At 34.5% G+C, this 46793-nt stretch carries 43 protein-coding genes, 1 tRNA gene and 2 pseudogenes; 24 read left to right on the top strand and 22 right to left on the bottom strand.

Annotated elements, in window-relative coordinates; all coding sequences use genetic code 11:
- The 5 genes and pseudogenes from CJF42_RS27510 to CJF42_RS13115 form a co-directional block, all read left to right on the top strand.
- On the top strand, nucleotides 1-308 hold a 308-nt coding region (locus tag CJF42_RS27510), incomplete at its 5' end, for a DUF6272 family protein (RefSeq protein ID WP_212668816.1).
- Between the two features lies 1 nt (nucleotide 309).
- Complete coding sequence (locus tag CJF42_RS13130; protein ID WP_095367119.1) at nucleotides 310-684, top strand: DUF1987 domain-containing protein; 375 nt, start codon at nucleotides 310-312, stop codon at nucleotides 682-684.
- 13 nt (nucleotides 685-697) lie between these two features.
- A complete protein-coding gene (locus CJF42_RS13125; RefSeq protein ID WP_095367118.1) occupies nucleotides 698-1492 on the top strand; it encodes an HD-GYP domain-containing protein in 795 nt (264 codons plus the stop codon).
- 89 nt (nucleotides 1493-1581) lie between these two features.
- Nucleotides 1582-1806: pseudogene (locus CJF42_RS13120) on the top strand (transposase); the annotation flags it as partial.
- Nucleotides 1807-2209: 403 nt separating this feature from the next.
- A complete protein-coding gene (locus tag CJF42_RS13115) occupies nucleotides 2210-4774 on the top strand; it encodes an efflux RND transporter permease subunit (RefSeq protein ID WP_095367117.1) in 2565 nt (854 codons plus the stop codon).
- Nucleotides 4775-5216: 442 nt separating this feature from the next.
- On the opposite strand, the gene CJF42_RS13110 is transcribed toward CJF42_RS13115, so the two are convergent.
- Complete coding sequence (locus tag CJF42_RS13110) at nucleotides 5217-6710, bottom strand: CoA-acylating methylmalonate-semialdehyde dehydrogenase (protein WP_252097602.1); 1494 nt, start codon at nucleotides 6708-6710, stop codon at nucleotides 5217-5219.
- Nucleotides 6711-6875: 165 nt separating this feature from the next.
- Between CJF42_RS13110 and CJF42_RS13105 the strand changes: the two genes are divergently transcribed.
- The 3 genes from CJF42_RS13105 to CJF42_RS13095 all read left to right on the top strand — a co-directional run bounded on the left by CJF42_RS13105 (nucleotide 6876) and on the right by CJF42_RS13095 (nucleotide 9406).
- Entirely contained in the window at nucleotides 6876-7766 is an 891-nt protein-coding gene (locus CJF42_RS13105) for a LysR family transcriptional regulator (protein WP_095367115.1), read from the top strand.
- A 63-nt stretch (nucleotides 7767-7829) separates the two neighbouring features.
- Complete coding sequence (locus CJF42_RS13100; protein WP_095367114.1) at nucleotides 7830-8858, top strand: lytic murein transglycosylase; 1029 nt, start codon at nucleotides 7830-7832, stop codon at nucleotides 8856-8858.
- 83 nt (nucleotides 8859-8941) lie between these two features.
- On the top strand, nucleotides 8942-9406 hold the full coding sequence (locus CJF42_RS13095) for a GNAT family N-acetyltransferase (RefSeq protein ID WP_095367113.1): 465 nt from the start codon (nucleotides 8942-8944) through the stop codon (nucleotides 9404-9406).
- On the opposite strand, the gene CJF42_RS13090 is transcribed toward CJF42_RS13095, so the two are convergent.
- Nucleotides 9403-9804, bottom strand: a complete 402-nt coding sequence (locus tag CJF42_RS13090) for an MAPEG family protein (RefSeq protein ID WP_095367112.1) — start codon at nucleotides 9802-9804, stop codon at nucleotides 9403-9405. The genes CJF42_RS13095 and CJF42_RS13090 overlap by 4 nt on opposite strands.
- A 139-nt stretch (nucleotides 9805-9943) precedes the next feature.
- Here CJF42_RS13090 and CJF42_RS13085 point away from each other — a divergent pair, with 139 nt between their 5' ends.
- The 3 genes and pseudogenes from CJF42_RS13085 to CJF42_RS13075 all read left to right on the top strand — a co-directional run bounded on the left by CJF42_RS13085 (nucleotide 9944) and on the right by CJF42_RS13075 (nucleotide 11284).
- Entirely contained in the window at nucleotides 9944-10216 is a 273-nt protein-coding gene (locus CJF42_RS13085) for a hypothetical protein (RefSeq protein ID WP_095367111.1), read from the top strand.
- A gap of 409 nt (nucleotides 10217-10625) precedes the next feature.
- Nucleotides 10626-10724 (top strand): annotated as a pseudogene (locus CJF42_RS13080) (type II secretion system protein); the annotation flags it as partial.
- A 50-nt stretch (nucleotides 10725-10774) separates the two neighbouring features.
- On the top strand, nucleotides 10775-11284 hold the full coding sequence (locus tag CJF42_RS13075; RefSeq protein WP_095367110.1) for a hypothetical protein: 510 nt from the start codon (nucleotides 10775-10777) through the stop codon (nucleotides 11282-11284).
- A gap of 41 nt (nucleotides 11285-11325) precedes the next feature.
- Here the strand turns inward: CJF42_RS13075 and CJF42_RS27505 are convergent, their stop codons facing one another.
- From CJF42_RS27505 to CJF42_RS13025, 11 genes are all read right to left on the bottom strand, one after another.
- On the bottom strand, nucleotides 11326-11469 hold the full coding sequence (locus tag CJF42_RS27505) for a hypothetical protein (RefSeq protein WP_170940605.1): 144 nt from the start codon (nucleotides 11467-11469) through the stop codon (nucleotides 11326-11328).
- Nucleotides 11470-11778: 309 nt separating this feature from the next.
- On the bottom strand, nucleotides 11779-11961 hold the full coding sequence (locus tag CJF42_RS27500) for a hypothetical protein (RefSeq protein ID WP_170940604.1): 183 nt from the start codon (nucleotides 11959-11961) through the stop codon (nucleotides 11779-11781).
- 498 nt (nucleotides 11962-12459) lie between these two features.
- Complete coding sequence (locus CJF42_RS13065; protein WP_095367109.1) at nucleotides 12460-12927, bottom strand: hypothetical protein; 468 nt, start codon at nucleotides 12925-12927, stop codon at nucleotides 12460-12462.
- Nucleotides 12928-13183: 256 nt separating this feature from the next.
- Entirely contained in the window at nucleotides 13184-13390 is a 207-nt protein-coding gene (locus CJF42_RS13060; RefSeq protein ID WP_095367108.1) for a hypothetical protein, read from the bottom strand.
- A gap of 516 nt (nucleotides 13391-13906) precedes the next feature.
- Nucleotides 13907-14674, bottom strand: a complete 768-nt coding sequence (locus CJF42_RS13055; RefSeq protein WP_095367107.1) for an SDR family oxidoreductase — start codon at nucleotides 14672-14674, stop codon at nucleotides 13907-13909.
- 107 nt (nucleotides 14675-14781) lie between these two features.
- Complete coding sequence (locus tag CJF42_RS13050; RefSeq protein ID WP_095367106.1) at nucleotides 14782-15672, bottom strand: 3-hydroxyacyl-CoA dehydrogenase family protein; 891 nt, start codon at nucleotides 15670-15672, stop codon at nucleotides 14782-14784.
- 1 nt (nucleotide 15673) lies between these two features.
- Nucleotides 15674-16564 carry a 3-hydroxyisobutyrate dehydrogenase gene (gene mmsB, locus CJF42_RS13045; RefSeq protein ID WP_095367105.1) on the bottom strand — a complete coding sequence of 297 codons (891 nt, stop codon included), beginning with the start codon at nucleotides 16562-16564 and terminating at the stop codon, nucleotides 15674-15676.
- A gap of 4 nt (nucleotides 16565-16568) precedes the next feature.
- Nucleotides 16569-17699 carry an enoyl-CoA hydratase/isomerase family protein gene (locus CJF42_RS13040; protein WP_095367104.1) on the bottom strand — a complete coding sequence of 377 codons (1131 nt, stop codon included), beginning with the start codon at nucleotides 17697-17699 and terminating at the stop codon, nucleotides 16569-16571.
- Nucleotides 17699-18475, bottom strand: coding sequence for an enoyl-CoA hydratase (locus CJF42_RS13035; RefSeq protein WP_095367103.1), 777 nt, complete (start codon nucleotides 18473-18475; stop codon nucleotides 17699-17701). Before CJF42_RS13035 ends, CJF42_RS13040 begins: the two co-directional genes overlap by 1 nt.
- Nucleotides 18476-18551: 76 nt before the next feature.
- A complete protein-coding gene (locus tag CJF42_RS13030) occupies nucleotides 18552-19709 on the bottom strand; it encodes an acyl-CoA dehydrogenase family protein (protein WP_095367102.1) in 1158 nt (385 codons plus the stop codon).
- A 167-nt stretch (nucleotides 19710-19876) separates the two neighbouring features.
- Nucleotides 19877-21061, bottom strand: a complete 1185-nt coding sequence (locus CJF42_RS13025) for a thiolase family protein (RefSeq protein WP_095367101.1) — start codon at nucleotides 21059-21061, stop codon at nucleotides 19877-19879.
- Nucleotides 21062-21439: 378 nt separating this feature from the next.
- Between CJF42_RS13025 and CJF42_RS13020 the strand changes: the two genes are divergently transcribed.
- The 8 genes from CJF42_RS13020 to CJF42_RS12985 all read left to right on the top strand — a co-directional run bounded on the left by CJF42_RS13020 (nucleotide 21440) and on the right by CJF42_RS12985 (nucleotide 30092).
- Entirely contained in the window at nucleotides 21440-21847 is a 408-nt protein-coding gene (locus CJF42_RS13020; protein WP_095367100.1) for a MerR family transcriptional regulator, read from the top strand.
- Nucleotides 21848-21895: 48 nt separating this feature from the next.
- A complete protein-coding gene (locus CJF42_RS13015; RefSeq protein WP_095367099.1) occupies nucleotides 21896-23071 on the top strand; it encodes an isovaleryl-CoA dehydrogenase in 1176 nt (391 codons plus the stop codon).
- Nucleotides 23072-23118: 47 nt separating this feature from the next.
- The gene (locus CJF42_RS13010; RefSeq protein ID WP_095367098.1) at nucleotides 23119-24726 is read left to right on the top strand and encodes a carboxyl transferase domain-containing protein; all 1608 of its coding nucleotides are present in this window, start codon (nucleotides 23119-23121) and stop codon (nucleotides 24724-24726) included.
- A gap of 194 nt (nucleotides 24727-24920) precedes the next feature.
- Nucleotides 24921-25712, top strand: coding sequence for an enoyl-CoA hydratase/isomerase family protein (locus CJF42_RS13005; RefSeq protein ID WP_095367097.1), 792 nt, complete (start codon nucleotides 24921-24923; stop codon nucleotides 25710-25712).
- Nucleotides 25713-25723: 11 nt separating this feature from the next.
- The gene (locus tag CJF42_RS13000; RefSeq protein WP_095367096.1) at nucleotides 25724-27682 is read left to right on the top strand and encodes an acetyl-CoA carboxylase biotin carboxylase subunit; all 1959 of its coding nucleotides are present in this window, start codon (nucleotides 25724-25726) and stop codon (nucleotides 27680-27682) included.
- 1 nt (nucleotide 27683) lies between these two features.
- Nucleotides 27684-28592, top strand: a complete 909-nt coding sequence (locus CJF42_RS12995; RefSeq protein WP_095367095.1) for a hydroxymethylglutaryl-CoA lyase — start codon at nucleotides 27684-27686, stop codon at nucleotides 28590-28592.
- Nucleotides 28593-28712: 120 nt separating this feature from the next.
- Nucleotides 28713-29417: a CoA transferase subunit A gene (locus tag CJF42_RS12990; protein WP_095367094.1), complete on the top strand. Its 705-nt coding sequence runs from the start codon at nucleotides 28713-28715 to the stop codon at nucleotides 29415-29417.
- A gap of 18 nt (nucleotides 29418-29435) precedes the next feature.
- The gene (locus tag CJF42_RS12985; protein WP_095367093.1) at nucleotides 29436-30092 is read left to right on the top strand and encodes a 3-oxoacid CoA-transferase subunit B; all 657 of its coding nucleotides are present in this window, start codon (nucleotides 29436-29438) and stop codon (nucleotides 30090-30092) included.
- 297 nt (nucleotides 30093-30389) lie between these two features.
- On the opposite strand, the gene msrB is transcribed toward CJF42_RS12985, so the two are convergent.
- Both msrB and gnd read right to left on the bottom strand, forming a co-directional pair.
- Nucleotides 30390-30764, bottom strand: coding sequence for a peptide-methionine (R)-S-oxide reductase MsrB (gene msrB / locus CJF42_RS12980; protein ID WP_095367092.1), 375 nt, complete (start codon nucleotides 30762-30764; stop codon nucleotides 30390-30392).
- Between the two features lie 508 nt (nucleotides 30765-31272).
- Nucleotides 31273-32646 (bottom strand): NADP-dependent phosphogluconate dehydrogenase, encoded by a 1374-nt coding sequence (gnd, locus tag CJF42_RS12975; protein ID WP_095367091.1) that lies wholly within the window; start codon nucleotides 32644-32646, stop codon nucleotides 31273-31275.
- Nucleotides 32647-32942: 296 nt separating this feature from the next.
- On the opposite strand from gnd, the gene pyk reads away from it, so the two are divergent.
- The gene (gene pyk / locus CJF42_RS12970; RefSeq protein ID WP_095367090.1) at nucleotides 32943-34379 is read left to right on the top strand and encodes a pyruvate kinase; all 1437 of its coding nucleotides are present in this window, start codon (nucleotides 32943-32945) and stop codon (nucleotides 34377-34379) included.
- 249 nt (nucleotides 34380-34628) lie between these two features.
- Here the strand turns inward: pyk and CJF42_RS12965 are convergent.
- Nucleotides 34629-34719, bottom strand: a tRNA-Ser gene (locus CJF42_RS12965).
- A gap of 461 nt (nucleotides 34720-35180) precedes the next feature.
- Between CJF42_RS12965 and CJF42_RS12960 the strand changes: the two genes are divergently transcribed.
- Nucleotides 35181-36221, top strand: coding sequence for an AraC family transcriptional regulator (locus CJF42_RS12960; protein ID WP_095367089.1), 1041 nt, complete (start codon nucleotides 35181-35183; stop codon nucleotides 36219-36221).
- Nucleotides 36222-36238: 17 nt separating this feature from the next.
- A complete protein-coding gene (gene glsB, locus CJF42_RS12955; protein WP_095367088.1) occupies nucleotides 36239-37141 on the top strand; it encodes a glutaminase B in 903 nt (300 codons plus the stop codon).
- Nucleotides 37142-37203: 62 nt separating this feature from the next.
- Here the strand turns inward: glsB and CJF42_RS12950 are convergent, their stop codons facing one another.
- From CJF42_RS12950 to CJF42_RS12940, 3 genes are read right to left on the bottom strand one after another with little or no spacing between them, the layout of a single operon-like run.
- Nucleotides 37204-38406, bottom strand: coding sequence for an ABC transporter permease (locus CJF42_RS12950; RefSeq protein WP_095367087.1), 1203 nt, complete (start codon nucleotides 38404-38406; stop codon nucleotides 37204-37206).
- Nucleotides 38399-39187, bottom strand: coding sequence for an ABC transporter ATP-binding protein (locus tag CJF42_RS12945; protein ID WP_095367086.1), 789 nt, complete (start codon nucleotides 39185-39187; stop codon nucleotides 38399-38401). Before CJF42_RS12945 ends, CJF42_RS12950 begins: the two co-directional genes overlap by 8 nt.
- Nucleotides 39184-40029: a DUF3025 domain-containing protein gene (locus CJF42_RS12940; RefSeq protein WP_095367085.1), complete on the bottom strand. Its 846-nt coding sequence runs from the start codon at nucleotides 40027-40029 to the stop codon at nucleotides 39184-39186. Before CJF42_RS12940 ends, CJF42_RS12945 begins: the two co-directional genes overlap by 4 nt.
- A gap of 203 nt (nucleotides 40030-40232) precedes the next feature.
- Between CJF42_RS12940 and CJF42_RS12935 the strand changes: the two genes are divergently transcribed.
- A complete protein-coding gene (locus CJF42_RS12935) occupies nucleotides 40233-41858 on the top strand; it encodes a M28 family metallopeptidase (protein WP_095367084.1) in 1626 nt (541 codons plus the stop codon).
- A gap of 69 nt (nucleotides 41859-41927) precedes the next feature.
- Nucleotides 41928-43100 carry a putative manganese transporter gene (locus CJF42_RS12930; RefSeq protein WP_095367083.1) on the top strand — a complete coding sequence of 391 codons (1173 nt, stop codon included), beginning with the start codon at nucleotides 41928-41930 and terminating at the stop codon, nucleotides 43098-43100.
- Nucleotides 43101-43322: 222 nt separating this feature from the next.
- Here CJF42_RS12930 and CJF42_RS12925 read toward each other — a convergent pair whose 3' ends face one another.
- The 3 genes from CJF42_RS12925 to CJF42_RS12910 form a co-directional block, all read right to left on the bottom strand.
- Nucleotides 43323-44024 (bottom strand): hypothetical protein, encoded by a 702-nt coding sequence (locus CJF42_RS12925; RefSeq protein ID WP_095367082.1) that lies wholly within the window; start codon nucleotides 44022-44024, stop codon nucleotides 43323-43325.
- Between the two features lie 112 nt (nucleotides 44025-44136).
- Complete coding sequence (locus CJF42_RS12920; protein WP_170940603.1) at nucleotides 44137-45207, bottom strand: HDOD domain-containing protein; 1071 nt, start codon at nucleotides 45205-45207, stop codon at nucleotides 44137-44139.
- A gap of 863 nt (nucleotides 45208-46070) precedes the next feature.
- A complete protein-coding gene (locus CJF42_RS12910) occupies nucleotides 46071-46682 on the bottom strand; it encodes a DsbA family protein (protein ID WP_095367080.1) in 612 nt (203 codons plus the stop codon).
- Nucleotides 46683-46793 lie beyond the last annotated feature (111 nt).

Genomic DNA, 46793 nt, shown 5'->3' with positions numbered 1-46793 from the left:
TCATTGTTGGTAAGAAAACCGACAGTATTTTCTATATTGATAGCCAAAATTTAATTTCAGATAAAGATAAAGAGGTAATAGAAACGACATTAAGCGAAATCCAAAAATTAGATAAGACCGATATTAAAAAAAAATATAGAGAGCTAAGGCGAAGTGGTAGGAATAAACATGGAAAAGGGGCTGGAATCGGTTTTTATGAAATAGCAAAGCGCTGTAGCAGTCTTAACTATAAGTTTACAAAAACAGAGACTGATTTGTATTTATTTTACTTTGAAGCAAATATATCTTACGAAAATAAAGAGGCTTAATATGGATAATCTAACTATAGCTGCCAGCAAATATACACCAAATATAATAATGGATAGTAGTGGAACTGTATCATTTGTTGGTAAGTCTTACCCTGAGAATACATTTGAATTTTATGCTCAAGTATTAAAATGGATAGAAGATTTTTTTTTAGAAGGTAGTTCAAGAGAATTTATCTTAAATTTTGAAATTTCATATTTTAACTCGAGTAGTTCAAAATTATTTTTTGATTTATTTGATATATTAGAAGCTCACAGCGGAGATTTTAAAATCGATATTAATTGGATCTACGATGAAGAAAATGAAAGCGCAGAAGAAGCTGGGGAAGATTTCATTGAAGATTTTGAATCACTTAATATACAACTTGTCAAAAAATAGGTGATTAATAGTGATGAATGAGAATAAGCTGATCTCTGAGATAGACCTATTAAAGTCTAATTTTTTGTCTGTAACTGAAAAGTTAGTTAAAGATATAAAAAGACAAGACAAAATAATGGCTCGAAGTGATAAAAGACAAAAAGCAGAATATGATGTTTTAGAAGAACAATTATTCGAAATAAAATCATTACAAGATGAAATTATTAAAACTCAAATTGAAATTATATTTACTATGGGGGCTGTTGGCGAGAGTAGAAGTAAAGAAACTGGCAATCATGTAAAAAGAGTAGCTGCATACTCTAAACTTTTGGCTGTGAAATATGGGTTGCCTGAGGAAGAAGCTGAACAATTAAAGTTAGCCTCTCCTATGCATGACATTGGAAAAATTGGTATAGCAGATGCTATTCTAAATAAACCAGGGAAATTAACTGTCGAAGAATATGAAGTAATGAAAACGCATGCGACAATAGGTTATAGCATGTTAAAACATTCTAAACGTAAGTTGTTAAAAACAGCAGCGATTGTTGCCTATGAACACCATGAAAAATATGATGGTTCTGGTTATCCTAGAAGCCTAAAAGGTGAAGATATTCATATATACGGTAGAATTACTGCGATAGCCGATGTTTTTGATGCTTTAGGGAGCGATAGAGTTTATAAAAAAGCTTGGGACGATGATAAGTTGTTAGCACTCTTTAACGAGCAAAAAGGAGCCCATTTCGACCCCGTTTTAATCGATATATTTATGGATAATCTAGATGAATTCTATAAAATCAGAGGACAATATCAGGATGTATTTATAGAGTAATGTTATGATTGTTTTTAGAGTTTACCTTGTGTTATTAAATTAATTCAACAGTTTTGAGAGGGACCGAGCGGTAATTATTGAGCTCATTAAAAAATAAAACAACTTTAAATGATGAAATTAATACAAAAGTACTTTCTATGTTCAGCGCGGGAATGAGTTATCGAGATATTAATAAACATGTTGAAGATATTTATGAGGTAAACGTTTCAACAGGTATTATTAGTAGTGTGACCGATAAACTTATTCCTGAATTTGAGCAATGGCAACAATCCCCTCTGGATAGCCATTATCCAATTGTTTGGCTTGCTGAAATTACTATATGCAGGCATATCAAATACCACAGAAAAATTGACAATGCCAATTCACAATTGGAACCTTTGTTTATATCAGTTGGCTATTTATTTTGGAGGGCGCTTAGACCGCGTACTTGATATTTAGAATTTATTCGCTGACACAGAATTATGAACGCCCTCAATTATAGTCAGCTCTGCCATTTTATTTTTCCTCGCCATACTTACGATTTAATTGTATCTCGCTTAAATAACGTTATCGCTATATTTCTCATCACGTTAAACACTAGAGATCCTTGCTTCTACATCAATTTATAACAAAAACCTGACTTGTAAATTCAGGATTTATATTTTTAAAATAAGAATTACGTCATTTTTTCATTTACTGTCATACTCAAGTTAATGAAAAGCAATATTAGGGATAGTGATGTTTTTTGACTTAGCCGGTATCTATAAAAATTCAATTTTAAATAAACCAAAAGTTGTTTGTTTTATAATATTTTTAATGACTGTTTTTTTTGCTTCTCACATTCCTAATTTTAGATTAGATGCTTCAAGTGATACATTAGTACTTGAAAACGATAATGCACTCAAATTTTATCGTGAAATTAAGCAACAATATGGTTCTGATGATTTTCTCATTATGACCTATACCCCAAAAAATGACTTATTTGCTCAGTCTACTATCGATGATTTAATCAAAATGTCTGAACGACTGATGAAGGTAAATCAATTAGAGTCAATAATTAGTGTATTAAACGTGCCTTTAATAAATAGCCCTCCCGTTACTTTAAAGTCATTAGTAGATCATATCCCCACTTTATTAGACCCTAATATTAATAAAAACTTAGCTAAAAAAGAGTTATTAATAAGCCCTCTTTTTAAAAACTTGCTTATAAGTAGCGATAGTAAAACAACCGCCCTTTTATTATATATAAAGCCAGATAAAGCTAATCAGTTACTTCAGCAAAAACGGATATATCTTAAAAAAAATATTCAGGAAGAACCAAGTAGTAACGTTATTAAGAAACAACTTAACAATATAAATACTCTATACTCGGCGCATTTAAAAGTTATGCAAAATAAACAAGCCCAGTTAATAACGGATGTTCGTCAAATTATGGCTTTACATAGTGATAATGCTCAACTCCATTTAGGGGGAGTCCCTATGATCACATCTGATTCCATTGCTTTTATCCGTCATGATTTAATCAACTTTGGTCTTGTTGTTGTATTATTTATTTTACTCACTTTATCAATTGCATTTGCTAAAGTTCGCTGGGTTGTATTACCTTTATTATGTTGCATCGTATCAGGAATAATCATGGTTGGCTTCTTAGGTTTAGTTGACTGGCCTGTTACGATAGTATCATCAAATTTTATCTCTCTCATGCTAATATTAACGCTTTCATTAACCATACATTTAATTGTCAGGTATCAAGAGTTACACTGGAAGTATCCTCAAGTATCACAATTCACTTTAGTATCAAAAACCATACAGAAAAAATTTGTACCTTGCTTATTTACAACAGCTACAACAATTGTCGCTTTTGGTTCGCTGGTTGTAAGCGATATAAGACCCGTCATTGATTTTGGTTGGATGATGACAATAGGTGTTTCTATTGCATTTCTTATGGCTTTTACCTTGTTTCCAGCTGCATTGATGTTATTAAAGCCAGGTAAAGTGGTTAATCAAAAAAATTTAACGGAGCAACTCACACTCTCTTTTGCAAAAAAATTGATCAAAGTTCAAGTGCCTGTACTTGTCTTATATTTTATTATTATTGCCATTAGTATTTTTGGCTTTAGATATTTATCTGTTGAAAATCGATTTATTGACTATTTTAAACCCTCAACAGAAATACACCAAGGCATGTCATTAATAGATAATAAACTTGGCGGAACAACACCATTAGATGTTGTGATAAATGCTCCTATCGAACCTACCATTGAAAAAAGAGATCCTAATATTGCAGAAGACATCGAAGATGATTTCTTTGATGAATTTGGTTTTGAAGAAGATGAATTTAATGAATTAGAGCAAAACAAACCCACAGGTATCACCGCCAGCTATTGGTTTAATCCTGTTATGTTAGAAGAAGTCGCACAGTATCATAAATTTTTAGATAAGCTGCCACAAACTGGAAAAATATTGTCGTTAGCATCAGGTATGCAATTGATAAACGATTTAGAGCCTGAAACTAAAACTGATAATTTTAAACTTTCACTAATATATTCTAAATTACCAGATTCTGTTAAGTCTGTTTTATTTGACCCATATCTGTCTGAAAATGGCAATCAAATTAGATTCAGTATTAGGGTCTTTGAATCTGACAAAAACCTTAAAAGAGATGAATTACTCAAAAATATAAAACGTGGATTAGTCAATAAATTCGATTTGAAAGAAGAGCAAATTCAATTAACCGGTATGTTGGTTTTATATAATAATATGTTGAAAAGCTTATTCAGTTCTCAAATACAAACCTTAGGCATGGTATTTTTTAGCATTTTAATCATGTTTGTTTTATTATATAAAAACATAAGCTTATCGTTAATTACCTTAATTCCAAATCTTGTAGCCGCAAGCATGGTTTTAAGCATTATGGGTTGGTTTAGTATACCATTAGATATGATGACAATCACAATCGCATCAATTTGCGTAGGAATAGCAGTGGATAATTCAATACATTACGTACATAGGTTTAAAATTGAATATCAACTGTGTGGTGATTACGAGCAAGCAATAATAAAAAGCCATAGTAGTATTGGCCGTGCTATGTACTATACATCGATTACAATTACACTCGGTTTTTCAATATTGATCTTTTCTAACTTTATGCCTTCAATTTACTTTGGCTTATTAACAGGTTTTTCTATGATATTTGCATTAATTTCTAATTTATCGCTATTACCCTTATTATTAATAAAATTTAAGCCATTAGGTGATAATACTTGCCAGCCAAAGAGTATAGAAAACCAAGTATTAAATTAATGATGATCTACTTTCTGATTGCTTATCTAAAGAAGAAGTACAACAAATGTTAACACAAACATTTCTTCAGTTTGGACGCAGCTTATAGTTATACCTATGATATCTCAAAATACTAGATTTCAGCGAGAATTAAACAGGATTTAGATAAGGTCTTAATTGAAGATAATGGTGGTTCCCTTAGCAAAATTAATAACCGCAGCAAAAACCTGTTTAAACTCGCAGAGACCGAGCTTCTGAGTAAGCCCACTTCATCGTCGCGTTGGTTTGTAAGGTGCCTACATTCTTGCATCAATACGCCTTAAATTGGGCTCGCTCAGATAGCTCTGAAACATGCATTTGAAGTAAGATCGGTATAAGTATTTTTATTATGTATTTTCAAATTAAATAACCACTCAAATCGAGTGGCTTAAAATTCAATACATTTATCATAGAATAATGATAACTACTTCATCGAGATAGTTGTATTTACTTCGCCTGCTTGATGATCAGGAGCGAACCAACGTGTAGATACTGTTTTAGTTTGCGTCCAAAAAGAAATAGCTTGTTTACCATTAGGTCCTAAATCACCTAATTTAGAACCACGTGAACCAGTGAAGCTAAAGTATGCAACTGGTACCGGAATTGGTAAGTTTATACCTAATTGACCCGCATCTGCTTCATTTTCGAAACGACGCGCATAATATCCTGAGCTTGTAAAGATAGAAGCACCATTACCAAATGGGTTATCATTAATAAATTTTATCGCTTCTTCAAAAGTTTCAGCTTGTAAAATTAATAATGCTGGACCAAATATTTCTTGTGTATATATATCCATATCAGTTGTTACATCGGTAAACATTGTTGGACCTACAAAATTACCTTTTTCATAACCCTCAACAACACAATCTCGCCCATCAACTAATAGCGTTGCACCTTGCGCTACACCTGAAGTAATCAGCTTAATAATACGCTCTTTCGCTTGTGGATTTACAACAGGGCCTAAATCGGCTGAGCGATCAGTACCTGGGCCAATTTTCATTTCATGACTGCGACTCGCAATTTCATCAACCCAACTGCGTGTTTCACCAACTAGGATAACAACGGAATTAGCCATACAACGCTGACCAGCTGCACCATATGCTGCACCTAAGATATTATTGATAGCTTGATTTTTATCACAATCAGGCATCACTATCGCGTGATTTTTTGCGCCAACCATAGACTGCGCACGCTTACCATGTGTGCTTGCACGTTCGTAAATGTGTTTACCTACATGTGTAGAACCGATAAATGATACTGCTTTAATTAGTGGGTGATCACATAACCTATTAGCGACTTCTGGACCGCCGTGAACAACATTAAGTACACCTGGTGGAATACCCGCTTCCAATGCTAATTCAACTAAAAATACAGAAGAAGAAGGGTCTTGCTCAGAAGGTTTCAATACAAATGTATTACCAGTAGCTAATGCTAACGGAAACATAAAACAAGGAAGCATAATTGGAAAGTTAAATGCAGTAATACCCGCGCCAACACCTAATGGTTTTTGTAATGTGTGTACATCAACATTACCAGCAACATTATTTGCCATTTCACCTAATTGTAAAGTAGTAATTGAACATGCGTGCTCTACTACTTCTAAACCACGCGCGACTTCACCTTCAGCATCTGGTAACGTTTTACCATGCTCTAACGTGATCAATTCAGCAAGTTTTGTTGTATTTTCACGTATTAGGTTTTGAAGCTTAAGCATAATACGCATTCGTTGGCCCATAGGTACCAATTTCCACGTTTGAAAAGCTTCATGCGCATTTTCAATTGCAGCATCAACTTCATCAAGTGTCGCAAAAGGAACTTGTGCAACAACCTCTTGCGTCGCTGGGTTTAAAACATCTATCCAATTACCTGATGTAGAGTCTATTTTCTCACCATTGATGATCATTGGAACGCGGCGTATTGGCATGGTTTTTCCTTTTATTTATCTCTATTTTCATTACAATTTATCAATAAAAAGTAATAAACGATTTTTATTAGCATAGAGGGTATGAATATCCTTGACAAGAGACCTTAGTGCAAGGCAGCCTTGCATATATGCAAGGGATAACAATATTGAATAAATAAAATGAATTGGGACGATTTAAAAGTCTTTTTAGAAGTAGCTAGAAGTGAAACTTTAACTATGGCCTCAAAGCGATTAAATATTGATCCGTCCACAGTTTCTAGGCGAATTCATAAATTAGAAACTGAATTAGGCACACAACTTTTTGATAGAAGTGTTACTGGACACACATTAACAGAGCACGGACACGAATTATTAACAACTGCGTTAGAAATTGAGAAAAAAACAGTTGCCACTCTTGATATTTTGCAAGGCAAAAATCTTGAAGACAAAGGAAATATTAGAATTGGTACCACAGATGCGTTTGGTAGTTACTTTATTACTGAGCAATTAACACCATTTCATAGAGATCATAAACAAATTTCAATCGACCTATTGCCTTTACAGCGGTTAGTTAAGCTCACGCAATATGAAGCTGATTTAGCTGTTACAGTTGAAAAACCAGAAAACAAATCACTCGTTGTTACAAAATTATGTGACTACCGCCTTAAAATGTATGCAAGTAAAGAATACATAGCTAAAAATAGTGATATCAGTTGTTTATCTCAACTTTCAAATCATGCAATGATAGGATACGTTGACGACTTAATATTTAGTGATCAACTGTGTTATTTAGACAGGTACTTAGAAAAAGTAAAACCTGTATTTAGAAGTACCAGTGTTATTGCACAGTTTAAAGCAGTTGAAAATAGTTTAGGTTTAGCTATATTACCTTGTTTTTTGGCTGCTAATGCAGACAACTTATTACCAGTACTAGAAAGCGACATTAACATTATACGCAGTTTTTGGATGGCAGCACCCATTGAACGCAAAAAATTAGCCAGAGTTGAAAAACTTTGGCAACATCTTAAAATAGCAACTCAAAAAGCTGAACCATTATTGTTAGGTCAGTAATTTTTTATTTTAAAATGACTATTGCCAATAGTCATTTGATTTAACTTTTAAGGCAAATATCTCATGAAAATTTCAAAAGTTTTTACGGTCGGTCTACTATCATTGTCTATCAATACAATCATAAACTTTAAAGCAAACGCAAAAGACACTGTTCCTCCATTTGATCAATGGTTAGTAGAATTACGGACTGAAGCAAAACAAAAAGGCATTACAGATGAAACAATTAAAGCCGCTTTAACTGATTTAAAACTTTATCCTAAAGCAATTAAAAGTGACCGATCACAACCTGAATTTAAACGTACATTCAAAAAATATAGTCAAAAGCGTTTGTCTCAATGGAGACTGAAAATGGGCGCTAAAATGCAAAAAAAACATGGTACCTTACTTAAAGAAATTGGTGAATCTTATGGTGTTCAACCACGATTTATTCTTTCTTTTTGGGGTCTAGAAACAAATTACGGCAATTATATGGGAAAAAATGACATTATCCGCTCTCTTGCTACCTTAGCTTACGATAAACGCCGTGCTGCATACTTCAGAAAAGAGCTACTTAACGCCCTAACTATTTTAGATGAAGGCCATATTGCTCTGAAAGATATGAAAGGCTCTTGGAGCGGAGCTATGGGGCAAGGTCAATTCATGCCATCAAGTTTCTTACGATTTGCACAAGATTTTGATGGTGACGGTAAAAAAGATATTTGGGGTAATCACGCAGATGTATTTGCATCTATCGCGAATTACTTAAAACATTTTGGTTGGAACGATAATCAAACTTGGGGCCGTGAAGTTACTTTACCTGAGAATGCAGCTACTTGGCTAAAAACTGTAAAAGCAGAAAAACCTGAAAAAGGCTGTCGTGCTTTAAGAACACATACAGAAAAACTGACGCTTAAAGAATGGAATGATCACGGAATACGCCGTTTAAATCTGAAAGACTTACCTGATGTAGACTTAAAAGCAACACTGGTATTACCGGATGGCGAAAGTGGTAAAGCATTCTTAACTTATGATAACTTCCGAACAATTTTACGTTACAACTGTGCCAACAGTTATGCTTTAACAATTGGTTTATTAGCTGATAAGTTTAAGTAATTAATCCAGTACAATAATAGCCGTTTAGAATTGTTAGCTGAGCGTACCTCACTATACCCTTGCAACTTGGAAATGACAATCAAATGTTCATAAAACAAGCAACACATAAAGATGTAAATGAGATAAGTGAATTAATTTCCCGTTTATCGTTAAAGTACATCGCCCCTAATTGCTCTGACCAAGGTATTGAGTTACTCATAGAATCAATGAAGCCAAATTCTTTAACTCAATACATGAATACTAATTACCTTTACCATATAATAAAAGATGATAATGTTTTAGTGGGTGTTATTGCGATTAGAGATAATAGTCATTTATTTCACATGTTTGTAGCTGATACATATCAAGGTAAAGGGATAGCTAAAAAGTTATGGTTGTATGCAAAAGGCGTATGTTTTAAAAATGGTAATGTAGGTAAGTTTACTGTTAATTCTGCTTTAAATGCAAAGTCCGTTTATTTGAAACTAGGATTTAAGCCCATAGCAGGCATTCGAGAGAATAAAGGGGTTAAAGATATTCCTATGATATTACATGAATTAACAGATTAGCTTTGTATGATTACAAGATTAACCCACATGGCTATTACACAAATAAACCCTATAAAAAAGCTGATCATACGATGTATTACATTATTATAAGTAATATGTATTACAGCATGAAAATAACGAGATATTACAAAAACTATTGCAATGTATAAAGCAAACTCACTTTCGATTTTTAATGATATAAATAAAGTACATACTACATAAAACAACACAGGTAGCTCGAACTGATTATTGAAATTACGTGTTGTTTTGATTACTACATCAGGTAGATTTTCACCTTGCATTAGTCTAAAATATTTTCGACTAATCTTGCTTTTTTTAACATTTTTAATTCTAACAGTTACTGTCACTATTCCAATAATCAAAGTAAGTAGTACCATCATAAACATTGCGATTAACATAATAAAGTTCTTTGTTATTTGTAATGTTCATGATTATTATAGAATTTTAAAGGGTTAGCAACATATAGTTAATAAGTACTGTTAAATACTAACCTTATTTTTATTATCGTTTTATTAGCAAAGGAATAATAAACCATTAATGGAAAATTTAGACTTTAATACTTTTTGTAAATCAATCCTTTCTGAGTTAAGCAAGGCTTACCCTTTCAGTAAAACGATAACATTTAGTGATATTCATAAAAACATACAAGTAACATATGAGCAGCGTAATTTTCATAACAGTGTTATCGAATTTTTAATAAATGAAAAATTAATTCGTAAATTACCTATAAAAAATAATGCATTATGTTATTACCAGTTAACACCTAAGGGGTTTAAGTTATTTAGTAAAAATGAACAAATTTGTTTTTAATAAGTTCATTTATAGATGCTCTACTTTAAACAGAATCTATTTTTGACCTATAAATTATGAGTGCTCATAGGACTCAAATTCATGAGGTCGGCACCTATTTTACATGATGAAAAACACTTCATAATTAAAGATAGAAAAATCATTGCAGGTAGTGCGAAAAAGAGTCTGCACCATTATCGCGTGAGCTATTTAGTTCTTTGTCACAAAAAATTACAATAATCATAAACGATAACTTTGGACGATTTTTAGCCTAAAATGGTCATTAAAGGCTGAGCTGTAAAATAATTGTGACAGTTTATTTCGTATTACTTATCTTAGCTCAATACTTTAGGGATTATATTGAAATGAAAGAAACGCTATAATTAGTTGCTATTAAATCACTTACAGAGTTTACATCATGCAGTTTACTATCAAAGCTAAAAATGGATTTACCTTAATTGAATTAGTTCTGGTTATTGTTATTCTTGGTGTTTTAGCTACAACTGCTGCGCCTAAGTTTATTAGTTTATTAGTTTATTAGTTTATTAGTTTATTAGTTTAACAAGTGATGCTAACCTGGTGGCACTGCAAGCATTAAAAGGCAATTTATCGTCTAGTAGTGGGATGTTTCATGGCAAAGCATTAATTAATAATATCGGTTTGAATGAAAAGCATAATATTTCAGGTGCAGAAGTTAATGGCACCGCTATAACTTATGGATATCCAGACTTAAATTATATTAGCGGTAACATTGATGATTTAAAAACGATGGTAGATATTAATAGTGATGACTGGTTTGCTATGGGAGATTTTACAAGTAAGACCTTTTATGTGACTCTTGATACATTGGCTGAATTACGACCTGCACCAAATGACGCACCAAGTGATCGAAGAGTTGTTGATATTATATTGCTAGTGGTTGTTATATCACTTATGTCAATGCGTCTTTGCTACCCTCTGGTAAGGTTGAGCCACCGGCAATTACACTTATCGCGACAGGCGATAGGTGTTAATCGCACAGCTACTTTCTTATACTTTTCCCTTTTAATAAGTTGGAACGTCGAGATAAAGCGTCTATTAAACATCTAAAAGGTTGGTTTAAAACACAACAAGGTATTCCCAAGCCACTTCTAGATGCGAGCTTCAGAATTCCTGAGAAAATCATGATCTAGGCACACCTTTGTATTAATGGTTGCTCCCTTAAAACAAGATGGACTAGCAATATACTCCTGCATTGCTCTAGTACCTACATCCATGTAGACAACAACGAGCATGATTTACTCAGAAGTCCCCTATGATTTGGTTTAGAAGGGCTTTAAGCTGTGTTATTGATCTTGAAAAGGGAATAACTATTTTCTGCAATCAATGTCTTACCTAAAGCGTCTCTAATTTCAACTGAATCGGGCATCTTGAAGTGGTTTGAGTATCCTAATTAAGTATCGGATTAAAACTTGACACTTAATTGTGCTTTTAGATCAAATCAATCTGACAATTGATATTCTTTTGGTTAAAGCGAAGCATCTCCACAGACTCAAACGAACTATAATGAGACCGTTTACATAGGTATTAACGACAATTTATCACTATAAGCGAACATTAGTGCGTATATACCCAAGCCACTTCAAGATGTGAGGTTCAGGACTGCTGAGCAATTCATGATCTAGGCGCATCTTTGCATTAATGGTTACTCCCTTAAAAAAAGATGGACCGGCAATATGCTCCTGCATTGCTCTAGTACCTACATCCATGCAGGCAACAACGAGCATGATTTGCTCAGAAGTCCCTGTAAGGTTGGTTTATAAATACTTTATGCAGCGTTATTGATTTTGAAAAGGGAATAACCATGTTCTTCAATCAATGCCTTGCCTAAAGCATTTCTAATTCCAACTGAATCCTGCATCTTGAAGTGGTTTGGGTATATATCAATTGTTAACTTTTTAAAAAGAGTGAATTTAACCATATACCCAAGCTACTTGGAAATGCATGATTTCAGCGGGAGTTTAAATGGTCAAATACAAGACATTTATTTCAGGTAATGTTTATTCCCTTATCAACATAAATAACGCGGTAGTTGACCATTTAAAACCCGCCCGTAGTGAATTTATCTGGTAAGTAATCACTACGTTACATCAGTTTGAAAGGCAATAAGCATTGCTAAAATGATGTGCCTTGTACTAACTCACCTGATAAATTCTGAAACAAGTATTATCAAGTGGCTTGGGTATATCCCCCACTTAATATTCAATACCTCAGAATATCTGATATTAAAAAGATTTTATAAATGAGAGCCCTAATACTGTTGCATTCTCGCCATCAACAAAATCTATCGCTATTGTTGGGGCTATACCAAAGCCAGCAACATGAAAGTCATAATTAACCGAGATACGTTGCAAATTTTCTTCATGACTATGGTGACCACCAACTTTTTCTTTACCAAAACCAACCCCTACTCTTAATTCTTTCCAAGGGTGTAAATACAAAGAGGCCAATTTAACGTCAATGCCATCACCGTGGTGTGCGTCATCGGTTTTTTCAAAAACAAATCCTGCTCCCCACAATTTAGATACTTTATATTCATATTCAAAACCATATGAAAAGTCTGTTTCACTATCGATAGTGGTTGCACCAATAAATATGCCAGGGAAATGGTGATGTTCAGTAGATGAAGCATTCGCCAAAGTTGGGATTAGGGTATATAATACACTCGCAATGGCTAGAGATTTAATTTTCATATTAACCTTCTGTAATTATATATTTAATTAGTATTTAAAAATTATATTAACTTGAATTTTTCGATGTTACTTTTAAGTTGCTTTGCTAAAAATGAAGGCACTTTCTGCATGTCGTGCTAATTCCATTGAAGCCATAGCCGCAGAAACCAAGTCAACTTCTTCCGCCACACTTTTATCACTTACTAAAATATTTATAAAATATTTATAAAATATTTATAAAATATTCTATGCCATTCTCGATCTTATTTGGTAATTGTCAAAATTTATTTTTTGCTTCGTTAAAATGTTTAAGATCACTATCCTCTTCATTGATTACAGCGGTATAACCAAAATCACGTTCAAATACAATTTTTTGTTTTAACTGTCGCTCTGTTAATAACGTTATGTCTTTAGTTAGAGGAATGTATTGGGTTTCAATTTGGGTGATATGATAACCCATAATATTGATACTAGAATTAATCATCAATCCGTAAATAGCTTGTAAGCTAAAAATAAAAACCGATAAAAAATAATAGTTTTATTAATTGATAGTTTATTCAAGATACTTTTCATCTTTCCTACCTTTAAAAATTTAAAATTGCGTATGCACAACTGTAAAGTTTAGTGCTTATTTAATATAAAACATGTAGTTTTGTGTAATATAGTGAAACCGGTCAATTTTTGTCTAACAGTAACGCTCAATAAAATCTAACTTGAGTGAAGGGCATCAGTCAAGGAATTTAGTTTTTTATTGATTTTCCAGGCTATTTTTACTCCTAGTTGTGCACTCGTTGGTGTTGTCATCGCTTCAGTTGGTGTATAGTGTAAAATCCACTAAACCCATTTCGACAAAAAAGTTAATAACTGCGAGTAAATAAAATAAATTCATAATGGTCTATAAATATAGAACGATTTTTATTTCTGTTATAACTAAAAATTAATGATGATAAAATTAATAATATTGTGCCATAGAAATTCTCTTTCTTAAAAATATTAATGATTAAATTCTAATACCACCATCTATCTCAATCACACGTCCAGTGAAAAAGTCATTTTCTATTATGTATTGTGCAGTATGGGCAATCTCGTCGGCTGAACCAAACCTACCTACAGAAGTACCTTGTATCATTCTATCTTGTGCTTGAGGTTTCATTGCTCTAGTCATTTGAGTATCGATAACTCCAGGGGCGATCGCACCAACACGGATATTAAATCGGCCTAACTCTTTAGCCCAAGTCGTTGTTAATGCAACCACCCCAGCTTTTGACGCTGCGTAATTTGTTTGTCCTATATTACCAGCACGACAAATACTAGACATATTTATAATCACACCCGATGAAACTTCGGAATTTTCAATCATATAAGATGCAGCTTCTCTACCACACAAAAATACTCCCGTTAAATTCACATCAATAACAGACTGAAACTGTTTAAGAGACATCCGCTCTACAACTTGGTCATCCTTCACTTTAACCAACATACCATCTCGTGTAATACCTGCATTATTAATTAAAATATCTATCGAGCCAAAGTCATTGTTGATTAAATTAAATGTTTTGATCACTTCATCTTCTTTTGTCACATCAGCGACATATGAAATAACTTTGTTTATATCAGAGCTTAATTCTATAACGGCATCATCTAATTGTTGATTACACATATCTATCAAGGCAATATGTGCACCTTGTTTTATAAAAGATTTAGCCATAGAAAAACCTAAACCTTGCGCTCCACCAGTGATTACGATTGTTTTATTTTTTATATTCATAAAAATGCTTTTTAATAATTTTATTACAATGTATCGTTTTGATATTTTTATAGTAAAAAACCTTATGAAATTATAAGGCTTTTAAACTTATTAAAATTTTTTCGTTTTTAATTGGTAAACTGTTTTGAGACTTTTAAATCTTTTATTCCATTTGACCAATCATAAAAGCCATTACCAGATTTAGAGCCCATATGCCCTGCTGTTACCATATTGACAAGTAATGGCGCAGGAGCGTATTTATCATCTCCTAAACCGTCTTGTAGTACACGCATAATATATAAACATACATCTAAACCAATAAAATCTGCAAGCTGTAATGGCCCCATAGGATGTGCCATGCCAAGTTTCATAATTTGGTCTATTTCGTTAACACCTGCAACACCATTTTGAAGTGATAAAATGGCTTCATTGATCATTGGCATTAAGATTCTGTTAGCAACAAATCCAGGATAATCATTAGCAGGTACAGCCGTTTTACTTAGGTGCTCGCACAAAGAAATAATGCAATTTGTTGTTTCGATAGATGTTAGATAACCATTTATCACTTCAACTAATTTCATAACTGGCACAGGATTCATAAAATGCATGCCAATTACTTTTTCTGGGCGGTTAGTTACACTCGCAATTTTTGTAATTGAAATTGATGATGTATTAGAAGCTAAAATAGCGTCATCTTTACAAAGTTCATCTAGCTCTTTAAAAATACTTAATTTAATATCTGGATTTTCTGTGGCAGCTTCAACAACTAAATCAGAAGATTCAACACCTTCTTTCATTTGGGTAAAAGTTGTAATGTTATTTAAAGTATCTATTTTAGTTTGTGCAGTTATTGCTTCTTTCTTAACTTGACGGTCCAAGTTTTTACCAATTGTGAGTAACGCTTTATCCAGTGCATCTTGTGAAATATCAACTAAATTCACTTTAAAACCATTTTGAGCAAATACATGAGCAATACCATTACCCATAGTGCCTGAACCTATTACTGAAATCTGTTTCATTTTATTCTGCTTTTGAAAATAATTTGAAAATCGAAGAAAAATCTTGAGAACCCATATCTTGATTTTGCATTAAGTTATAAAGATTTTTAGCAAGTGCGCCCATAGGTGTACTAGAGTTACTATGATTGGCAGCGTCCATAGCGAGACCCAAATCTTTAGCCATTAAATCAACCATAAAGCCACCCTTGTAGTCATTAGAAGATGGTACATTGTCTAATACATCAGGACACGGATTATATAACTCTAAAGTCCAGTTACGACCCGAGCTTTGCAGCATAATATCTGATAACACTTTAGGGTCTAAGCCATTATCTATACCCATTTGTAATGCCTCACTGGTTCCTGCCATTAATACACTTAACAGCATATTATTACAAATTTTTGCAACTTGGCCTGCACCAATATCACCAGCATGGAATATGTTTTTTCCCATGTCTTTTAATACTGTTTCGGCTTTTGAAAAATCGTCTTTACGTGCACCTACAATAAAAGTTAAAGTGCCGTTAGTCGCACCAGCTGTACCACCTGAAACAGGCGCATCTACAAAACTAATACCCGCTTTGCTTAACCCTTCACCTACAATGCGTGCCGATTGTGCATCAATCGTACTACAGTCAATTACTTGCGTTTTATTATCTAATACAGAGATTAAACCAGACTCGCCAAGATACAAACCTTTAACATGTTTACCTGCAGGTAACATACTAATGACATAATCTTTATCAATAGCACAGTCATTCACGTACTCAGCTATTTTTGCACCAGCATCAGATAATGTCTTCATAGCATCTAGGCTAAGATCAAAAACAGTAACAGTGTGACCCGCTTTGACTAAATTAGCAGCCATCGGGCCACCCATGTTACCTAAACCAATAAATCCGATATTTGCCATGTTATTATTCCTTTCCTAATGTTGCTAATGGATGCGTATTTTTATCCCATAAAGATTCAAAAAATGGTGCTACATACTCTTGTGGTACTAAATTTAAATTGGAGAATTTCCAATTGGGTTTACCGTCTTTGTCTATTAGTAAGGCACGAACACCTTCTTTAAACTCACCAAAACGGCCACATTGCACAGACATAGATAACTCTTGTCTAAAGCAATCACCTAAACTTAAACCTTTAGCATGTTTTAGTTGCTGAAATACTAAGTGAGCGCTTAATGGGCTGCCATGACTTAAGCCTTTTTGCGCACGATTGAACCACTTATCTTCGATTTCGATACTTAATAAGTAATCAACTTTTTCAATTAAACTATTAAAGCCAGACATATCAGAAATTTTTTCAATATGGTTTTTAACTTCAGAAATGGGCGGTTTTCCTGAAGTATTTTGGAAACTTTGAAGGACTTCACTTAATTTATCGTGATTTAGTGACTTGGTTTTTCCCCATTTAGTTAAAAGTAACTTCTCAATTAAGTCTGCTTTAAAATTATGTTTAACGTAATAATCTGCAAGACCAACAAATCGAGCATCTTCACAATTCATAGAAGCACCTGTTAATCCTAAAAATAAACCTACTTGATCTGGCATTTTATTTAAGAAAAAACTCCCTCCTACATCAGGATATAAACCAATTGTGATTTCTGGCATGGCTATTCGTGCACTTTCTGTCACTACTTTATGGCTTGCACCTGCCATTATACCTAATCCCCCACCCATTATGATGCCATTCCCCCATAATAAGACTGGTTTTTCAAAACGGTGAATGAGGTAATCTAATTTATACTCTGCTGTAAAAAAATTTTCGATATAATCTGTTGGATCGATTTTACCATTTTTTACAGTTGCCATTGCTTTATATAAGCTTACAACATCACCTCCTGCACAAAATGATTTTTCTCCGGCACCTTCTAATAATACTAAGGCGATTGAGTCATCATCTTTCCATTTTTGTAGTTGCGGCGTTAATAGTTGGATCATATCCATGTTTAACGCATTAAGTGATTTTTCAGAGTTCAGAGTAGCAATACCAATTTTTAAGCCGCACGCAGACTCTAACTCCTTAAATAAAACGCAGCTCATTAGGCATTCACCCAGTTCGCTTTTCGCTTTTCTAAAAATGCCTGAACACCCTCTTTTTGATCTTTGGTATCAAATAAAGTTACAAACATTTCACGCTCTAGTGGTAAAGCACCACGAGTTGAACCAGAACGGCCTTGCTGAATGAGTGTTTTACATGCAGAAACAGCAACAGGACTTTGGTCTTCAACTTTTTTAGCTAGTACAAGTGCGTGCTGTAATGAAGTTCCCGTTTCAACAACTTCTTCAACTAAACCAATTTGTAGCGCTTTATCGGCTTTTAATCTCTCACCACATAAAATCATACGTTTTGCCCATCCTTCACCAACTAACGTTGCTAAATTTTGAGTTCCACCAGCACAAGGTAATAAACCAACTTTTGCTTCAGGTAATGCAACTTGTGCTTGTTGTTCTAAAATTCTAATATCACATGCTAAAGCAACTTCTAAACCTCCGCCCATTGCAAAACCATTAATAGCCGCAATGGAAACACCTCTAAAATCTGATAAAGTTTCAAATGCTTGACCAAATACAAATGACATCTCAGCTGCTACACCTTTATCACCCGACGCAAATACGTTTAAGTCAGCACCAGCACTAAAGAATTTTTCACCTTCGCCTGTGATCACAAGTGAATATATATTTTTATCCGAGTTTAATTCTAGAACTAACTCTTTTAAAGCAACTAACGTATCGCGAGTCCATGTATTTGCTGGTGGATTAGACATCGTTAAAATTGCGATATGATCTTGTTTTTCAAGTTTAATTTGAGCTGACATATTTTTAATCCTTAATTTTATCTAGGCATCGATACAATCCATGCCAATTTTTCACAATTGAGTTACTTACTCATTGTTATAAAATATCACCTGCACCATCAGCTAATAAGCGACGGGCTATGATCAAGCGCATTATTTCGTTAGTACCTTCTAAAATTTTATGAACACGAACATCTCTTACATGACGTTCTAATGGATACTCTTTGATATAACCATAACCACCATGAAGCTGTAATGCTTCATCACATACTGTAAAACCGATATCAGTTGCAAAACGTTTTGCCATTGCACAATATGCTGTTTTTTCTGGATCTTTAGTGTCTAATTTAAATGCGGCTAAACGTACCATTTGACGTGCAGCTACAAGTTCTGTTGCCATATCAGCAAGTTTGAATTGTAACGCTTGAAATGCAGCAAGTGGTTTACCAAATTGCTCTCGCTCTTTCATATATTCTGTAGCAGTATTTAAAGCTTGCTGAGCAGTACCAATTGAACACGTAGCAATATTGATTCTGCCACCATCAAGACCTTGCATCGCAAAAGTGAAACCATCACCTTCATTACCTAATAAATGTGATTTTGGTATTCTTACATTTTCAAAAGTAACTAAACGTGTAGGCTGAGCATTCCAACCCATTTTTTCTTCTGCTTTACCATAGATAACACCGAGTGCGTCTGCAGGCACAACAACAGCTGAAATACCTTTTGGACCGGCTTCACCAGTACGTACCATAACAACTAAAACATCAGTTTCACCTGCACCTGAGATAAACATTTTTGAACCATTGATTATGTAATCGTCTCCGTCAGATATTGCTTTAGTTCTTAAAGATGCCGCGTCAGAACCGGAACCAGGCTCTGTTAAACAATATGAGGCTAGTTTTACACCCATTACAAGCTCGTTACATAATTGCTCTTTTATTTCTTGTGTACCAAAGCTAGCAATCATCCAAGTAGCCATATTGTGAATCGTCAACATTGCTGTAGTAGCTGTACACCCCATTGCGAGTTGTTCAAAAATAATACTTGAATCTAAACGTGAAAGGCCCAATCCACCCGCTGCTTCAGGTGTATAAAGACCACAAAAACCAAGTTCACCTGCAGCTTGAATTACATCTTTTGGAAAAATATGTTCAGCATCCCATTTTGCTGCATTTGGTAGCATTTCTGTTAAAGCAAATTGACGAGCAGTTTCTGCGAATGCGATTTGATCTTCAGATAAATTGAAATTCATAAGGTTCTCATTTTTATACTTTTAAAACTAATATGTTTTACTATTAGTGAATACGACCAAATTAAGTTTTTTTATTGCTTAAATTGGTTTTCTCAAATATTTATATGTAAGCTTAATTACTTAGATATAAATACTGAAAAGGCGCTTTAAAAGCGCCTTTTAATTAATTAAACAACTTCTACTGCCATTGCAACAGCTTCACCACCACCAATACACAATGTAGCAACACCTTTTCTTAATTCTTTATTGCGCAATGCATGAATAAGAGTAACTAAAATACGTGCGCCACTAGCACCAATAGGATGACCTAATGCACAAGCACCACCATTTATATTAACTTTACTTTCATCTAACTTAAGTTCATTAATCGCTAGCATAGTTACCATGGCAAATGCTTCATTAATTTCCCATAAATCAACATCGTTTAATTCCCATCCTGTTTTTTCAAGAACTTTATTTATTGCGCCAATAGGAGCAACAGTGAATTCAGCAGGAGCTTGAGAATGCGTAGCGTGTGCTTTAATACGACATAAAGGGGTTAGACCTTTTTCTTTAGCCTTTGACTCTTTCATTAATACTAAAGCAGCTGCACCATCGGAGATAGATGAAGAATTCGCTGCTGTAATTGTACCGTCTTTTGCAAATGCAGCTCTTAGGGTTGGAATTTTATCAATTCTTGCGTTACCTGGGCCTTCATCAATAGTCACTGTAGTATCACCTCGGCGGCTTTTAACAATAAAAGGTTCTATTTCATTATCAAAATCACCCGCTTCTATCGCAGCTTGTGCTTTTTTAAGAGATGATATAGCAAAAGTATCCATATCTTCGCGTGTTAACTTATAATCATTCGCTGTATCTTGCGCAAAACAGCCCATAGCTTTATTTTCATAAGCATCTTCAAGACCATCAGCCATCATATGATCTTTAATTTCACCATGGCCCATTCTGAAACCGCCACGCGCTTTAGGTAAAAAATATGGCGCATTTGACATACTTTCCATGCCACCTGCTATTGCAACTTCGATACTGTCTGCTTTTATAAGATCATGGGCTAACATTGTTGCTTTTATACCTGAACCACATACTTTATTGATTGTCGTAGCACCAGTTTTTTGAGCTAGGCCTGCTTTTAATGTAGCTTGACGTGCTGGTGCCTGACCTAAGCCTGCTGGTAAAACACAACCCATTACAACTTCATCAATGTCACTTGATGCTAATCTAGCATTTGCAACAGCACTTTTTATAGCCGTAGCACCTAAATCAGTTGCATCGGCACCACTTAAAGCCCCCATAAATCCACCCATAGGTGTACGTTTAGCGCTAACAATAACAATAGGATCTTCAACAGACATATAATCGCTCTCTTTTAATCGAGTTTATTAAAATTAATATTAATATTGTATGAGCATACACAATATTGACGTTTACGCCAACGTCAACCAATGATTCTTTAATCAAAATTTTTTAAAATCTAAATTTAATTGACAACTTATCTTTCCAGTTTTTTCCTATTAGAAAAACAGTACTATTAGGTTTTCTTTAAAATATCAAATTAAAAATAAATTATTGCTGGTCATAACTTGGCATAACAATAATCAACAGTATCTATACAGATTTATATACTTCTTTAGCTTACTTTTTTACATTTACATAACACCGCAGCTTTACCTTTACGTAAACTTCACTTATATTATATTGAAAATACGAGATGCTAAATCAAGGTACATTTTATGAACGAAGACATCTACGAACAGAACTCAGAAGAAACATATAGCATCAGTGACCTATCAAAAGAATTTGATATTACGACTCGTAGTATTCGTTTTTATGAAGACCAAGGCCTTATATCACCAAGAAGGAATGGCCAAACACGTATTTATACTAAAAGAGATAAAGTGCGCCTTAAATTAATATTACGCGGAAAAAGACTCGGCTTCACTTTGGCTGAAACCGGACGTTTATTTGAACTGTATGATGCAGATAAATCAAGCGAAAACCAATTAAACATCATGCTGGAGCTTATTCAAGATAAAAAAGTACACCTAACACAACAAATGGATGATATTAAAGTTGTACTAATGGAATTAGTAACAGCAGAAAAACGTTGTCGCGATACTTTAAAGAATTTAAAAGACTAAACCAAATACTTAATTAATTTAAGTTGCTAACACATTACAGGACATATCATGAGCACAATATCTCTATATAAAGAACTTAACTTTGGTTTAGGCGAAACCGCAGACATGATAAAAGATCATGTTAACTCTTTCGCCTCTAGTGAAATTGCACCGATTGCAGAAAAAACAGATGTCGATAACGAATTTCCAAATGATCTTTGGCCAAAACTAGGTGAAATGGGTTTATTAGGGATCACTGTTAGTGAAGAATTTGGTGGTTCAGGTCTAGGTTATTTAGAGCATGTATTAGCTGTTGAAGAAATCAGCCGCGCAAGTGCATCTATTGGTTTAAGCTACGGCGCACACTCTAACTTATGTGTAAATCAAATCTTCCGTAACGGTAACCAAGCTCAAAAAGAAAAATACTTACCTAAGTTAATCAGTGGTGAACATATTGGTGCATTAGCAATGAGTGAACCAAATGCAGGTTCAGATGTAGTTTCAATGAAACTTAAAGCTGAGAAAAAAGGTGATAAGTACATTTTAAACGGAAATAAAATGTGGATCACCAATGGCCCTGATGCAAGTACTTATGTTGTTTATGCTAAAACAGATATGCAAGCACATTCAAAAGGCATTACAGCGTTTATTGTTGAGCGTGATTTCCCAGGTTTTACTCAAGCACAAAAATTAGACAAATTAGGTATGCGTGGGTCAAATACATGTGAACTTGTATTTGTAGATTGTGAAGTACCACAAGAAAATATCCTAGGCGAGCTGAACCAAGGCGTTAAAGTACTAATGAGTGGTTTGGATTACGAACGTGTTGTGCTTTCGGGTGGGTGTTTAGGCATTATGCAAGCATGTATGGATTTAGTAGTTCCTTATATACATGAGCGAAAACAGTTTGATACACAAATTGGTAAGTTCCAACTAATCCAGGGTAAAATTGCAGATATGTATTCACAAATGAATGCTGCTCGTAGTTATGTTTATACTGTAGCTAAGTCATGTGATCGTGGCGAAACAACCCGAAAAGATGCAGCTGGTGTTATTCTATATGCTGCAGAACTTGCAACAAAAATGGCATTGGATGCAATTCAAATTTTAGGTGGCAATGGCTACATAAACGAATTTTCTGCGGGTCGTTTATTACGTGATGCAAAACTATATGAAATCGGTGCAGGGACTTCTGAAATTCGTCGTATGCTAATTGGTCGTGAATTATTTAGTGAAAGTCGTTAGATCTCAAATTCACATAACTAAATTAGCAAACAAGTTCAGGGGAAAATATGACAATTTTAAAATCTCAAATTAACAGTCACGATCCAGTTTTTGTTGAAAAACAAGCTGCAATGCGTGAATTAGTAGCGGATCTTCATAAACATACAGCCAAATTTATTAAAGGTGGTGGTGATGCTTTAATTGAAAGACATCAAGGTCGCGGAAAAATGTTTGTACGTGACCGTATTGATACTTTAATTGATGAAGGGTCTCCTTTTTTAGAAATATCTCAATTTGCAGCACATGGCGTTTATGAGCAAGATATCGCTTGTGCAGGTATTGTTGCTGGTATTGCTCGTGTTAAAGGCATTGAATGTATGATCATTGCCAATGATGCTACTGTTAAAGGTGGCACATATTTTCCGCTGACTGTTAAAAAACATCTACGCGCGCAAGATATTGCTGAGCAATGCCATTTGCCATGTATATACCTTGTCGATTCAGGAGGTGCAAACTTACCAGAGCAAGATGAAGTTTTCCCTGACAAATTACATTTTGGCCGTATTTTTTATAACCAAGCACGTATGTCAGGTAAAGGTATTCCACAAATTGCTGTAGTTATGGGTTTATGTACTGCCGGTGGTGCATACGTACCAGCTATGGCAGACGAAAGCATAATAGTAAAAGATCAAGGTACGATATTTTTAGCCGGTCCGCCTTTAGTTAAAGCTGCAACAGGTGAAGTTGTGTCTGCAGAGGATTTAGGTGGCGCAGATGTCCATTGTAAAGTATCAGGTGTTGCCGATCATTATGCTGATAATGACGAACATGCTTTATCAATTGCACGACAGTGTATCGAACGCATAAATCACAATTGCCCTACAGCCCCTTTATTAGATGAGATAAAACCACCTCGTTATGATGCCTCTGAGATTTATGGCATTGTGGGTACTGATCTTAAAAAACCATTTGATGTGCGAGATGTAATTGCACGTACAGTTGATGATTCAGCATTTGATGAATTTAAAAAGTACTTCGGTGATACCTTAGTATGTGGTTTTGCCAAAATTTATGGTATGCCAGTAGGGATAGTTGCAAACAACGGTATCTTATTCTCAGAATCAGCACAAAAAGGTGCTCACTTTATTCAATTATGTGCACAAAGAAAGATCCCTTTAGTATTTTTACAAAACATTACGGGCTTTATGGTTGGTAAAAAATATGAAGCTGAAGGCATCGCAAAACATGGCGCAAAAATGGTGATGGCTGTTTCTTGTGCCGATGTGCCTAAGTTCACTGTATTAATTGGAGGTTCATATGGTGCAGGTAACTATGGCATGTGTGGTCGAGCATTTGAGCCAACCATGATGTGGATGTGGCCAAATTCTCGTATCTCAGTAATGGGTGGTGAACAAGCAGCAGGTGTTCTTACGCAAGTAAAACAAGATGGGTTGGCACGAAAAGGTGCTTCTATGTCAGAACAAGAAATCACTGACTTTAAAAAACCTATCATCGAACAATATGAAGAGCAAGGTCATCCGTATTATGCCAGTGCCCGCTTATGGGATGATGGTATTATTGACCCAGCCCAAACCCGACACGTTTTAGGGCTTGCTTTAAGCGCATCTAAAAATGCACCTGACAAAGAGTCTAATTTTGGCGTATTTCGTATGTAAATAAATCTGCTTATCAGGTTTATTATGGCCACTACGTGGCAAATTTTATTAATGGCTTTACAAAATTTTAATTTTGTTTCTCCATCAGGTAATAACTATAATGTTCTTTTTTAGTCTTTATTTTTATTATCCTGTTCGATAACGCCACTTAGGTGGCCTTTATAGAGATGCTAAGCAAATCTATAGGAAATATTATGTCTGTAAATTTAACGATTTCTAATAAAGTAGCAACAGTCACTTTAAATCGCCCACAAGTTCATAATGCATTTGATGACATTACAATAATTCAACTAATAGATGTCATCACGCAAGCATGTGAAGAACAAGTCAGTGTATTAGTTTTAAAAAGTGAAGGTCGTCATTTTTCTGCTGGTGCAGACTTAGGCTGGATGAAGTCAATGGCTGGTAATAACTTCGATGATAATTTTGCTGATTCTCAACAATTAGCAAAATTAATGCATACCTTAGCAACATGTCCTATGCCAACTATTTGCCAAGTACAAGGTGCTGCATTTGGGGGGGCTTTAGGTTTAATAGCCTGCTGTGATATTGCATTTGCAAGTCCAGATACTAAGTTTTGCTTAAGTGAAGTTAAGTTGGGCTTGATTCCTGCTGTTATTAGCCCTTATGTCATAAAAGCAATTGGTGAAAGGCAATCTCGCCGTTATTTTTTAACTGCTGAGGTATTTAAAGCTGATAAAGCATTAGATCTTGGCCTAATCCATGAAATTACAGATAAACTTGAAACTTCAGTTAAAGACACTGTGAAAAATATCTTAAACAACAGTCCAAAAGCAGTCATTGCAGCAAAAGAACTCATTGAAGATGTTGCAAATAAAGAAATTACTAAAGAATTACAGGATTTAACAGCTGAACGTATCGCTTCAATTCGTGTATCAGTAGAAGGGCAAGAAGGTTTAAGTGCATTTTTTGAAAAGCGCTTACCCAATTGGCAAACACCAAACAACAACGATTCAGCACAATAAGGTAATTAACAATGTTAAAAAAAATACTAATTGCAAACCGTGGTGAAATCGCATGCCGCGTTATTAAAACAGCAAAGCGTTTAGGTTTGAAAACCGTTGCTGTATATTCTGACGCAGACAAAAATTCTTTACATGTACAACAGGCTGACGAAGCGTACCATATAGGCCCTGCACCAAGTAAAGATTCATATTTAGTTTCAAATAAAATTATTGAAGTAGCTAAACGTTCGGGAGCTGATTGCATACATCCAGGATACGGGTTTTTATCAGAAAACTGTGAATTTTCTCGCCTATGTAAAGAAAACGGTATTGCGTTTGTTGGTCCACCAGAGTCTGCAATTGAAGCTATGGGCTCAAAATCACGCTCTAAAGAAATTATGGCCGAGGCAAATGTGCCATTAGTACCTGGTTATTATGGTAAAAATCAAGATGCAACTTTTTTGTTTGATGAAGCAAATAAAATGGGTTATCCAATTTTGATTAAAGCTGCATTTGGCGGTGGTGGTAAAGGCATGCGTATCGTAAATTCATCAGATGAGTTTATATCTATGTTAGCTTCGGCAAAACGTGAAGCAATTTCTGGTTTTGGTAATGACCAAATGTTACTTGAAAGATATGTTACCAAACCTCGTCATGTTGAAGTACAAATTTTTGCTGATAGCCATGGTAACTGTGTTTACTTAGGCGACAGAGATTGCTCTTTACAACGTCGTCACCAAAAAGTAATCGAAGAAGCTCCAGCTCCACAACTATCTGATTCACTAAGAAAAGAAATGGGTGAAGCAGCCGTAAGGTGTGCCCAGGCAATAGATTATCAAGGTGCAGGCACTGTAGAGTTTTTATTATGTGGAGACGAATTTTTCTTCATGGAAATGAATACGCGTCTACAAGTGGAACACCCTGTAACAGAAATGGTAACCGGTGTTGATTTAGTTGAATGGCAAATTCGTGTTGCTTCAAACGAAACGTTAGCATTAAGACAAGGCGATATTAATTTAACAGGGCACTCTTTAGAAGCGCGTATCTATGCAGAAAACCCTTCTGCTGACTTTATGCCTTGTTCAGGTATTATAAAATTACTTTCTACTCCTTTAGAATCAAGGCATGTACGTATTGATACTGGTGTAAAAACCGCAAGTGAAATTAGTAGTTTCTACGACCCTATGATTGCAAAACTGATTGTTTGGGATGAAACCCGTGATTTAGCAATTAAAAGATTACAATCCGCACTAGAAGAGTTTCATTTAGCAGGTTTTTATTGCAATGTTTCTTTCCTACATAACTTAGCTAGTCACGATGGTTTTGTGAAAACACAACCTGATACACATTTTATTGATGACAACCAAGATGAATTAGTACAAGCTGATAATACTGATCTTAAAATCTGTAATATTCTTGCAAGCCTTTTATACCTTGATTCAATTAAAAACCTAAATTGTGGTTCTGCATGGAATAAGCAACAAGGCTTTAGGTTAAACCAAGAAAATAATATCAAAATACCATTTACAGACTTATCTGATATAACTGCTGTATGTAATGGTTCAAGTTATAGCTTAAATATTGATGGTCAAACGATCACAGCTGATATCTACATTAATGAACAACATATCAATGCCAATATTGACGGTGTTAAATACACTGCTAATTATGTATTAGATCACAAGAAAATTGAGCTTATGTATTTAGCAACAACACACATATATCAATTAAAAGACAAACATTATGTTAGTAATGTTGAAAATGATGATGCATCTTTAGCTGCACCTTTAAACGGTACCGTTGTAAAACATTTATTAGAACTTGATACTGTAGTTGAAAAAGGTGATGCTATTGTTGTGATAGAAGCCATGAAAATGGAATATACATTAACAGCACCTTATAACGGTAAACTTACCAGTTTTTGTTTTGATGAAGGTGAATTAGTATCGCACGGTGATCTACTCGCCATCGTATCTCAAGAAGGTGGTTAACATGTCGCAATCACTTTTACCCTCTTTTGTTAAAGTTGTTGAAGTAGGCGCTAGAGATGGCTTACAAAATGAAGCCAAAGTATCAACCGAAGATAAAATAACTTTAATTCAAGCTTTAGTAGAAGCGGGTGTAAAACACATCGAAGCTGGCGCATTTGTATCCCCAAAATGGGTGCCTCAAATGGCAGATTCTAAACTTGTCATTGAATCTTTAGATCATAGCACGGCTGAATTTAGCGCATTAACGCCAAACCTAAAAGGTGCACAACTTGCATTTGACGCTGGCATTAAAGAGTTTGCTATTTTTACAGCTGCAAGTGAAGCGTTTTGCCAAAAAAACATAAATTGCTCAATTGACGAAAGCATTGAACGCTTTAAAGAAATTATGTCATTTTCAAATGAACATAACATTAAAGTCCGAGGATATGTAAGCTGCGTGATGGGATGCCCATATCAAGGCGATGTTGATATTTCAGAGGTCGTTAGAGTGTCAAAAATGCTGCTCGATATAGGCTGTTATGAAATAAGCCTTGGCGATACTGTGGGTGTAGGTACCCCTGGTAAAACAGAAGAATTAATTACAGCTTTGCTAAAAGAAATACCAGCAAATAAGCTTGCTGTACATTTTCATGATACATATGGTCAAGCGTTGACAAATATTTACGCCGCTCTAAAGCTTGGTATAGCCACTGTTGACGCAGCTGTAGCTGGTTTAGGTGGCTGTCCTTATGCTAAAGGTGCGTCAGGAAATGTTGCCACTGAAGACTTAATTTATATGCTTAATGGACTTGGCATTAATAGCAATATTGATATAAAAAGGCTCTCGAAAGCAGGTTGGCAAATATCTAACGCATTAAATAAAGTACCAGCAAGTAAAGTTTCACTAGCAATACAAGAAAATGAGTCATAGTGAATTTCACAATTTACTATTCTCAATGAATTAAATTTGAGTATTATTTTTTAGTAATAATATACTCGTGTTTTAAAGGCTACGGGTATAACATCAATCAAATTAAGGGAGCACGCCCAAATGGCAGGTTTCGATAAAGTAGTTTCTAGTTATGAAGAGGCCATGCAAGGTCTTAAAGATGGCGATACAGTAATTGCCGGTGGTTTCGGTTTATGTGGTATTCCTGAAGGCTTAATAGCTGAAATAAAAAAACAAGGTACTAAAGATTTAACCCTTGTTTCAAATAACTGTGGTGTAGATGATTTTGGTTTAGGGATCTTGTTACAAGATAAACAAATTAAAAAAATTATCGCTTCTTATGTGGGTGAAAATGCACTTTTTGAACAACAATTACTCAGTGGTGAAATTGATGTTGAATTAACACCCCAAGGTACTTTAGCTGAAAAAATGCGTGCTGGCGGTGCAGGTATCCCAGGGTTTTACACAGCAACAGGTTACGGTACACCCATTGCTGAAGATAAAGAAGTAAAAGAATTTAATGGTCGCCCATATATTTTAGAAGAGTCAATCACAGGTGAATTTGCAATTATTAAGGCATGGAAAGCTGATAGATACGGTAATTTAGTTTTTCGTCATACGGCAATGAATTTCAATCCTATGGCCGCAACAGCTGGTAAAATCACAGTTGTTGAAGTCGAAGAAATTGTAGAACCTGGAGAGTTAGCGCCAAGTGAAATTCATACACCGGGTATCTACGTCAATCGGGTTATCAAAGGTTCATTCGAAAAACGTATCGAACGTGTCACTACACGTCCTTCAACTTAAGCAATACGGAGAAATATAATGGCTTTATCAAGAGAGCAAGTTGCTAAACGTGTTGCACAAGAATTACAAGATGGTTATTACGTCAATTTAGGAATCGGGATCCCTACCCTAGTTGCTAACTATGTATCTGATGATATTGAAGTAATGTTACAATCTGAAAATGGTCTTTTAGGCATGGGCCAATTCCCAACAGAAGACAAAGTTGATGCAGATATGATCAACGCAGGTAAAGAAACCGTTACAGCATCCATAGGTGCGGCAATATTTAATAGTGCCGAAAGCTTTGCAATGATACGTGGTGGTCACGTAGACTTAACTGTACTAGGTGCTTTTGAAGTTGATCAGAATGGTTCTATCGCTTCTTGGATGATACCTAAAAAGCTAATCAAAGGTATGGGCGGCGCTATGGACTTAGTTGCAGGTGCACAAAATATCATAGTAACCATGACACATGCTAACAAACATGGTGAATCTAAGTTATTAGAATCTTGTACATTACCTTTAACTGGCGTTAACTGTGTTAAAAAGATAGTAACTGATTTAGCTGTTTTAGAAGTTAAAGGCGGTGCATTTTATTTATTAGAAAGAGCACCCGGTGTACCAGTTGACGAGATCATTGAGAAAACAGCAGGTAAATTGATTATTGAGGGTGAAATCCCTGAAATGACTCTTTAACAAAGCTGTAACCTAACAATATTTATCGTTCTGTTTATAACAATTCTATTAAGTTAGTGGTTAAATATAAATGAGGATATATTTTCAAGAGTAAGGTGCTTGATTGAGCAATAGGATTGAAAGCAACGCAGCTATTGTATATTTAGAGCATTTAGAATGATCATATATTTATTGGAACTGGTATTATAACTGAACGAATATACCTACCTCATTCCCAACGTCACAGATGTTGAGAAACCCCAAAATCCCTTTAGCGAGGGATTTTTTATTTGTTTAATTTTAATTTTAATTTTAATTTTAATTATAATTATCAAAGCTTAAACAAATAGAATTAATACAATATCGAGTCCCTTCTTCTGTAGGACCATCATCAAACACGTGACCAAGATGTGAATCACATTTATTACAGCGGACTTCAGTACGCTTCATGCCATGTGTTTCATCAACTAAATACTTTACAGCATTATCAAACGGTTTTACAAATGCGGGCCAACCACAACCCGTTTTAAATTTACTATCACCATCAAATAATGGTAGTTTACAGCAAATACACGCATATACACCTTTTTCAAAATGATTATTATATTCACCTGTATGTGGATACTCTGTACCGCCATGTTCACACACTGCTTTTTGCTCTTGTGTTAAATGTTTTGTCCAACATGTTTTCATCGCTTTCTCTTTATATACCCAAGCCACTTGATAATGCTTGTTTCAGAATTTATAAGGTGAGTTAGCACAAGGCACATCATTTTAGGAATGCTTATTGCCTTTCAAACTGATGTAACGTAGTGATTACTTACCTGATAAATTCCCTACGGGCGGGTTTTAAATGGTCAACTACCGCGTTGTTTATGTTGATAAGGGAATAACCATTACCTGCAATAAATGTCTTGTATTTGACCATTTAAACTCCCGCTGAAATCATGCATTTCCAAGTAGCTTGGGTATAGTTCTACTTGGCATTTCTATTAAGGCTACTAAGTGCCGATAATTGAATAAGGAGCATTAAAAATAGAATAATAAAATGTAATGATAGAGATTTTACTCAGCATTTTTTTATATTTGTGTAAATTCTATCAGGTAAGCAGAATCAAACAATCAACTTAGGAAATATATGAGGTAATTTTTTTATTTAAATACTGCGCAGTACACTTATCAAAGCTGCGCAGCAGACTTACTATCTTACTTTAGCATCTATATCCACAAGATCAGTTAAATGACATATGCCATCATTATGTGTTTTGATACCGTGCTCACCAAAGTAATCTCTTTGTGCTTGAACTAAATGTCCGTTACTCGGTGTAGTTAATGTTGCTAAATATGTTTGGCTGGCAGTTAAAACAGGGAACGCTAAACCAGAAGTAATAGCTAAACCAGAAACTTTACGTAATGCATCTGATTCACTTGTAAGTGTATCTACAAACTCAACACCTTGTGCTATTTGATCTAAGTAATCTGCACGTATGATACAACCCGCTCGCCAAGTTTGCAGCGTTTTAGCAAGGTCCACTTTCCACTGATGTGAACGAGATGCACCTTTAATCAGTGCTAAACCTTGACGGTAAGCTAATAAACTTGCAAGATGGAAGGCTTGTTTTAATTCTTCTAAATCCACCTTAACTTTGGCTGTTTTTTTAACGGCATAAGTCATTTCTTTTGCGGCATGAGTTTCTTTGGTATTTGTAAGATGACGTGCTTGCACAGCTGCAACAAGTGAAGGTACTGCAATACCAAGCTCTAATGCATTTTGAGCAGTCCAAAGACCTGTGCCTTTAGCACCAACTCTATTATCGATTAAATCAACTAAAGCTTCATTATCATTTGTTTCAAGCTTAAGAATATGGCTCGAAATTGATAATAAGTAACTTTGTAATTCTCCTTCAGACCAAGTATCAAAAATGTCAGCGATTTCTTTTGGCGATTTACCACAACCTTCGCGAAGTAGTTGATACATTTCCGCAATAAGCTGCATTAAGGAATATTCAATGCCATTATGAACCATTTTCACGAAGTGACCGCTTGCTGAGTGCCCTACTCTTGCAAAACATGATTCATTGTTAAAGCTTGCTGCTATTTTTTCAAAAGAGGGCTCTATACGTTCCCAACCTCCTTCTGAACCACTTGCCATCATAGCAGGCCCATGACGTGCACCTTCTGCACCACCAGAAATCCCCATAGTGGCAAATTCAAATTTGTTCTGGTATTTCAGTTTACGAGAAATACCATCCTTATAGTTACTGTTACCACAATCGATAATCATGTCATTGATTTCAACACCTGCTTCTACAAGCTCGAGACATACACGATCAACTAATTCACCGGCTGGTACTAATAATAAAATAGAACGTGGCGCTTGTAGTCTGCGAACCATATCACCGATATCAGATACGATATGTAAACGCTCTGCAGTGCTTTCAGATTTAGCTAAACGAAGTAAATCTTCTCCTGCATCTGGATTTTTGTCATATGCAACTAAAGTGACACCTTTTTCAATTAAATTTAGTGCAAGGTTTTTACCCATGACACCTAAACCAACTAATGCAACCTGCATGTATTTCTCCCGAAGAGCGAAAGTATTAATATATATGAGTGTGTTTCATAACTAAAATACCATTCTGTATAATTTGAATGATAAACTCGCGCATTATAGGGTATTATATTCACCTTTCAATGCTTGATTAAAATTAAGCTAAATTTAGCGTGTGATTCACCGAACAATTCACAGTATTTACAAATCAGTTGACGAAACATGACACCGGTGTCATAATTTATCACAATCGTCATTTAGTATGATAATACGACTATCAAATTAGTCAAAATTATAATATATACATTCAGGAGCATAAGATGCCTAGACGCACAAAAATCGTTGCAACACTTGGACCCGCTACAGATAAAGATAATAATTTAGAAAAAATTATAAAAGCTGGTGCAAATGTCGTTCGTTTAAATTTCTCCCATGGCGTAGCTCAAGATCATAAAGACCGTGCAGAACAAACGCGTTTAATCGCAAAAAAATTAGGCTGTCATGTTGCTATTTTAGCAGATTTACAAGGCCCCAAGATTCGTGTTTCTACATTTAAAGATTCTAAAGTAACTTTAAAAGTTGGTGCTAAGTTTATTCTAGATGCTGACTTAGGTTTAGATGAAGGTGATATCAGTGGTGTTGGTATTGATTATAAAGAATTACCAAATGATGTATCACCATCAGATTTATTACTATTAAATGATGGTTTAATTCAACTTGTTGTCGATTCAATTGAAGACAATAAAGTTTACACGACTGTTACTGTTGGTGGCATATTATCGAACAATAAAGGTATCAATCGTTTAGGTGGTGGTTTAACTGCGCCAGCATTTACTGAAAAAGATGAAGCCGATTTAATTACTGCTGCAGAAATTAAAGTAGATTACATTGCAGTATCTTTTCCTCGCAGTGGCGATGATATGCGTCATGTACGTAGTTTAGCTGATCAGGCTGGCAGTAAAGCTCAGCTAGTTGCTAAAATAGAACGTGCAGAAGCTGTTGAGTCAGTAGAAGCGATTGATGATATCGTTCTTGCTTCAGATGCAGTAATGGTTGCACGTGGTGATTTAGGTGTCGAAATCGGTGATGCAGAATTAGTAGGTAAGCAAAAAATTATCATTCAACGCGCTCGTACACTAAACCGTGTTGTTATTACCGCAACTCAAATGATGGAGTCAATGATCGATAACCCGATGCCAACACGTGCAGAAGTTATGGATGTTGCAAATGCAGTACTTGACGGTACTGATGCTGTAATGCTTTCTGCAGAAACTGCCGCTGGAGATTACCCTGAAGAAACAGTAGCAACAATGGCCCGTGTTTGTTTAGGTGCAGAATCACAACCCGAAATTCATGTATCTAAGCACAGGCTTGAATGTATGTTTGAAAATGCATCTGAGACTGTTGCATTAGCAGCTATGTATGCAGCTAACCATTTAGATAGCATCAAAGCGATAGTTGCTTTAACTGAATCTGGTAGTACTGCTAAGTTGATGTCACGTATCACATCGTCACTACCGATTTATTCATTATCTCGTCATTCAATGACTTTAGGTCAAACAGCACTTTATCGTGGTGTTTATCCAGTTGAGTTTGATTCTACTCAGTTTGAAGCAAGTGCTTTAACAAAAGAGGCATTAAATACGTTAGTTGAAAAAGGTATTTTAGTGTCAGGCGATAAAGTTATCTTAACTCATGGTGATGCAATGGAAACCGTTGGTGCAAGCAATACAATGAAGATTTTAACTGTAGCTTAATCTTAATAAAATTCAGTATACCTCGTTTTTAAAAGCCAGATCTTTGATCTGGTTTTTATTTTTAATTCTTTATTTTATCAATCCCTCGATTGTTTGCTTCATCTATTTCTTTCCTATAATTTATCAAACACATTCCAATTATTTTAAGTTAGTGATCAAATATAAATGAATATTCTATAAAAGAAAAATTATTAAGTTTATAGTTTTAAAAAGAAAGAAAGCCACACAAGGTGGCTTTAGGGAATGAGGTGGCGGAGAGATAGGGATTTGAACCCTAGATGGGCTATAAACCCATGCCGGTTTTCAAGACCGGTGCATTCGACCACTCTGCCATCTCTCCGTCATTAACTTGGGCATCTTAGCAAAAAAAAATAGATATGCAAAAATAATACATATTATTATTTTTAAAATAAGTAAAAAAAAACTGTTTTAGTATATTAAAGTTTACGACATATAAGTGTAATGTGGTTAAAGATAGAAACTAAAATTACTGAGGCTTAGCAGTTAAAATTTGTAGTCCCGCTATAAATAGACTGACTACGAATCTTTAATTCAGATGATGACTGTTGCATATTCACACTAACAATATAGTTTTTAGGTGCGTACTAATAAAAACATAATTTATACAACAGAAACATCTTTAATTGGTATAAAAATACAGAGTCTATTTGATCGTATTTTGCTAATAGAGAAACTCTTTATAGGAGTTTAGTTTATACATTGCATTTTTTATAATGATAGTAATAATGGCTATATTCGTAAAATGTCTCAAACAAGACATATAAAAAATTAGGGTGCTCTATGGTGCATAATAAAAATTTAGGGCAAGCTTCTATTCCTGCAGTTACTCAGTATCTACAATTAGCAGATGAGTTAAACATAGATGTAGAACCTATTTTAAAAAACCTTGGGATCAATCAAGCAGAATTATCTGATGCGAGCCTGCATATTAATGGTGATGTATTTCAGGACATAATTGCTGCTCTTATCAATGAATCGAATGATCCCTTATTTGGTTTACAGACAGCAAAATTTGTTCAGCCTGGTTCATATAGCGTATTAGGGTTTATAACAATGAATTGCGAAACACTAGGAGAAGCAATAACAAAGATTCAACCATTTGAAAAACTAGTGGGAGACATGGGAACGACTCAATTAGAACATATAGATTCAAATTTCTATATTAGTTGGCATTGTATTTTTCCAAATCCAATTGTAAAACAACACGTGGTCGATAACTGTTTGGCTTCATGGTTTACTTTCGCTCAATTTTTAGTTGAACCAAAATTTAAAGATATTAGCTTACCTAAAAAAGTTTTATTAATGCGCTCAGTTCCTAGTCTTGAATACCAAGCTTATTATCATGATATTTTCAAATGCCAAGTACTATTTAATCAAGATAAAGATGCTATTATATTTGATCTAAACTTATTAGCTTTACCTCTCAATAAAGGTAATAAACTTTTATTATCTACTCTAGAAAATCATGCGAAAGAGCTTATTGATAAACTTTCACAAGATGATTTTTCTCAAAAAGTTAAACACCTTATTGATATTAATTTAATTAGTGGTAAATTTCACCAGCAAGATATTGCTGATTTTTTAAATGTAAGTACTAAGACTTTACAAAGAAAGCTTAAAGCACAGAATATAACTTTTAAATTTATTTTAGATGAAGTTAGACTCGACACTGCTCGCAAACTATTAAACAAAGAAAACTTACCTTTAGTTGATATCAGTAACAATTTAGGTTTTTGCGAATCAAGATCATTTTATAGATGGTTTCAAAAATTAACTGGGGTGACACCTGGCGATTATAGAACTAGGATTAAAACTAATTGAATAGAATTTCCAATAAAATGCTACAAAGCATACTTTCAGAAGTAGAACATCTAATTGGCCACGGAAAAGTCGCTAATTATATTCCAGCCCTAGCAAAAGTTAAAAATAAGCAGTTAGGTATTGCAGTATGCACTTTAGATGGTGAGGTTTATCATTCAGGTGATGCTTCAACACAATTTTCCATTCAAAGTATTTCCAAAGCATTAAGTTTAACATTGGCATTAACGATATATAAAGAAGAAGAGGTATGGCAAAGAGTAGGTAAAGAACCCTCAGGCCAAGCATTTAACTCTTTAGTTCAACTAGAGCTCGAACAGGGTATCCCTAGAAATCCATTTATAAACGCCGGTGCACTTGTTATAAGTGACTTACTTGCAGATAAATTAATTACGCCCAAGTTTTCATTAATGAAATTAGTCAGAGAATTATCTGAAAACCCTAAAATTGCATTTGATAAAAATGTTGCAAGATCTGAGTTTAAGCATTCCGCTCGTAACAGTGCCATCGCATATTTAATGAAAGATCATGGTAACTTTCATAACAATGTCGATTCCGTTTTAAAAGACTATTTTCAAGCTTGTTCTATCAAAATGAACTGTATTGATTTAGCTAAAACATTCAGTTTTCTTGCTAATAGAGGTACACCCGTTGGTTTACACAAATCGCTTGTATCTCAAAAAATGAGCAAAAAAATAAATGCTTTATTAGCAACTTGTGGTTTATATGATGAAGCTGGTGATTTTGCATATCGTGTTGGCATGCCAGGTAAATCAGGTGTAGGTGGAGGTATTGTTGCTGTCATACCCGGTGAAATGAGTATTTGTGTTTGGTCTCCAGAGCTAAATACTTCAGGAAACTCATTGGCTGGAATTGAAGCTTTAGAACGATTAACCAATAAGTTAGGCCGTTCTATTTTTTAGAGTTTACCAATAGTTAAGGGACGTCACCGTCCCTTTAAAATGTATATAACTATGAGTACGTTTTATCTAAATAATACAGATTCTTTTTTGAACCAATGTACACAAAATGACATTAACACACCTGCTAACACCAGTGTTGCTGCGAATATCATACCCACCATAGAATAATCAACTGTGCCTTTAATTAACTCTTTTATTGCTAATGCCACATTTGTTATTGGGATCATAGCTGTATTCATAGTCAATTCCATATTAGGCATCATGGCAACAAGCAGTGGCATAAATGCAACCATAGATAAAGGGCCCATATAGTTTTGCGCTTCTTTAAATGTACGCGCATAAATAGATATTGCTAAAACTAATGATGAAAATATTCCAGCAAGTGGCACAAGCATTAATAAGATTAAGCTTAAATCAACGACACCTATTGCTCCCATCACTTCGGTTATGATTTGTGCATCAAAAAAACGTCCAGCTACACTGGCCCAAAAGCCCATACTGACGACAGTGATACATGCCGTGGCCAAGGAGGAGACTAATACTGTGAAAAACTTACCTAATACTAACTCAGTTCGAGTCACAGGGGTTAGAAGTAATGTTTCTAATGTACCTCTTTCCTTTTCACCTGCACCTAAATCAATTGCCGGATAACTTGCGCCAGCCAAAACTAATGGAATAAGTAAATATGGAATGATTGCACCTAGCTTTTCCCCTAAATTCTCACGTTTATCAGCTGTATCAATTTTTTCTAGTTTAATGGGGTTTAATAAAGCAATGCTTTGCTCTTTAGTGACACCAAGTTGTTCAAATTTTTCTGCTTGCAAAATTTCACTAAATGAGTTAAGTGCATCATTTACACGTTTGTAAATGAAATTTAATGCTGATGAGTCATTAAATACCACTGTCCAATCACTCTGTATGCCTTCAGATAACGTTGTTCTAGCATTGTTATGAATTAAGATTCCGACATCTAAATCACCTGATTTAACTGCATCTTTCATTTCATCTACAGTTTTATATTTAGTATCGCTTAGTTGGAAGTTTTTATGAAACATAATTTTTTCAGAAAACTCAGGCGCATATTCGCTTCCTGTTATAGCGTAAACATGAATTTTTTGTTCAGCTTCTATCGTAGCTTGGCTCATTAAATAACCCATTAAAGCAAACAAAATTGGAAAAATTAACACGGGTAAAGCAACAACAAATAATAAAGTTTTCTTATCTCTTAATAATTCTTTAATTTCCTTTTTAAAAACCTCAAACATTTGATTTCTCCTGTAAAATATTAAGAAATGCTTCATTGAGAATTTGACTATTACCTGTTTCTCTAAATTGCGCTAATGTGCCGTTAAAACAACTTATACCTTCATTTATCACAGATACTCGTTCACATAAAAGGTCAATTTCATCTAAATGATGGGTAGAAAAAATAACTGGCGTGCCTTGTGACTTTAAATCTTGAATGAATTTAATTACTGTTTGTGTTGCCATAATATCTAAGCCTGTTGTTGGTTCATCTAAAACAACAACTTCTGGGCTATGAATAACTGCACGGGCAATATTAGTTTTTTGTTTCATACCTGTAGATAAGTGCTCTGCTCTTTTATGCACAAAACTGTTCATATCAAGCATTTCATATAGTTCTTCAGCTCTTATTTTAAGTACTTTCTTATTCATACCATGTAATTTACCAAAGTATTCAATATTTTCTTTTGCTGTTAGACGTCCATACAAGCCAGTAGAGCCTGATAAAAAACCAATTTTTTTGCGGGCTAATAAAGGATCTTTTACGACATCTACACCATTCACTTGTATCATCCCCTGGTCAGGTAATAATGCTGTTGAAAGCATACGAAGCGTAGTCGTTTTGCCTGCGCCATTAGGACCTAAAAGACCTAAAACTTCACCTTTGTCACAGTGAAAGCTGACATCTCGAACTGAATGAAAATAATCAGCCTCTTGTCTGGGATCAATGCTTTGTTGTTTATCAATTTTATGATCTTTGGTTAACTTAAATCTTTTTTTAAGTCCCGCTACTTCAATCATATAACTTTCCTTTGTTTGGGTTTAGGTTTGGGTCGAAAATAATTAATATTTTTATAAAATTCGGTATTTTTATTATCTTCATACCAATCTGGAATGCCTAAAAATGGCATAGGTGATAACGCTTTATTATTTTTTAATAACTGATTATCTATAATTTGTTGATAAAGTACAGTATCTAGGTACTCATATTGATTTTTTAATGATAAGTGGTAAAAATCACTGTTAACTGGTAAAAATAATGCTTTTCCTGTTAGCCCTAAATAGGGTTTAGTAGCCATTTCATAATTGGCATGACCAAACATAAAAGCAGATATATTATTATCCCATTGTTCTCTGCTGTCTACAAAAGCATCTTCCCAACAATGATTTTTAAGAGCGATCTTAATCTGCTCCCCAATACAATTATCCACGTTATATGGAAATAAAATACCACACTCATCAAGTAAAGTAATTGCATTACGTGATGCCGAACGTTTCAATAAACCATGCTCTTTTATTTGTTCAATGTGCATTTTATTTAATAAATTTTTTGTTTTTGGAAATAAAATCCAAATTAATCCACCAAATAAATCATGCCAATTATCTATACGTGTAGGTACATTGCCTGTTTCATAAATAATCTGTTCATAATATCTCGTGTCATTTTGGATATGATGATCGGGTACGAAGTTTAGTTTTTTCCCACTTGATAAAATTAAATTATTTTTTTGTGAATTTAGCCAATTGCAATCTGGCCATTGGTTATTTTGATCAAGTTTAAATAACTCAATTAAATCTTTAAAAAGGCCATGTTGCTTAAAATCAACACTCCAGTTTTTACTTGGTTCAAATTTTAACTTCACCGCTTAACTCATATTTAATCTTCACTGTTGACTATTTTAACGCAAAATCAAATCTGATTTAAGTGAACTTCTTACTCTGTGACCAATTACTTTATTTTATCTTTGATATTTGATGATTTAACGCAAAATCAGGTCCTATTCATGTGAACTTCTGATATTGTTAAATAAATTGATTTAATCTTCACCTTTATTAAGAGCTCATAATGAAAAAATGTCTTAGTTTAAGTTTACTGAGTACTTTGGTACTTGCCAGTTGTGCGACAACAACACTAAATAAAACTGATTTTAATTCTGCATATAATACGATCAAGAGCAAAGAACTTGCTACGCATATAAAAGCGTTTGCATCTGATGAATTTGGTGGCCGTGGCCCTTCAACTCAAGGTGAAAAACTTACTTTAGAATATTTAACTAAACATTTTAAAGAAATGGGTTATCAACCAGGTAATGGAGATAGTTTTTTACAACAAGTACCATTAGTGTCGTTAGAAGCATCAGCAGATATGGGTCTGACTATTGGTGGTAAAACATATGAATATAAAAAAGATATGGTGATGGGCTCATCTCGTATCAGTGAATTTGAAACGATTGAAAATTCAGAATTAGTATTTGTTGGTTACGGTGTAAATGCACCCGAATACAGCTGGAATGACTACAAAGATTTAGACGTTAAAAATAAGACCGTTGTTATACTGGTAAATGATCCTGGATTTGCTTCTAAAGATCCTGATTTATTTACAGGTGACGCTATGACTTATTATGGTCGCTGGACATATAAATATGAGGAAGCAAGTAGACAAGGTGCTGCTGGTGCAATTATAATTCATGAAACAGCACCAGCATCTTACCCTTGGTCAGTGGTAGAAAATTCGTGGTCTGGCCCACAATTTAGTTTCCAAAAAGAAAATAATAATATGGATCGTGTAGCCGTAGAGGGTTGGATCACCAAAGATGTTGCTACTGAGATTTTCAATAAAGCAGGTTTAGATTTTAATAAACAAAAACAACTAGCAGCTAAATCGTCTCATAATGCTGATTTGGGTGATTTAACTGCAAGTGTGAGTGTTAAAAATACCATCAAAAAATCAATATCTAACAATTTCATCGCTACTCTACCTGGTAGTGAACAAGCGGATGAGCATGTTATTTATTCAGCTCACTGGGATCACCTAGGAACCGATCCTACCAAAAAAGGAGATAATATTTATAATGGAGCTCATGATAACGCGACAGGTACAGCTGGTTTAATTGAAGTAGCACAAGCTTTCGCTTCATTACCTAAAAACCCAAAACGTTCGATTACTTTTCTAGCTGTTACTGCTGAAGAGCAAGGTTTATTAGGTTCTAAATTTTATGCAACTAACCCTATTATAGCGCCGAAAAAAACAGTCGCTAATATTAATATGGATAGCTTGAACCTTTTAGGTAAAGTAAAAGATGTCAGTGTTGTTGGTATTGGTAAGTCAGAGCTTGATGATATGTTGCAAGTTGCAGCAAACAAACAAAATCGTACTATAGGTGGTGATCCTAAACCATCATCAGGTGGCTATTATCGCTCTGATCACTTTGCTTTCGCAAATATCGGTGTACCAGCTATGTATGCTGGTGGTGGTACGCAAGCGATTGACGATGCGACTGCAACATACAGAAAACGCATGGGTTTGATATTACGTGGTTGTTATCATCAGGCATGTGATCATTATAGAAAAGGCTGGGATTTATCTGGCGCTGTTCAAGACTTACAATTATTCTACCATGTAGGTTTTAACTTATCAGAACAAAAAGACTGGCCAAAATGGGATATTAAATCCGAATTTCAACGCAAATAAATGCAAATGACATTGATTTGCATTTAAATTAACTTTAAAGTACATCTTCCTATAACGAGGTTGTACTTTATGTTTTTTAATTCGACTCTATATTCAAAAAAATCTAACATTTCAAAAATATTGCTAAACAAACGTGCCTTATTACCATTGGCTTTAGTAGTATTATTATTTACACCAATCACACAAGAGATCGTATTACAATCATTATCAGATGCATTTTTGCAAGTATCTGTTTTTGTTGCTGGTACTCTATTTTTATATTATTACCTTGCTGACAAATTCCCGCAATTAGAGCTTGCTTATGTACGTAAAAATGCACCTGGTTTAGAAGTGCCTATAAGTGCTTTATTAGGAGCATTACCTGGTTGTGGTGGAGCAATTATCGTTGTAACACAATTTACAAAGCGACAAGCAAGCTTTGGTTCTGTAGTTGCTGTATTGACCGCCACAATGGGTGATGCCGCATTTTTATTACTTGCTACTAGACCTTTTGATGGTATGATCGTTTTATCCACGGGCTTAACCGTAGGTATTATATCTGGATATATTGTTAATAAAATCCATAGTGTTGATTACCTGGCTCCAAAACATAATTCCCAATCATATAATCAAAATGATATACACGATACATCTATTAAATTTGCAGGCCGAGTTTTTTGGAGAATCGTTTTTATTCCAAGCTTAATCATAGCTCTATTGTTGGCCTTTCAATATGATTTTAATAAAATTTCTTTAATTGCCTCTGAAGTCAACATATTATTTGGCGCTGCCTGCGCTTTAATTGTCGTTTCATTTTGGGCGTTTACATCTAAAGGTGAAACTTATCAAGAGCTCACTGCTGAAGACGACTTACAAAATAAGCCCTCTCGTTTAAACCGTGTTATGCAAGATACTCATTTTGTAACGGCATGGGTCGTTGCTGCTTTTGTATTATATGAACTGACAATGCTGTTTCTAGGGTTAGATTTAAAAACTTGGTTTATGAATTATGCAGTTCTGGCACCACTAATTGGTTTATTAATAGGTTTACTACCCGGTTGTGGTCCTCAAATTGTAGTGACAACACTCTATATTCAAGGAGTGATCCCATTTTCTGCACTTATGGCTAATGCAATATCTAATGACGGTGATGCGCTCTTCCCTGCAATTGCTTTAGCACCAAAAGCTGCATTTATGGCCACTTTATATTCAACAATTCCCGCATTCATTGTTGGTTATTCTGTTTACTATTTTTTTGAATAACAAGGAATCTGCTGCGTATTTTCATTTAGGTAATTCAATGACAGTATTAAAATATAGGCGTGACTTTAGTCACGCTTGTTTATTGTACCTATTTTTTTCGTAGAAATCTCATACTACCACTATTACTATCACAAAAGACAAAATTGAAAAAGACGCTCTAAAGACATCTCCTGCCACAAGAGCTTACTATGACTTCCTTCAAACCCAGCTGTTGGCCGATGACTACTTAGCATTACCGATATTTTCTGCCCAAAAATCGTTTAATTCTTTAGATTTGTCTAAATTAACTTCAATACCTAGGCCATTTTTATAACATAATGCTAATATTAAGGCTGTGTATGGTGCTTCTAAATATATTGATTCAAGTAGAGGCAATGCAACATCATAATTTTTAATTTCAAAGTAATACATACCAAGTGCTGCGATGGCAAGCTCAGAACCTTTAACCGCGCTTTCCTGAGCTGTTTGCCAATATTTAATCACTTCTTGCCAATCAGTATTTTCTTTACCACCGATTAACTTAGTTAATAATCCAATTCTGAAATTGGCTAAACATCTCAGTTCGGCATCGATATCATCACGTTCTAACAAAGATAAATACCAAATTTTTGCTTGCTTATAATTTGAAAAAATTACTGTGCTGCCAAAAGGTCCTGGAGTCACTCTGGTTGAAAAATGCATATCACCCGCTTCAATTAAGCAATCTAGATGATTATTTTCAGCGCCAGATACAACACAATTTTCTGCGTTCTTTTTTAGTGTATCTTTGGCTTCTTTTTTCTTCATTCCTTCAGGAATTGGTGCTTTGTATGCGTCGTTAAATACAAGTTTGGCGGCTAATAAACCAGCGTCAAAATCACCGTCATCATACAGAGCAAATAACTCCTCCCCTTTACGCTTGCTATATAATTTTTGTAATTCCATTGGTATTCCTAAGTTTAACTGGTTTATTCATTCAAAATGTATGATATTTTAAAACATCAAAATTTAACAGGAAAAGCAGTTATGATTTAATAATTGATGTTTATAATTCTGATTATTTCATATTATCAAGCGTTTGTTGTGCTAGTTTAAATGATACTGGTGAAGTTAACCTTTGGCGACATCTTAATTTATATTCATTCTCATCAATAATATCAGCTTCAAATATGAACTCAAGTTCACTTATGATATTAGCTTCATATACTGCTTGGGCAATTTCACAAGTAACAGCTTTCATTTTAGTTTGCTTGGCAATTGCATTAAGTATTTCATCAGGCAGTTGCCAATATTTTGCAATTGTATAAGTTAATCTAGTAGCAAAGGTCGAAATGAGGTTTTTAAACGCCTGTGAATTTGGCGCCACGCTTGGGTCAACATGACTAAAAGCTTCAATCATAATTTGAAAAATAACCATTTTACCTAAATTCCTGATAAGGCCGACTAAATAAGCTATTGATTCTTCATTATTATTACTAGAAGCGGTATAAATTTTTTTAGAATAAATTGCCGTTTTTAGACTGTGTTGCCAAATTTTTTCACCAAACTGTTTAAAATATATATTACTGATAGGTGATAGTCGCTTGGTATAATTCACAAGCACACTTTCAAATAATCCCTTTGTCCCTAGATTCATAAAAGCAATTTTGAGATCTGTGGCTTGCTTGTCACCACGCTTATAAAATGCACTATTGGCAATTTTAATAACATCAGCAGCCATACTGGGTTCTTGTTCTATCAGTTTTAATATCTTATTAAGGTCAAAGTCATCTTTTTTAATCTCTGACATTAAAGTTGTAACTGTTGAAGGAAGAACTGGTAATTGATCTAATAAAGATTTTGGAGAAAGTAGTAAGTGCTCAATTTTAGTCGAAACAAAAATACTGAATGCATCTATCTCATTTTGTTTTTCAGATTTGCCGAACAAAAAATGATGAAAATCACCATCATGTTTATTTATCGGTTTTATAGGTAATTTTGTAGCTGATATATTATCTGGAAACGTTACGGTTGGTAGATCAGAAAAAGAAGTTGGGCTATTACGCGTACGTTCAAAATAGTCTAAATCTGATTTTTGCGTATTTAGTGCTTGTGAAGTAAATAATGTCTTTATTAGCCTTTTAAACACAGAGAATTTCCTAAAACAAATAAATAATAATTTCCTTATTCTGTACGTAAACATCCTTGACCTAAAATCAAGCTTTGATAACATGTAAACAGGTACAAATCGGCTGATTCAGAAGATGCGCAGTATATCAGATTAATTTATTTGATATACTGAAAGTTACTATAAATTATAAAACTGGAATAGATTTAACGGTATTTAGGACAAGATGAAATTAATTTTGAGTTAGGTCTAAATAATCCGCCCTTATTGTGATATCAGACTTTTCCATATGTGGTTTTTGATAGGCGAATATAGCCCTTTATTGTCGTATACCCAAACCACTTCAAGATGCAGGATTCAGTTGGAATTAGAAATGCTTTAGGCAAGGTATTGATTGAAGAACATGGTTATTCCCTTTTCAAAATCAATAACGCTGCATAAAGTATTTATAAACCAACCTTACAGGGACTTCTGAGCAAATCATGCTCGTTGTTCCATCTTTTTTTAAGGGAGCATCTTTTAATGCAAAGATGCGCCTAGATCATGAATTGCTCAGCAGTCCTGAACCTCACATCTTGAAGTGGCTTGGGTATAAATACTAAATCTAATATCCGTCGAACATTAGTATCTTTTGCAACAGAAGATAAATCATAACTGAGCATGGCTACCTCACGTCCTTCTCTGACACCTGATGGCCGACAGAACCAATTTCCCGACTCTCTTAAAATGAGATTCCTTCACAAGTAGTAACAACACCTCCATGATCACCCGAATACAAATAGTCTATAACTATTAGCCTATTTTCAATACTAGTTGAGCTTGAATTACAGGCATGGTTTCCTATCTTTTAATAAATTGTTCCACTAGTTTGTCGTTGTATCAACTTAAAGATATGACTTTATATTTCCAAAAGTTTTAGTCCAATCGTTATAATTTATTGGTATTTGATGATATTGCCCGTGATGTAGTAGAATAAGAGAAGGAAACCCTTGAACAGGCATTTTTTGTATAAGCGCAATTTCATCAATCAGAAAATTATTAACTGTTTTACTGACAAGTTTGTTAGTGAATTCTCTTTCATCTATGCCAAGCTCTTTAGCCAAAGAGATTAAAACTGCGTTATCTGAAGGATTTTTTGCGTTAAGATAATAAGCTTTTTGTATTGCATCAAGCATTTGTTGTTCTAATTGGTATTCTCTTGCGATAATAACAGCTCTACAGGCAGGATATGTTGAACGCCTAGGTGTACATACATTCCAAAATTCATGATTAAACTGAGTTCCTATCTCAGTTTCTATTTTTTTCCAGGTAGATTGTAAGAACTCCTGCATTTTTTTGGACATAGTAACATCTGAATCTGGCGCTAATCCACCCACCATATAATCAATATTAATAAAGGGTGCTAATACTTGTCTGAGTTTATCCCAGACATTTTTATAGCCCCAGCACCAACTGCACATAGGATCATATACATAATATAAAGTCGGTTTTGTCATAACATCCAAAAGTATAAAAGGAAAACCTTTAGACTAAAGATTTACCTATAAATGTCTACTTAAATTTGGGTATAACTCAACTCCATATAGGGTGGGATCGCGCATTTCTGA

The sequence above is a fragment of the Pseudoalteromonas sp. NBT06-2 genome, assembly GCF_002276045.1.
In the GTDB taxonomy this organism is placed as follows: Bacteria; Pseudomonadota; Gammaproteobacteria; order Enterobacterales; family Alteromonadaceae; genus Pseudoalteromonas.
Note: the sequence above shows the minus strand (reverse complement) of the source record. Positions and strands in the feature narration are given on the sequence as shown.

Excerpts from the sequence above, each read along its gene's own strand:
- gnd (WP_095367091.1), bottom strand. The coding sequence starts at position 32,646 with ATGCAGGTTGCATTAGTTGGTTTAGGTGTCATGGGTAAAAACCTTGCA.
- CJF42_RS13095 (WP_095367113.1), top strand. The coding sequence starts at position 8,942 with ATGTTCATAAAACAAGCAACACATAAAGATGTAAATGAGATAAGTGAA.
- CJF42_RS13090 (WP_095367112.1), bottom strand. The coding sequence starts at position 9,804 with ATGTTAATCGCAATGTTTATGATGGTACTACTTACTTTGATTATTGGA.
- CJF42_RS12995 (WP_095367095.1), top strand. The coding sequence starts at position 27,684 with ATGTCGCAATCACTTTTACCCTCTTTTGTTAAAGTTGTTGAAGTAGGC.
- CJF42_RS13130 (WP_095367119.1), top strand. The coding sequence starts at position 310 with ATGGATAATCTAACTATAGCTGCCAGCAAATATACACCAAATATAATA.
- CJF42_RS13040 (WP_095367104.1), bottom strand. The coding sequence starts at position 17,699 with ATGAGCTGCGTTTTATTTAAGGAGTTAGAGTCTGCGTGCGGCTTAAAA.
- CJF42_RS13065 (WP_095367109.1), bottom strand. The coding sequence starts at position 12,927 with ATGAAAATTAAATCTCTAGCCATTGCGAGTGTATTATATACCCTAATC.
- pyk (WP_095367090.1), top strand. The coding sequence starts at position 32,943 with ATGCCTAGACGCACAAAAATCGTTGCAACACTTGGACCCGCTACAGAT.
- CJF42_RS13015 (WP_095367099.1), top strand. The coding sequence starts at position 21,896 with ATGAGCACAATATCTCTATATAAAGAACTTAACTTTGGTTTAGGCGAA.
- mmsB (WP_095367105.1), bottom strand. The coding sequence starts at position 16,564 with ATGGCAAATATCGGATTTATTGGTTTAGGTAACATGGGTGGCCCGATG.
- CJF42_RS12990 (WP_095367094.1), top strand. The coding sequence starts at position 28,713 with ATGGCAGGTTTCGATAAAGTAGTTTCTAGTTATGAAGAGGCCATGCAA.
- CJF42_RS12985 (WP_095367093.1), top strand. The coding sequence starts at position 29,436 with ATGGCTTTATCAAGAGAGCAAGTTGCTAAACGTGTTGCACAAGAATTA.
- CJF42_RS12935 (WP_095367084.1), top strand. The coding sequence starts at position 40,233 with ATGAAAAAATGTCTTAGTTTAAGTTTACTGAGTACTTTGGTACTTGCC.
- CJF42_RS13010 (WP_095367098.1), top strand. The coding sequence starts at position 23,119 with ATGACAATTTTAAAATCTCAAATTAACAGTCACGATCCAGTTTTTGTT.
- msrB (WP_095367092.1), bottom strand. The coding sequence starts at position 30,764 with ATGAAAACATGTTGGACAAAACATTTAACACAAGAGCAAAAAGCAGTG.
- CJF42_RS12950 (WP_095367087.1), bottom strand. The coding sequence starts at position 38,406 with ATGTTTGAGGTTTTTAAAAAGGAAATTAAAGAATTATTAAGAGATAAG.
- CJF42_RS13035 (WP_095367103.1), bottom strand. The coding sequence starts at position 18,475 with ATGTCAGCTCAAATTAAACTTGAAAAACAAGATCATATCGCAATTTTA.
- CJF42_RS13005 (WP_095367097.1), top strand. The coding sequence starts at position 24,921 with ATGTCTGTAAATTTAACGATTTCTAATAAAGTAGCAACAGTCACTTTA.
- CJF42_RS12925 (WP_095367082.1), bottom strand. The coding sequence starts at position 44,024 with ATGGAATTACAAAAATTATATAGCAAGCGTAAAGGGGAGGAGTTATTT.
- CJF42_RS27505 (WP_170940605.1), bottom strand. The coding sequence starts at position 11,469 with ATGCTCGTTGTTGTCTACATGGATGTAGGTACTAGAGCAATGCAGGAG.
- CJF42_RS13050 (WP_095367106.1), bottom strand. The coding sequence starts at position 15,672 with ATGAAACAGATTTCAGTAATAGGTTCAGGCACTATGGGTAATGGTATT.
- CJF42_RS27500 (WP_170940604.1), bottom strand. The coding sequence starts at position 11,961 with ATGCTCGTTGTTGCCTGCATGGATGTAGGTACTAGAGCAATGCAGGAG.
- CJF42_RS13060 (WP_095367108.1), bottom strand. The coding sequence starts at position 13,390 with ATGATTAATTCTAGTATCAATATTATGGGTTATCATATCACCCAAATT.
- CJF42_RS13025 (WP_095367101.1), bottom strand. The coding sequence starts at position 21,061 with ATGTCTGTTGAAGATCCTATTGTTATTGTTAGCGCTAAACGTACACCT.
- CJF42_RS13000 (WP_095367096.1), top strand. The coding sequence starts at position 25,724 with ATGTTAAAAAAAATACTAATTGCAAACCGTGGTGAAATCGCATGCCGC.
- CJF42_RS13020 (WP_095367100.1), top strand. The coding sequence starts at position 21,440 with ATGAACGAAGACATCTACGAACAGAACTCAGAAGAAACATATAGCATC.
- glsB (WP_095367088.1), top strand. The coding sequence starts at position 36,239 with ATGCTACAAAGCATACTTTCAGAAGTAGAACATCTAATTGGCCACGGA.
- CJF42_RS12910 (WP_095367080.1), bottom strand. The coding sequence starts at position 46,682 with ATGACAAAACCGACTTTATATTATGTATATGATCCTATGTGCAGTTGG.
- CJF42_RS13100 (WP_095367114.1), top strand. The coding sequence starts at position 7,830 with ATGAAAATTTCAAAAGTTTTTACGGTCGGTCTACTATCATTGTCTATC.
- CJF42_RS12930 (WP_095367083.1), top strand. The coding sequence starts at position 41,928 with ATGTTTTTTAATTCGACTCTATATTCAAAAAAATCTAACATTTCAAAA.
- CJF42_RS12960 (WP_095367089.1), top strand. The coding sequence starts at position 35,181 with ATGGTGCATAATAAAAATTTAGGGCAAGCTTCTATTCCTGCAGTTACT.
- CJF42_RS13115 (WP_095367117.1), top strand. The coding sequence starts at position 2,210 with ATGTTTTTTGACTTAGCCGGTATCTATAAAAATTCAATTTTAAATAAA.
- CJF42_RS12945 (WP_095367086.1), bottom strand. The coding sequence starts at position 39,187 with ATGATTGAAGTAGCGGGACTTAAAAAAAGATTTAAGTTAACCAAAGAT.
- CJF42_RS13125 (WP_095367118.1), top strand. The coding sequence starts at position 698 with ATGAATGAGAATAAGCTGATCTCTGAGATAGACCTATTAAAGTCTAAT.
- CJF42_RS13085 (WP_095367111.1), top strand. The coding sequence starts at position 9,944 with ATGGAAAATTTAGACTTTAATACTTTTTGTAAATCAATCCTTTCTGAG.
- CJF42_RS13055 (WP_095367107.1), bottom strand. The coding sequence starts at position 14,674 with ATGAATATAAAAAATAAAACAATCGTAATCACTGGTGGAGCGCAAGGT.
- CJF42_RS13105 (WP_095367115.1), top strand. The coding sequence starts at position 6,876 with ATGAATTGGGACGATTTAAAAGTCTTTTTAGAAGTAGCTAGAAGTGAA.
- CJF42_RS13030 (WP_095367102.1), bottom strand. The coding sequence starts at position 19,709 with ATGAATTTCAATTTATCTGAAGATCAAATCGCATTCGCAGAAACTGCT.